The sequence below is a fragment of the Frankiales bacterium genome (assembly GCA_016125335.1).
In the GTDB taxonomy this organism is placed as follows: Bacteria; Actinomycetota; Actinomycetes; order S36-B12; family CAIYMF01; genus Longivirga.
Window position 1 is genome coordinate 1 of the sequence record WGLY01000025.1, and the last position, 55,395, is coordinate 55,395.

Genomic DNA, 55,395 nt, shown 5'->3' on the forward strand with positions numbered 1-55,395 from the left:
CGGACCGACCGCCGCCTTCCCCAGCTCCAGGTAGATCTCCCAGTGCGAACCCGCAGGACCCGTGGTGTCCCGGTCGTCGAGGACGGTCATCGGGCACCTCCCACAGGTCCGGCTGGGGTTCGAACGAATGTAGGAATGCTATCGGAGACCACCGACAGGCACAACCCCAATCCCCAGTAATCCCAAGGGATTTCACCGATCTGCCGTCCACAGGCTGTGGACGGCGGAGGGCGTCGACAGCCCCCACCACGCTCCGGCCGCACCGGCTCGCTGCGGGCGCCGGCGTCCGGCGTTCGGGGAGGGCGCGGGGCTCCGCCCGGCATCGTGAGCGCGGTCTTAGCCAACCGGCCCGCTGCGCCCGAGGCCGAGCCGTCGACGGCCGTGCAGTCGTACCCGCCGGGAACGACCCACGACGTCGACGACCGCCCGCGCAGCGGGCGGCACCAGGTTGACGCCGCCCGGGCGCGCGGTCGCACCAGCTCGCACCGACCCACACAGACCGGGGATCCGGAAGGCTGCGGGGGCCGACGAGCGGTCGGGCTCAGAGCGCGGCGAGGGCCTCGCGGTAGTCCTCGGTGCGCCGGGCGTCGGCCGGGCTGTTCACGACCGACCAGCGCAGCACGCCCTGCTTGTCGACGATGAACGTGCCACGCGTCGCGAAGCCGCGCGCCTCGAGGAACACGCCGTACGCAGTGGCCACCTCGCCGTGCGGCCAGAAGTCGCTGAGCAGGTCGAACTCGTACTTCTCCGTCTCGGCGAACACCTTGAGGGTCGCGTCGGTGTCGCAGGAGATGCCGAGCACCACGGTGTCGTCGTTCTCGAAGACGGTGTTCTCGTCGCGGATCGCGCACAGCTCGCTGGTGCAGGTCGCGGTGAAGGCCTTCGGGAAGAAGACCAGCACGACGTTCTTCTCGCCCCGGAAGGACGAGAGACGGACCGGGGTGCCGAACTGGTTGCGGAGCTCGAAGTCCGGGGCCTCCTGGCCGACCTCGACCGACATGCGCGACGTCCTCTCGTGACGGGGGATGCGGTGGGGCGGACGCGCCCACGGCAGGATGCGATCGTGACACAGCCCCCGCCCGCCCACGACCGGGGACCGGGCCCGCACGGTCTGGCCAGCACCGACCGCGGCCGGCTCGTCCGCGCGGTGGCCCGGTCGTGGGAGCTGTTCGCCGCGCTGGTCGACACCCTCGACCTCGACGCACCCACCCGTGCGCGCGGGCTCACGGCTCGGGACGTCGTCGTGCCGCTCGGCGCGTGGCCCGACAACCGCCCGCTCGCCGACCTGCTCGACGACGCCCGCCGCGGCACCGGCGGCGTGCATGACCAGGGCGCGCTGGTCGACGCCGTGCGTGCCGCGCACCGCCACGAGCCCGACGACGCGGTGCGCGCGGCCGTGCGGCGGCAGGGCCGCGAGCTGTCCGGGTTCCTCGCCGGACCGGACCCGGACGGGCTGCTCGAGGCACCGGTGGCCTCGATGCTGGGCACCCTGCCGCTGGTGACCTTCCTGCACGCCGCGACCTACCCGCTCGCGACCTCCGCGCTCGACCTCGAGACCGCCGGCGCCACGGCGCCGGACGAGCTGCTCGAGAACGGGGTGGTGGGCCTGGCCGACACCGTGGGCGCGCTCGCGGCTCGCCAGGGCCTCTCCGCCGGCCTGACCGCCGTCACGCCCTCGTTCTCGGTGCGCACCGCCGCGCGCGACGGGGCGTGGACCACCGAGGTCGTCGGCCACGCTGCGCCGGGGCCCGACGGCACCTGGGGCCCCGCGGTGCTCGCGTCGTCGCGCGTGCTGCTCGACGTCGCGGCGGGGCGCGCCGACGTCCCCACGGCCCTGGCGCGCCGCGACCTCACCGTGCACGACGTGCCGGGACTGCTGCGGCTCGCCCCCGTGGTGGAGCAGGTGCCGGGCATCCCGGGCCGCACGGCGCTGGTGGCGGCGATCCGGGCGACGCAGGCGGCCGGCGCGGTGTGGCGGCTGCTGCCCTTCGGCCGTCGCGACGGCTGACGCCGGCCGGCGGCGCGCCCAGCGGTCAGCAGCGGTGATACGGCGCCACGACGACGGCGGCTCGCACGGCGTTGCTCAGCGACGCGAGGCGCGCGGCGCGACGAGGCGGGTGCCCTGCCACTCGCGCGACGCCGAGATGGTGCTCGTGGCCTGAAGGCCGGCGGTGGGGGCGGCGTCGGAGATCTCGGCCGACTCGACGTGGCCGTCGCGCCCGGGCTTGGGCGTGAACAGCCACACGACGCCCTGGTCGGCGAGGATCGCGATGGCGTCGACGAGCGTGTCGACCAGGTCGCCGTCCTCGTCGCGCCACCAGAGCAGCACGACGTCCACGACGTCGTCGTAGTCCTCGTCGACGAGCTCCTGGCCGGACACCAGCGCGACGCCGGCCCGGACGTCGTGGTCGACGTCGTCGTCGTAGCCCAGCTCCTGGACCACCGCACCAGCGGTGATGCCCAGCTTCGCCGCCAGGGCGCGCCGGGCGTCCGCGGGGTCCGCGGTCGCGGTCACGACGTCCTCCGTCCCGTCCTCCGGGCGGCCGGCGGTGCGCCGGCATCCCGGGCTCGCCTGCGGTCCGGGAGCGCCGGACCTGCCCGCTCCCCCGTCGGGGGATGGGCGTAGTCCAGCCGACCCGCAGCACCGGACGCAAGCATCAGGGCCTGCTCGCGCGGCGCGTCGCGCCGAGACGCCGGGTCCCCGACACCCGTCCGCCCCCTCGCGGGTGCACCCACCGGACGCATGGTGAGACACCGGTACGACGCAACCCGCGGGTAACCGGCAGGATGGACGCCGTACCGCGCCGCGACCCGGCCCAGGTGCGCAGGACCGGAACGACCGAGGAGTGGGATCCACCCGATGGCACCAGGACGAGACCGCGAGCCGCTGATCGCCGGCGGGCTCCCGACGCAGTACGTCGACGTCGACCCCGACGAGACGGGCGAGTGGATCGACTCGTTCGACGCGCTGGTGGCCAACGCCGGGCCCTACCGGGCCCGCTACATCATGCTCTCGCTGCTGCGCCGCGCGGCCGAGCAGAACGTCGGCGTCCCGAGCCTGCGCAGCACGGACTACATCAACACGATCCCGCCCGAGCGCGAGCCGTGGTTCCCCGGCGACGAGGAGATCGAGCACCGCATCCGGCAGTACGCCCGCTGGAACGCCGCGATCATGGTCCACCGGGCGCAGCGCCCCGGCGTCGGCGTCGGCGGCCACATCTCCACCTACGCCTCCACCGCCTCGCTCTACGAGGTCGGCTACAACCACTTCTTCCGCGGCAAGGACCACCCCGGCGGCGGCGACCAGATCTTCTTCCAGGGCCACGGCTCGCCCGGCATGTACGCCCGCGCCTTCCTCGAGGGCCGGCTCAGCGAGACCCAGATGGACGGCTTCCGCCAGGAGCTCTCGCACCCCGGCGGCGGCCTGTCGTCCTACCCGCACCCTCGGCTCATGCCGGAGTTCTGGGAGTTCCCCACCGTGTCCATGGGCCTCGGCCCCATCAACGCGATCTACCAGGCGCGGTTCAACCGCTACCTGCGCGACCGCGGCATCAAGGACACCAGCGACCAGCACGTGTGGGCCTTCCTCGGCGACGGCGAGATGGACGAGGTCGAGAGCCGCGGAGCGCTCCAACTCGCCGCCCAGGAGGAGCTCGACAACCTCACGTTCGTCGTCAACTGCAACCTGCAGCGGCTCGACGGGCCGGTCCGCGGCAACGGCAAGATCATCCAGGAGCTCGAGTCGTTCTTCCGCGGGGCCGGGTGGAACGTCATCAAGGTGATCTGGGGTCGCCGCTGGGACGAGCTGCTCGCGCAGGACTCCGACGGCGCGCTCGTCAACCTCATGAACCGCACGCCCGACGGCGACTTCCAGACCTACAAGGCCGAGAGCGGCGCCTACGTCCGCGAGCACTTCTTCGGCCGCGACCCGCGCACGCGCAAGATGGTCGAGGACTGGACCGACGAGGAGGTGTGGTCGCTGCGCCGCGGCGGCCACGACTACCGCAAGCTCTACGCCGCCTACTCGGCCGCGACCGAGCACACCGGCCAGCCCACCGTGATCCTCGCGAAGACCATCAAGGGCTGGACCCTGGGCAGCCACTTCGAGGGCCGCAACGCCACGCACCAGATGAAGAAGCTCACCCTCGACGACCTCAAGGCCTTCCGCGACACCCTGCAGATCCCGATCAGCGACGACGAGCTCGACGCCAAGCTGCCGCCCTACTACCACCCGGGCATGGACCACGAGCACATCCAGTACATGCTCGAGCGGCGCCGCGCGCTCGGCGGCCCGATCCCCCAGCGCCGCACGGTGGCCAAGCCGCTGCCGCAGCCGCCGGACTCGTCGTACGACGCCGTGCGCCGCGGATCGGGCAAGCAGGCGGTGGCCACGACGATGGCCTTCGTCCGGCTGCTCAAGGACCTCATGCGCGACCCCGAGATCGGCCGGCGGTTCGTGCCGATCATCCCGGACGAGGCGCGCACGTTCGGGATGGACTCGATGTTCCCGACGTCGAAGATCTACTCGCCGCACGGCCAGACCTACACCTCGGTCGACCGCGACCTGGTGCTGGCCTACAAGGAGGCGACCACCGGCCAGATCCTGCACGAGGGCATCAACGAGGCCGGGTCGGTCGCGTCGTTCACCGCCGTCGGGACGTCCTACGCCACGCACGGCGAGCCGATGATCCCGATCTACATCTTCTACTCGATGTTCGGCTTCCAGCGCACGGGCGACGCCTTCTGGGCGGCGATGGACCAGATGGCGCGCGGGTTCGTCCTCGGCGCCACGGCCGGTCGCACCACCCTCAACGGCGAGGGCCTCCAGCACGAGGACGGGCACTCGCACGTCCTCGCCCTCACCAACCCCGCGGTCGTCGCGTACGACGCGGCGTACGGCTACGAGCTCGGGCACATCGTCAAGGACGGCCTGCGCCGGATGTACGGCGAGGGGCCGGACGGCCAGGGCGAGAACGTCTTCTACTACCTCACGATGTACAACGAGCCCTACCCGCAGCCCGCGGAGCCCGAGGGCGTCGACGTCGAGGGGATCCTGCGCGGCCTCTACCTGCTGTCCCCCGCGACCGACGGCGACGGGCCGCGGGCGCAGATCCTGGCCTCCGGCGTCGCGGTGCCGTGGGCCCTGCGCGCCCAGGAGCTGCTCCTGGCCGACTGGGGCGTGCACGCGGACGTGTGGTCGGTGACGTCGTGGACCGAGCTGCGCCGCGACGGCCTGGCCGCGGACCGGCACAACCTGCTCGAGCCCACGGGCGAGCCGCGCACGGCGTACCTCGCCCAGAAGCTGGCCGGCCGCCCCGGCCCGTTCGTCGGCGTCTCGGACTACATGCGCGAGCTCCAGGACACCGTGCGGCCGTGGGTGCCCGGCGACTACGCCACCCTCGGCACCGACGGCTGGGGCATGTCCGACACCCGCGGGGCGCTGCGGCGCCACTTCCTGGTCGACGCCGAGAGCATCACGGTGCGCACCCTGGCCAGCCTGGCCGACCGCGGCGAGCTGCGGCGCGAGCAGGTGGCCGAGGCGATCGAGCGCTACCGCCTCACCGATCCCGCGGCCGCCGACGCCGGCAGCACGGAGGGCAGCGGGTGAGCCCCGCCACGGGGGACGGTCCCGGCGGCGGGCGCACCGCGCTCGTCACCGGTGCCACGCGCGGCCTGGGTCGCGCGGTCGCCGAGCGGCTGCTCGGCCTGGGCTACCAGGTGCTCGTGGCCGGTCGCGACGCCGAGCTCGTGGCGGCCACCGCGGCCGAGATCGGCGCGGGGGCCGTCGTCCTCGACGCCGCCGACCCGGCCAGCATCGAGCGGCTCGTCGAGGACGTCGAGAGCGAGGGCCTCGAGGTCTCGGTGCTGGTCAACAACGCCGGGGTCTGCCTGCCCGACGGCCCCCTGGCCGTCGACGAGGCCGACCTCTCGCTCCAGATGGCCACGAACCTGTACGGGCCGTGGCTGCTCATGCGGGCGTTCGTGCCCGCCATGGTGGAGCGCGGGCACGGCCGCGTGGTGAACGTGTCCAGCGAGGCGGGCTCCTTCGCCGGCGGCCCGACGCTCGGCGCCTACGGCGTGAGCAAGGCCGCGCTCAACGCGCTCACGGTCACCGTCGCGGCCGAGGTGCCCAGCGACGTCGACGTGCTCGTCAACGCGGTGTGCCCCGGCTGGGTCGCCACGGACATGGGCGGGCCGGCCGCGCCGCGCACGGTGGAGCAGGGCGTCGAGGGGATCGTGTGGGCGGCCACGCTGCCCGCGGGCGGCCCTCGGGGCGGGTTCTTCCGCGACGGCGAGCCGCTGGCCTGGTGACGGGCGGGGCGATGGCCCCGCCCGCTCCACGAGCCGTGCAGACCGGGCCGGCCGTCAGCCGAGCCGGGCGTGCATCTCCCACACCAGCACCTCGGCCGGGCCGCCGACGGCGCTCACCCGGCGTCCGTCCGACGCGGTGACGCGCGCGGCGTCGCCCGTGCCGAGCAGGCCCGTGCCCTCGAGCTCGACGGCTCCGCGGGCCACGTAGAGGTGCACGAACGGGGCGGTGGGCAGCGTCACCGTCTCGGCGTCCGCGAGCCGGGCCGCGAGCAGCCCGGCGTGCGCGTTGCGGATCCGGATCGCCGTGTCGTCGGCGTGGCGCGCGAGGCCGGAGGCCACGGTCACCAGCCCGCCGCGCTCGAGCTCGGCGGTGATGTCGAGCTGCTCGTAGCCCGGGTCGATGCCCGCGGTGTCGGGCACGACCCACATCTGGACGAAGTGCACGGGCTCGGCGTGCTCAGGACCCCCGGTGATGCGCCAGGAGTCGTTCTTCTCCGAGTGCAGGATCCCGGTGCCCGCGGACATGCGCTGGGCGAGGCCGGGGTGGATGACGCCCGAGTGGCCCTCGGAGTCCTGGTGCACCAGCGCCCCGCCCAGCACCCAGGTGACGATCTCCATGTCGCGGTGCGGGTGCGTCTCGAAGCCGGTGCCGGGGGCGACGACGTCGTCGTTGGAGACCAGGAGCATGCCGAAGTGGGTGTTGGCCGGGTCGTAGTGGCGGCCGAAGGAGAAGCAGTGGCTGCTCTCCAGCCAGCCCGCGTCGGTCGAGAACCGGTCCGTGGCGCGGCGCACGTCCACGGTCGGGGCCAGGGAGGTGTCCATGACGTCCTTCCGAAGTAGTTGCCCATTCAACCAGAGCGGGGGTTGTCGCATTCCACCAACGCGACGGGGCCAGGAACCCGACAGCGCCCTAGGCTGCCGCACGTGACCCCCCGGCAGCGAGCGGCGACCGTGCGCCGGCTCGAGCGGGCCACCGGGCGGCTGGCCACGGCCGCCTCGGCCCGGATGGAGTCCGAGCTGCCGTGGTACGCCGCGATGTCCGCGGCGGACCGGTCGTGGGTCAACCTCGTCGCCCAGGCCGGCATCGCGGCCTTCGTGCAGTGGTTCCGCGAGCCGGAGGGCTCCCAGGCGATCACCGCGGACGTGTTCGGCACGGCGCCGCGCGAGCTCGTGCGCGCGGTCTCCCTCCAGCAGACCGTCGAGCTGGTGCGCACCACGATCAAGGTGGCCGAGGAGCACGTCGACGAGCTCGCCGGGCCGGACGACAGCGCCTGGCTGCGCGAGGGCCTGCTGCTCTACTCCCGCGAGATCGCGTTCGCCGCGGCCGAGGTCTACGCCCGGGCCGCCGAGGCGCGCGGCGCGTGGGACGCCCGGCTGGAGTCCCTCGTGCTCGACTCCCTGCTGCGCGACGACCTCGACGACGACGTCGTCTCCCGCGGCACCGCGCTGGGCTGGGGTGCCGTCTCCGGCGTCTGCGTCGTCACCGGGAACGCTCCTGCCGGCGACCCCGAGACCATCGCCGAGGCGGTCAAGCGCGCCGCCCGCCACCACCGCCTCGACGCGCTCACCGGCGTGCAGGGCCAGCGGCTGGTCGTGGTGCTGGGCAAGGCGGTGGACGCCGAGCGGGCCGCCCGCGCGGTGGTGAGCCAGTTCGCGCCGGGTCCGGTCGTGGTCGGCCCCCTCGTGCCCGGCCTCGCGCAGGCCTCGCGCAGCTCGCGCGAGAGCGTGGCGGGCTTCCGGGCGGCGGCCGGCTGGCCGGACGCGCCCCGCCCGGTCGCGGCGTCCGACCTGCTGCCCGAGCGCGCCCTGGCCGGCGACCCCGAGGCCGTGGCCCGGCTGGTCGACGAGGTCTACGCGCGGCTGCTCGAGGAGGACCCGGCGCTGGTCGACACCGTGTCGGCCTACCTCGAGCGCTCGGGCTCGCTCGAGGGGGCGGCGCGCGAGCTGTTCGTGCACCCCAACACCGTGCGCTACCGCCTGCGCCGCGTGGCCGACGTCACCGGGCTCACGCCCACGCTGCCGCGCGACGCCTGGAGCCTGCGGCTGGCCCTGGCCTACGGCCGCCTCGCTGCCGACCCGGCGTTGTAGGAAACCTCCAAACTTCGGCCGCCGACGTTGGACAGGTCGAAGGCGCAGGTCGGCGGCCCGTTCGACACGCTGGACCCGTGCTCGTCGTCGTCGCGCCCGGTCAGGGCTCCCAGACCCCCGGCTTCCTCACCCCGTGGCTGGAGGTGCCCGGCTTCGAGGACCGCCTGCGCTGGCTGTCCACCGTCGCCGGCGTCGACCTCGTCGGCCACGGCACGCAGAGCGACGCCGACACCATCCGCGACACCGCGGTGGCGCAGCCCCTCCTCGTGGGCGCCGGGCTCGTCTCGCTGCTGAGCCTGTTCCCCCACCCCTCGGACGCGTACGCCAAGATCGCGGCCGGCTCGGGCCACAGCGTGGGCGAGATCACCGCGGCCGTGGGCGCCGGCGTCATCACCGCCGAGCAGGCGATGGTGTTCGTGCGCGAGCGGGGCCGGGCGATGGCCGCGGCCTCCGCGGTGACCCCCACCGGCATGACCGCGGTGCTCGGCGGCGACCCGGACGAGGTCGTGGCCAAGGCCGAGGCGCACGGCCTCACCCCGGCCAACCGCAACGGCGCCGGGCAGGTCGTGGTCGCGGGCACCCTCGAGCAGCTGGCCGCGTTCGCGGCCGACCCGCCCGAGAAGGCGCGGCTGCGGCCGCTGCAGGTGGCCGGCGCGTTCCACACCGCGCACATGGCACCGGCCGTCAGGGTGCTGGCCCAGCACGCGCGCTCGATCTACGTCCACAGCGCCCGGCTGCCCGTGATCAGCAACGCCGACGGCACCGTGGTGCACAGCGGCCGCGAGGTGCTCGCCCGGCTGGTCACCCAGGTGAGCAACCCGGTGCGCTGGGACCTCTGCATGCAGACCATGGCCGAGATGGGCGTGACCGCCCTGCTCGAGCTGCCGCCCGCCGGCACGCTGACGGGCCTGGCCAAGCGCGCGCTGCCCGGCGTCGAGACCGTCTCGCTGAGCACGCCGGACGACCTGCCCGCCGCGTGGGACCTCATCGAGCGCCACGCCACGCAGACGCACATGTCCGACTCCCCCACGTGGCGGCTGCTCGTGTCCCCCGCCAAGGGCACTTTCCGCCTCTCGGTGAGCAGCGAGGTGGGCGACGCCCTCGTCGCCGGCACCGCGGTCGGCTCGGTGGTCAACCTGCGCGACGAGCAGCCGATCGTCGCCGCCCACGGGGGTACGGTCGTCGAGTGGCTCGTCGAGGACGGCGACCCCGTCGCCCCCGGCCAGCCGATCGTGCGACTCCACCCCGAGGCGGTCCACTGATGACGCACACGCTCGCCATGCCCGCGCCCCGCGCAGGCAGCCGGATCCTCTCGGTCGGCTCCTACCGGCCGGCCCGCGTGGTCACCAACGACGAGATCGCCCCGCGCATCGACTCCTCGGACCAGTGGATCCGCGAGCGCTCGGGGATCGTCGAGCGCCGCTGGGCCGCGCCGGACGAGTCCGTGGTCGACATGGCGCTCGCCGCCTCGGGCAAGGCGCTCGCGGGCGCCGGCCTCGCCCCCGAGCAGATCGACATGGTGCTCGTCGCGACCGTGTCGCACCCCTACCAGACCCCGTCCGCGGCGGCCGAGCTCGGTGCCCGGCTCGGCGCCACCGGGGCGCCCGCGCTCGACGTCGCCGCCGCGTGCGCCGGCTTCTGCTACGCCCTCGCCCTGGCCGACTCCCTCGTCCGCACGGGCACCAGCGAGCACGTCCTCGTCGTCGGCGTCGAGAAGCTCTCGGACTTCCTCAACCTCGACGACCGCGGCTCGGCGTTCCTGTTCGCCGACGGCGCCGGCGCGGTCGTGGTCGGCCCCTCCGACCACCCCGGCATCGGTCCGGTGGTGTGGGGCGCCGACGGCGACCAGCGCGAGGCCATCACGATGACGCAGTCGTGGATCGAGTACCGCGACGAGCCCACCGAGCAGTTCCCCGCCCTCACGATGTCCGGCCAGCAGGTGTTCCGCTGGGCGATCGGCGAGGTGTCCAAGGTGTGCCAGCAGGCCCTCGACGCCGCGGGGATCACGGTCGACGACCTCACCGCGTTCATCCCCCACCAGGCGAACATGCGCATCACCGACGCGATGCTCAAGCACCTGAAGATGCCCGAGCACGTCATCGTGGCGCGCGACATCGCCACCACCGGCAACACCTCGGCAGCCTCGATCCCCCTCGCGCTCGACCGGCTCACCGAGGCCGGCGAGCTGCCCGGCGGGGGGCTCGCCCTGCTCGTCGGCTTCGGCGCGGGCCTCGCCTACGCCGCGCAGGTCGTCGAGCTGCCCTGACCCAGACCCCCGGGGCCGCAGGCGACCGGGTGCACGACCGCACGACCCCGTCCAGCACGCACGAGCAAGGAGACACCGCACCCATGTCCAACCCCGAGATCCTCGAGGGCCTCGCCGCGATCGTGAACGAGGTCGCCGGAACCCCCGTGTCCGACATCACGCCCGAGAAGGCCTTCATCGACGACCTGGACATCGACTCGCTGTCGATGGTCGAGGTGGTCATGGCGTGCGAGGACAAGTTCGGCGTCAGCATCCCCGACGGCGAGGTCAAGAACCTCAAGACCGTGGGCGACGCCGTCGCCTACATCGAGAAGGCATCGGCCTGACCCAGGCCACGACGTGACGGGCCGGCGCCCCCGACCGGGGCGCCGCCCGCACCTCCCTCGACCCCGTGCAAGGAGCCCGCATGTCCCCCTCGCAGACGCGCGTCGTCGTCACCGGTCTCGGCGCCACCACCCCTGTCGGTGGTGACGTCGCCAGCACCTGGGAAGGCCTGCTCACCGGCCGGTCCGGGATCCGGATGCTGGAGAGCGAGCGGTACGCCGAGCTCCCGGTCCGCTTCGCCGGCCAGGCCGCGGTGGACCCCCTCGAGGTGCTCGAGCGCCCCGAGGCGCGCAAGCTCGACCGCAGCCAGCAGCTCGCGCTCATCGCCTCGCGCGAGGCGTGGGCGGACGCCGGCGCGCCCGAGCTCGACCCCGAGCGCCTCGGCGTCGTCGTGGCCACGGGCATCGGCGGCATCGTGAGCCTGCTCGACAACTACGACATCCTCAACACGCGCGGCTGGACCCGGGTCTCGCCCATGTCGGTCCCCCAGCTGATGCCCAACGGGTCCGCGGCCTGGGTCGGCCTCGACCTCGGCGCGAAGGCCGGCATCCACACGCCGGTGAGCGCGTGCGCCTCGGGCGCCGAGGCGGTCGGCTACGCGCTGGAGATGATCCGCAGCGGCCGGGCCGACGTCGTCGTCGCCGGCGGCACCGAGGCGTGCATCCACCCGATCACGGTCGCCGCGTTCGCCGCGATGCGCGCCCTGTCCACCCGCAATGACGAGCCGCAGCGCGCGAGCCGCCCCTACGACAAGGGCCGCGACGGGTTCGTGATGGGCGAGGGCGCCGGCTGCCTGGTGCTCGAGTCCGCCGAGCACGCCGCCGCGCGCGGCGCCCGCGTCTACGCCGAGGTGGCCGGCGTCGGCCTCACCGCCGACGGCCACCACATCGCGCAGCCCGACCCGGAGGGCAAGGGCGCCAGCCGCGCCATCCGGCTGGCCATCGAGGCCGCCGGGGCCGCGCCCGGCGACGTCATCCACGTCAACGCGCACGCGACCTCGACCCCGCAGGGCGACATCGCCGAGGCCACTGCGATCCGCAACGTGCTCGGCTCCGCCACCGACGGGGTCGCGGTCAGCGGCACCAAGTCGATGACCGGCCACCTGCTCGGCGGCGCCGGGGCGGTGGAGTCGGTCGCCGCGGTCCTCGCGCTGCACCACCGCATCGCGCCGGTCACCGTCAACCTCGACGACCCCGACGACGAGATCGGCCTCGACGTCGTGAGCCGCGAGCCGCGCACCCTGCGAGGCGGCGACGCGATCGTGCTCAACAACTCGTTCGGGTTCGGCGGCCACAACGTCGCCCTGGCATTCCGGAGCGTGTGATGACCGCAGTGGCCGCCGACGCCGGCATCGAGGTCGCGGACCTCGACCCGCGCCACCCCCTCGTCCGCATGCCCGCGTTCCTCGACGACGGGACGATGGAGCTCATCACCGACGTCGACTCCTCCGGGGTCATCGCGGCGACGGGGACCGCCCTGGGCACCCCGGTGGTCGTGTTCTGCACCGACCCCACGGTGCAGGGCGGCGCGATGGGCATCGAGGGCTGCCGCGCGATCCTCGCCGCCTACCACCGCGCGCTCGAGGACGGCGTCCCGGTCGTGGGTCTCTGGCACTCCGGCGGCGCCCGGCTGCGCGAGGGGGTCGAGAGCCTGCACGCGGTCGGCGAGGTGTTCGCCATCATGACCCGCGTCTCCGGCCGGATCCCCCAGATCTCCGTGGTGCTGGGGCCGGCCGCGGGCGGCGCGGCCTACGGCCCGGCGCTCACCGACGTCGTGGTCCTCGGCCCGGAGGGCCGGATCTTCGTCACCGGCCCGGACGTCGTGCGCTCGGTCACCGGCGAGGACGTCGACATGCTCCGCCTCGGCGGCCCGGAGCCGCACGGGCGGCGCAGCGGCGTCGTCCACGTCGTCGCCGCGAGCGAGCGCGAGGCGCTCGACGACGGCGCGCGGCTCGCGTCGCTGCTCGGCAGCCACGGCGACCTCGACCTCTCCGCGGTGCCCGACATCGACCTCGCGGCGCTCATGCCCGAGAACAAGAAGCGAGCCTACGACGTCCACCCCCTCGTGGCCGGGATCCTCGACGACGACTCCGGGCTCGAGCTGCACGCCCGGTGGGCGCCCAACGTCGTGACCACCCTGGGCCGCGTCGGCGGCCGCGCCGTCGGCGTCATCGCGAACAACCCGCTGCGCCTCGGCGGCTGCCTCGACGCCACCAGCGCGGAGAAGGCGTCGCGGTTCGTGCGCATGTGCGACGCGTTCGGCCTGCCGCTCGTCGTCGTGGTCGACGTGCCCGGCTACCTGCCCGGCGTCGGCCAGGAGTGGGACGGCGTGGTGCGCCGCGGCGCCAAGCTGCTGCACGCCTTCGCCGAGGCCGAGGTCCCCCGGGTGACCGTGGTGACCCGCAAGGCCTTCGGCGGCGCCTACATCGCGATGAACTCGCGCTCGCTCGGGGCCACCCGCGTGTTCGCCTGGCCCGACGCCGAGATCGCGGTGATGGGCGCGGTCGCCGCGGTGCGCATCCTGCACCGGCGCAAGCTCGCCGACATCCCCGAGGACGCGCGCGCCGAGGTCGAGGCCGAGCTGGCCGAGGAGCACACCCGCATCGCCGGCGGGGTCGACAAGGCGGTCGCGATCGGCGTGGTCGACGAGGTGGTCGAGCCGGGCCGCACCCGCACCGCGCTCGCCCGCGCCCTGGCCGACGCCCTGGCCGCCGACCCGGACGTGCGCGGCCACCACGGCAACATCCCGCTGTAGCACTCCCCCACGAGGCACGACGCACGACGGCCCCTCGCCGCACATGGCGAGGGGCCGTCGCGCTCCCTCAGGGAGGAGGGGTCCGGGGCGGCGCCGTCAGGAGACCACCTGGTGCAGCCAGCGCACGGCCGCACCGTCGCCGGCGTAGCGGAAGGGCTCGAGCTCGGCGTCCCAGGGCGCGCCGAGCAGGCGGGAGACCTCGTCCTCGAGCGGCGTGCCGGACAGCGCGGCCCGGGCCAGCGCGCCGCGCAGCCGCTCCTCGGGCACCTGGATGTCGCCGTGGACGCCGACCACCGCGCGGAAGACCCCGAGCGACGGGGTGACGGAGTAGCGCTCGCCCTCGGTGCGGGCGGTCGCCTCCTCGGTGACCTCGAAGCGCACCCGGCCCCAGCCGTGCAGCGTGGAGACGATCCGCGACGCCGTGCCCGTGGGGCCGCTCCAGCACAGCTCGGCCCGGGCGCTGCCGGCGGCCACCGGCTGGGCGCTCCAGTCGAGCGCGACCGGCCGGCCCAGGACGTCGGCGAGGGCCCACTCGACGTGGGCGGTGAGGGCCCGCGGGCAGGAATGCACGAAGACGACGCCGCGGGTCTCCCGCGCGCCTGAGGGCACGCCGCGCGTGCCGGTGGGGTCGGACATCGCCGGTCCTCCTCGGTGAGGGTCGCCTTCCCCAGCGGCCTCGCCCGGACCCGGGACGTCCGCGCTCACGATAACCCCGGCCGTACCGGCAGCACCACCCGTCACACCACCTCGCGCCACGCGACTGAACGCACCGTGAGTGATCGATCACTCTGCGCAGTATTCTGCTCCTCGCACCGCAGTTCACCCGGCATGGCGCTCAGGACCGGCGGGTCGCGCTGCCGATACAGCCCCCGACGGCTCGCGGAGCGGGCTGTCCCGGTCGCAACCGGAGAGCGTGAGGGGAGGGCACGTCGCCATGGCCGACTCCGAGATCTTCATGACGGAGATGTACGACGAGGGCGTGGTCACCGAGGTCATCCGACCTGCGGCGATCGTTCCGGAGGAGTCCGCGCGCGCGGTGCTGGTCGAGCTGGCGCTGCGCGACGTGCAGTACGGCGGGCTGTGGCTGTCCGACCCCTCGCGCTGGGCGCTCTACGACTCCCCCTGGAGCGCACCGGGCCAGCCGGGCACCGCCCAGCTCGTCGGGACCATCCAGGTGGCGTACGGCACGCCGACGCGCTACGAGATCACCATCTACCGGGCCACCATCACCCGGCGCGGCACCGAGCTGGGCTGGACGGTCACCAAGCTGTGCGACGAGGCGCTCGGCTTCGGCAACCTCGACCTGGCCACCTGCCCGCGCGCCTCGCTCGCCGCACCGCCCAAGCCGTTCCACTTCTGACCGGCCGGTCCCGGCCGGACCGGCGGCCGTCGGCTAGTACCAGTGCATCCCGAGGAAGACCGCGACCACCATCGAGCCGAGCAGCAGCAGCGACACGGCGAGCACGACCCACCGGTTGCCGACGCGCGTGATCACGTCCCGACCCTAACCGGCCCGCGGCCCCGCCCGGGAGCGGGCCGGACCCGGCCGGACCGAGGCCCTGACCTGCGCCGACGGCCCTGTGGACTCCCGGCGAACTCACACCCGGACATCGCCCGTTCCACATCGTCCTCACAGGTTCGCCCGACACCGTGGTCACCATGAGCAGCAGGACCGCCGCGCGCCGCACGGCGCCCAGTGCGGGCCGCCTCGCCCCGCGCGGTGCCGGCCGCCCGGCCGCCCCGAAGGCGTACGACCGCGCCCCCACCGTCGCGCTCTGGCTGGCCGGGCTGGGCCTCGGCCTGGTCGTCGGCATCCAGCTGGCCACCCGCAGCCCGCTGTCGGGCGACGGCGCGCTGCTCATGGAGATCGGCCGCTGGAGCGGCCTGCTCGCGACGTACGGCGCGCTGCTCGTGATCGTGCTCATCGCCCGCGTCCCGGTGCTGGAGCGCTCGGTCGGCCTCGACCGGATGGTCGCCTGGCACCGGCGGCTCGGTCCGCTGGTGCTCGTGCTCCTCGTCGCGCACGTGCTGTTCGTGACGGCCGGGTACGCCGCCAGCGAGGCGGTCTCCTACCTCTCGGAGACCTGGACCTTCCTCACCACGTACCCGTGGCTGCTGCCCGCGGCGGCCGGCTTCGCGCTCATGCTCATGGCCGGGCTCACCTCGTGGCGGGTCGCCCGCCGCATGCTGGCCTACGAGACCTGGTGGGTGACCCACCTGTACTTCTACCTGGCGATCGCGCTGGCGTTCATGCACCAGCTCACCATCGGCCAGCAGTTCGTGACGCACCGCTGGGCCCGCTGGATCTGGATCGCCCTGTACGTCGTGACCTTCGCGGCGCTGATCGGCTACCGCGTGGTGCGCCCGGTCGTCCGGTCGCGCCGCCACGACCTGCGCGTGCACGCCGTGACCCGCGAGTCGCGCGACACGGTGAGCGTGTGGATCTCCGGCCGCAACCTCGACCGCATGCAGATCCGGGGCGGGCAGTTCTTCGGCTGGCGCTTCCTCACCCGCCAGATGTGGTGGCAGTCGCACCCCTACTCGCTCTCGGCCGGCCCGGACAACCGCTTCCTGCGCATCACGGTGCGCGACCTCGGCGACCACAGCCGGTCCCTGGCCCGGCTGCGCCCGGGCACCCGCATCGTGGCCGAGGGTCCGTACGGCGTGTTCACCGCCGAGTCGCGCCACGACGACCGGGTGGTGCTGGTGGCCGGCGGCGTCGGCGTCACGCCGATCCGCTCGGTGCTCGACGAGCTGCCGGACTCGGCGCGCGTCGACGTGCTGTTCCGCGCGCCGCGGGCCGACGCCCTGGTGCTGCGCAAGGAGCTCGACGCCATCGCCACGCAGCGCCCCAACGTGCGGGTGCGCTACCTCGTGGGCAACCGGCACGACTACCCGGTCAACGCCCGCACGCTGCTGTTCCTCGTGCCCGACATCGCCTCGGCCGACATCTACGTGTGCGGGCCCACCGAGCTGGTCCACGCCGTCCGCGAGGCCGGCCACGTGCTCTCCGTGCCGGCGCACCGGATCCACGACGAGGCGTTCTCCTTCCACTCCCCCGACACGTACTCGTTCCTGACCCCGGAGGTCGCCCGATGAAGCGCGCACTGGTGGTGGGCACCGGCACCGTCATGGGCGTGGCCGCCGTCCTCGCCCTCAACCCGGACGGCAGCTCGTCGGCCGTCGCGCTGCCCACGGCGGGCTCGGGCGGCACCGGCTCCACCGCGACCTCCGGCTCCACCGGCTCGTCCGGCCCGTCGTCGTCCGGGTCCTCGCACGCCTCGTCGAACGGGTCGTCGAACGCCGGCACCTCCCACGGCACGTCGGGGTCGTCCGGGTCGTCGGGCTCCTCCTCGGGCGGATCGGGCTCCTCGGGCACCACCTCCGCCACGGGCGCGGCGATCGACGTGGGCTACGGGATCGTGCAGGTCAAGGTCACGCTGACCGGCGGGAAGATCACCGGGATCGACGCGGTGCAGCTGCCCCAGAACGACGGCCACAGCGCGCGCATCTCGCAGGTGGCGTGGCCGATGCTGGTCAACGAGGCCATGCAGGCGCAGAGCTCGCAGATCTCCGGCGTCTCCGGCGCGTCCTACACCTCGTACGGCTTCGCGCAGTCGCTCAAGGCGGCCCTCGTGTCGCTCGGGCACGCGGCATGAGCACGCACGGCGCCGTCCCGGGCCCCGGACGCGGGGCGCGGGATGGCGGCACCAGGGCCACGGCACTGTCAGGATGGGCGGAGCACGGAATCGGCACGGCGGCCCGCGGGCCGGGTGCCGAGGAGGGTGAGGAGTCATGAGCATGACCAGCAGCGAGGAGACCGACCTCCCCCAGAGCTACCTGCGCGCCACCGACGGCATCGCGCCCATCCGGGTGCTCGTCGTCGACGACGAGCCCGACCTCGCCGACCTCGTGTCGACGGCGCTGCGCTTCGACGGCTGCCGCACCGCGACGGCCGGCGACGCGGACGAGGCGGTCCGCGTCGCGCGCGACCTGCGCCCGGACATCGCCGTCCTCGACATGATGCTGCCGGGCGACGACGGCGTGAAGCTGCTCGCGCGGCTGCGCTCCGAGCACCCCGACCTGCCCGCCGTGTTCCTCACCGCCCGCGGCGACACCCGCGACCGCATCGCCGGCCTGCGCGCCGGGGCCGACGACTACATCGCCAAGCCGTTCAGCCTCGAGGAGCTGCTCGCGCGCCTGCAGGCGGTGCTGCGCCGCACCGGGCGCCTCGACGAGCGCGGCGCCGTGCTGCGGGTCTCCGACCTCACCCTCGACGAGCTCACCCGCGAGGTGCACCGCGCCGGCGAGCTGATCGACCTCACCCCCACCGAGTTCGACCTCCTGCGCTTCCTCATGCAGAACGCGCGCACGGTCGTGAGCAAGGCGCAGATCCTCGACCGGGTCTGGCACTACGACTTCGCCGGACGCAGCAACATCGTCGAGCAGTACGTCGGCTACCTGCGCCGCAAGGTCGACGCCGACCGCGAGCCGCTGATCCACACCGTGCGCGGGGTCGGCTACGTGCTGCGGGCCCCGCGCGCCGGGGATGCCGGTGGCTGACCGCGCCCGTTCCGCCTGGTCCTCGATGCCGCTGCGCCGGCGGCTCGTGCTCGGCCTGCTCGCCGTCATGTCCGCCACGCTCGTCGTGGTCGCCGCCGCGACGTTCGTCGGCGTGCGCAGCTGGATGGTCGAGCAGGTGGACGACAGCCTCAAGGCCGGCAAGGCCAGCGTCATCGGCGGCGGCAACTCCCAGGACCCCGACGTCGACAGCCGTCCCGGCCGGTCGCTCTACGACGCCTTCCAGCCGTGGACCGCCGCCGGCGCGAGCCTCTACCGGGTCAACGCCGACGGCACCGCGGCGCCGCTGCTCGCCGCGGGCGGCACGGCGCAGCAGGCCTCGGCGTCCGACACGGCCGCCCTCGCGTCGGTGCCGCTGGGTCAGGACGTCGGGCCCGTCACGATCAGCCTCGACGCACTGGGCACCAGCCGCGCGGTGGCCGTGCCCGTCGTGGTCACGGACCTGCGCACCGGCCAGGTGACCGACCGCTACACCGCCGTGGCGGCGATCCCCACCTCGCGGGCCAACCAGGTCGCCGGCCGGCTGCTGCTCGTCGAGCTCGTCGCGATGGGCCTCGCGCTGCTCGTGGCCGGGCTCGTGGCGGCCTGGTTCATCCGCCGGTCGATGCGGCCGCTGCGCGACGTCACCGAGACCGCGGCCGAGGTGGCCCGGCTGCCGCTCGACTCCGGCGACGTGGCGATCCCGGCGCGCGTGCCGGACCCTGTCCCCACCACGGAGGTCGGGCAGGTGGGCCTGGCGGTGAACGCGATGCTCGACCACGTCGAGACCTCGCTGCAGGCGCGGGCCGACACCGAGGACCGGCTGCGCCGGTTCGTGTCCGACGCCGGTCACGAGCTGCGCACCCCGCTGGCCGCGGTGCGCGGCTACGCCGAGTTGATGCGCCGCGGGGCCGGCACCGACCCCGGCCAGTCGCTGCACGCCGCCGAGCGCATCGAGGCCGCGAGCAGCCGCATGGGCATGCTGGTGGAGGACCTGCTGCTGCTCGCCTCGCTCGACGAGCAGCGCCCGCTCGCGCGCGAGGCCGTCGACCTGCACGCGCTGCTGGCCGAGTCGCTGGCCGAGGCGGCCACCGCGGGCCCGGACCACTCGTGGGCCGCCGCCGGGCCCGAGGACCCCGTGGTCGTCGTCGGCGACCCCCTACGCCTGCACCAGGCGGTGGGCAACCTGCTGGCCAACGCGCGGGCGCACACGCCCGCGGGGACGTCGGTGGTCGCCTCGATCCTCGAGGACGGCGACCTCGTGCACCTCGAGGTCGTCGACGACGGCCCCGGCTTCCCGGACTCGCTGCTGCCCCGGGTCACCGAGCGCTTCGCCCGTGGCGACGCCAGCCGGTCGCGCGCCACCGGGGGCAGCGGGCTGGGCCTGGCCATCGTCAAGGCCGTGGTGGAGGCGCACGGCGGCAGCGTCGAGGTGGGCAACCGCACCGACGGGCCGGGCGCCCGGGTGCGGCTCACCCTTCCCGTGTCCGGGCCGGACACGCCGGGCGAGGACGAGTCGGCGGGCGACGACGACCTGCCCGTGCTCGGGCTGCGCGACGTGCTCGACTCGGCCCCCGAGCCCGACCCGGCCTCCCGCGTGCCCGGCCCCGCCCCCGTCGGGGGCAGCCACCACTGAGTCGCGCCCCCGCGCGACGTACGTCCGCCAGGTCGACGCTCGACCGACGTCGGACGCCCTCCAGGCGCCAGGATGGTCCCGACCGCCGAGGAGGACCCATGACCTGGACCGCACCCGCCGTCGAGCGCGCCCCGTCGCCCCACCTGGGCACCGAGCGCGAGAGCCTGCAGGGCTGGCTGGACTTCCAGCGCCAGACCCTGCTGTGGAAGTGCGCGGGCCTCACCCACGAGCAGCTCGCCACGCGCAGCGTCGAGCCCTCCACGCTCTCGCTGCTCGGCCTGGTGCGGCACATGGCCGACGTCGAGCGCTGGTGGTTCCGCATCAACCTGCGCGGCGAGGACGTGGCCTGCTTCTTCGACCCGGACGAGACGGGCGCCGACTTCGACGACCTGGGCTCGCTGCCCGCCGAGGAGGTCTTCGCCGTCTTCGAGCGCGAGTGCGTCGACGCCGACGCCGCGGCCTACGGCCTGCCGCTCGAGCAGCGGTTCCGCACCCGTCGCGACAACGAGCTCGACCTGCGCTGGGTCTACCTGCACATGATCGAGGAGTACGCCCGGCACAACGGGCACGCCGACCTGCTGCGCGAGCGGATCGACGGCCAGACCGGCGACTAGGACCGCCGTCAGGCGCCGTCGACGTGAGGCGGCTCGATCTCGGGCAGCTCCGCGTCGGGGGTCAGCCGGACCAGCAGCCACACGCGCCGGCGTCCCACCAGCCGCAGGGGCCAGCGCGCGGGCCACATGAGCGAGAAGTGCCGGCCGTACTTCGCCCGGTGGGCCCGCACGCCGGGCCGGAACTCGCTGCGGTCGAGCACCGTGGCGCGCCCGGCCACGTAGCGCGCCCCTGGCAGCAGCCGCCCCGGCCCGTCGCACGCGGCCACCGCCACCCGCGGGTCGGCCCGGATGCGGCGCACCTTGTGCGAGTGCCGGAACGTCGAGACGTAGAGCAGCTCGTCGTCACCGCTCACCCACACCGGGGTGTGCGCCGCGGACCCGTCGGCGCGGAAGGACACCAGGTCGACGAACGGCTCGGCGCCCAGGGCCCGCGTCCAGCCCGTCGCGTCGAGGTCCATCCCCCGACTCTGCCACCCGCACCGCGGTCGGTGGCTGGTCGAGCCGACGGAGTGCCGTGAACCGGGACCTGGCTGCGGCGCACGCCGTAGGCTCCCCCGCATGAGCGACGCCGCCCCCCGTCCTGCGCTGGACAAGCGCAAGACCACCATCGGCGCGATCATCGGCGTCGTCGCGCTGGTGCTGATCTTCGTCAAGGTCATCCCGCAGATCGGCTCCTACGCCGACGCGCTCACCGCGATCCAGGCGATGACCGCCTTCGACATCGCCCTCATCGTGCTCGCGGTCGTGGTCTACAACGGCGTCTACGGCCTGCCGTTCGTGGCGGCCACGCCGGGGCTGAGCTATCCCCGCGCCTTCCAGCTCAACCAGGGCGCGTTCGCGATCAGCAACGGCATCCCCGCCGGCGGTGCCTTCGGCCTCGGCGTGCAGTACGCGATGCTCGCCTCCTACGAGGTGCCGCCCACGGTCGCGACGGCGGCGATCGGCGCTGTGGGCGTGTGGAGCATCTTCGTCACCCTCGGCCTGCCGGTGTTCGGGCTGCTGAGCATGTGGGCGTCCGGCGCGGCCGACGTCGGGGCCTACATCTACATCGGCGTCGTCGGCTTCGCGATCCTCGTCACGATGATCGTGGTCTTCGCGCTCGTCATGCGCAGCGCGCGGCTCGCCGAGCGGATCGGGGCGCTCACGACCCGTCTCGCCGCCCCGCTGCTGCGCCGGTTCCGCCCGGGCACCGAGTTCGACGGCGTGGCCACCGTGCTGAAGTTCCGCGGCGACATCGTCGACCTGGTCACGCGCCGGTGGGCGGCGATCACCGCGGCTCAGGTGGGCGTGTCGGTGACGCAGTTCCTCATCTTCTTCGCCGCGCTGCGCGGGGTGGAGGGGTCCTCGACCCAGACGTCGATCCTCGTGGCGTTCGGGGCGTTCGCCGTGGCCCAGATCGGCATCATGATCCCGATCACGCCCGGGGGCCTGGGCACCGTCGACGCGCTCATGATCCAGCTGCTCGTGTCGATGGGGGTCGACGAGGGCGCCGCCACGGCGGCCACCCTGGTGTGGCGCGCGTCGTCGTTCGTGCCGCAGATCGCGATCGGGGTGCTGAGCCTCGTGACGTGGAGCCGCCGGGCTGCGCGCACCTTCGCCGCCAGCGCCGGCTGACCTCTCGGGTCAGACGGGGAGGCGGCGGAAGATCGGGCCGGGCACGTGGCGCAGGCCGGTCATCACCAGGCGCATCACGCGGGGCACGTAGACCACCGTCGACCCGCGGCGCAGCCCGTCGACGACGGCCGCGGCGACGTCGGCCGGCGTCACCGCCAGCGGCGCCGGGTCGAGGTGCTCGGTCATCGACGAGCGCACGAACCCGGGCCGCACGACGAGCACGTGGACACCGGTGCCGCGCAGGCTGTCGGCCAGGCCCCGCGCCAGGGAGTCCAGCCCCGCCTTGGACGAGCCGTAGACGAAGTTGGAGCGCCGCGGCCGGTCGCCGGCCACGCTCGAGAGCACCACGATCGACCCGTGGCCCTGGCGGCGCAGCCGCTGCGCGGCCAGCAGGCACGACGACACCCCGCCGAGGTAGTTCACCCGGGCGAGCTCCACCGCGAGGTCGGGCGCCTCCTCGAGCTCGCGCTGCTCGCCGAGCACCCCGAAGGCGACGACCACGACGTCGACGTCGGGTCCGGCGAACACGGAGTCCAGCACCTGCGCGTGCGACGCGGTGTCGGCCGCGTCGAAGTCGCGCACGCACACCTCGGGCACGCCGGCCTCGGTCAGCTGCTCGACGGCCGCGTCGCGCGCCGGCGAGGGCCGCGCGGCGAGCACCACGCGGCGAAGGGCCGGCGACGCGAGGGCGCGCACGGTGGCGAGACCGATGTCGCTCGTGCCGCCCAGGAGAAGGACGGAGCTGGGTCGGTGCAGGGCGTCGCTCACAGGTCGAGCCTCCTGGCGAGGTCGGAGACGAACACGCCGTCGGGGTCGACGTCGCGGCGCACGGCGCGGAACCGGTCCAGCTGCGGGTAGCCCGCGGCGATGGTGGCCGGCACGGCGCGGGAGTCCTTGGCCAGGTAGAGCCGCCCGCCGGCCTCGAGCACCTGCTCGTCGAGCCGGTCGAGCGCCCGGGCCAGGGCGGCGTCGCGCGCCGGCACGTCGACGGCGAGCGTCCAGCCGGCCATGGGGAACGACAGCGGCGACGCATCGCGTCCCGGCCCGAACCGCTTGAGCACGGTCAGGTACGCGGGCACGCGGAGCGCGCGCAGCTGCTCGAGGGTGCGGCGCACCATCGCGGCGCCGGAGTCGGGCACCGCGAACTGGTACTGGAGGAACCCGGAGGGCCCGTAGAGCCGGTTCCAGCCGCCGACGGCGTCGAGCGGGTAGAAGAACGGGGCGAGCGGCGTGGGCTCCGCGATCCGGCGCCGGGGGGCGCGGCGGAACCACGCCTCGTTGAAGGCGGCCACCGCGTGGCGGTGCAGCGGGCTCACGGGGAGCGGGGGGACCCCGACCCGCGGCTCGCCGGGCGGCGGGGTGCGGTGCCGGGGGTCGCCGTCGCCCTCGGGGGCGTGGTCGCCGAAGGTGACGACCCCCCGGCCGAGCCGGGCGCCCGCCACGGTGCCGTCGACCCAGGCGACGGAGTACCGGTGCCGGTCGTCGCCCTCGGCCATGAGCGCCATGACGGTGTCGAGGTCGTCCGCGCGGTGGGTGTCGACCAGGATCGAGGCGGTGGGCGCGGGGACGGTGCCGAACTGCACCTCGGTCACGGCACCGGTGAGCCCCATGCCGCCCAGGGTCGCGTCGAGCAGCCGCTGCTCCGCCGGCGACCCGTCGCGGCAGAGCCGGCGCAGCGTGCCGTCGGCCGTGAGCAGGTCGAGGCGGCGCACGTGGGCGCCGAACGAGGAGTCCACGTGGTGGTTCTTGCCGTGGACGTCGGCGGCCACGGCACCGCCGACCGTGACGTACCTCGTGCCGGGCGTGACCGGCAGGAAGCGTCCACGGCGCAGCAGCACGGGCACCAGGTGCGCGAGCACGGCCCCGGCACCGGCCACCACGTCGCCGTCGTCGAGCACCCGCACGGACGAGAACGCCGACAGGTCGAGCACCGTGCCGCCGCCGTTCTGGGCGGCGTCGCCATAGCTGCGCCCGGCGCCGCGCACCAGCACGCCGCGCGGTCCCGCGTCGGCGACGACGGCGGCGAGCTCCTCGAGGGTGCCCGGATGCACGACGTGCGCACGGCTCGGCGCCGTGCCGCCCCACCCGTGCAGCAGCTCGTCGGTGCCTGGCGTCACCGGCTCTCCACCGCGACGAAGTCCTTGTAGAACTGGTGGAAGTAGGTCGACGGCGGACGCACGACGCCGGGGTTGATCCGGGCGCCGGCCAGCCCCGAGCCGGTGTGGTGGTAGACGAAGCCGGTGGGCCACGAGATGTTCATGTCGAGGTCGACCGCCTCCACCGCGCCGACGCGCACCAGCGCCCGGCCCAGGGTCAGCGCCGTGACGTCGTGCCCGTAGGCGAAGACCAGCGACCCGTCGGGCAGCCGCGCGAGCGCCGTCCGGTTGGCGAGGGGCCGGCCGCCGTTGGCGATCCCCCACGTGCTCGCGGAGTCCGACGGGCTGGCCGTCACGACGGCGTGGTCCACCAGCGGCCGCAGGTTCTCCCGCACGACGACGACGCTGCGCGACATCCGCAGGTCGCGACCCCACACGCCGACGGAGAGCGTGCCGTCCTGGCGCACGACGAACGCCGCGAGACCGGTGCGCAGGGGCGACACGGTCCGGCCGCGGTAGTAGTAGCCGCCCACGTGGTCGCGCAGCTTGAACCCGCCGTTGAAGGCGGCGACGAGGTGGGCGGTCCAGGTGGACGGCGTGCGGTCGGCGGTCGTCACGGGACTGCCCTCGGGGATCGAGTACCCGGGCACGAAGCGGAACCGCAGCCGGGCAGGGTCCATCCACATGAGCGAGACGGAGCCGGAGTACTCCGTGGCCAGGCGCACGGCCGGCGAGGCCGTCGCGGCCCACCGCAGCCCGTGCGGCGGGGTGCGCGTCACCACGGCCGGGCGCGCCGGGGCCGCGGGTGCGCCGGGTGCGGCGGGGGCCGACACCGAGGGTGCCGACGCCGACACCGCGACGGGCGCGGCCGGGGCCACCGCCGCCGCGCTGCCGGGCGGCGGCGCGGCCGAGGCGGCCGCGGCGCACGCGGCAAGCAGCGGGAGGAGCGCCGCGAGGGCGCCGGCGCGGGCGCTCGCCAGGACGCGCGGTTGCGGCATGGTTGCATGCTGCTGGTCGTACCTGTGACGAACGTGTGAGGCCGCGGAGAGATCCTGTGCCCGTCCCCGCAGCGGGCCGCGGCTACCGTGGTCGCCATGACCGCACGCCGCGCCCGAGCCGCGCTGCGCGTCGTGGCGGCCGCCGTCGTGCTGGCTGCGCTGCTCGCCGCCACGAGCGGCACAGCCCGGATGGGCGACGACACCCCCAGCACCGCCCCTGCCGGTGTCCTGCCCCTCGTGCTCGCCGCGGCCGCCGGCAGCGCGCCCGCCCCGAGTCCGGCCGCGCCACCCCGGGTGCAGCGCCCGGGGGCCGCCGCCCCGGACTGGGAGCAGCACCGCGTGCGCGCCCTCGGCGTCACGCAGTGGATCGAGTGCGCCGGCAGCGGCCCGGTGACGATCGTGGTCGTCCCCGGGCTGGGGGCCGACCACCGCATGTGGTCGCGCGTGCTGGACCCGTTCGCGCGCACCACGCGCACCTGCGTGCTCGACCGGCCCGGGCTCGGCGGCAGCCCGCCGCGCTCGCCGCACCGCACGGTCGACGCCGGCCGGCACGCCGACGAGCTCGCGGCGGCCCTCCAGCAGGTCGGCGTCACCGGCCCGCTGGTGGTGGTGGGCCACTCCTACGGCGGCCTGGTCGCCCGCGCGTTCACCGCCCGGCACCCGGCGCGCGTGGTCGGGCTCGCGCTCATCGAGGGGGTCGCCCCCTACGACCGCCTCTCGCCGTACTGGCACGAGGGCGGCGACCGCATCGACATGGTCGTGTCGTCCGCCGCGGCCGCGCGGCTGCACCGCGGCTCGCTGCCGCTGCTGGTCGAGGCAGCGCAGGACCCCGGCCGCGACCGGTGGGTCGGTCCGTCGTACGGCGCCTCCGCCGGCGACCTCGACGACTGGAGAGCCCACCAGCGCGCCGCCGCCGGGCTGTCCACCGACTCCGCCTACGTCGTCGTGCGGCGCTCGGCGCACGTCATCGAGCAGGACCGCCCGGACGCCGTCGTGGCGGGCGTGCGACTGCTCGTGCGCGCGGCCACCACCGGCACGCCGATGCCGCGGTGCGCGCTGGGGCGCTACGGCGCGCAGCCCCTCTGCGGCTGAGCGCGCGGGCCGGCCGGATCAGATGCCGGCCGAGCCCAGGGCGAACATGACCAGCCACACCACGGCGATCACCTGGAGCACGCGGTCGCCGAGGGCGATGTCCTCGGGGGCGCCGGCGTCGCCGCGGTCGACGTCGAGCGCGAAGCGCAGCACGGCGAGGATGAACGGCACGACCGACCACGCCGCGAGCGGCACGGCGCCACGGTCGCGCACCGAGAGCTGGAAGGCCCACAGGCAGTAGGCGGTCAGGACGATGGCCGCAGCGAGCGACCACACGAAGCGCAGGTAGGTCGCCGTGTAGCGCGCCAGCGCGGGGCGCGCGGCACGCCCCTCCTCGCCCAGCTGGACGTACTCCGAGTAGCGCTTGCCCGCGGCCATGAACAGCGAGCCGAACGCCGCCACGGTGAGGAACCACGGCGACATCGGGATCCCCGTCGCCGTGCCGCCCGCGATGGCGCGCAGCACGAACCCGGCGGCGATCACCGCCAGCTCTATCACGGGCTCGTGCTTGAGCCCGTAGGAGTACGCGAGGGTCGCGATGAGGTAGACCGCGAGCGTGACCAGGAACCCGGGGTAGGTCGACAGGGCCGCGCCGAGCAGCCCGGCACCGGCCAGCAGCACCGCCCACACGACAGCCGCACGGCTCGACAGCTCGCCGGCGGCGATCGGTCGCAGCCGCTTGCGGGGATGGGCGCGGTCGGCCTCGACGTCGCGCACGTCGTTGAGCAGGTACGTCGCGCTCGCCACCGCGCAGAAGCACAGGAAGGCCACGGTCGTGTCCGCGACGACGTCGCGGTCGCCGAGCTTCCCCGCAGCGAGGGGCACGGCGTACACGAGCAGGTTCTTCACCCACTGCCGCGGGCGCAGCGCGACGACGAGCGCGGCGACGCGGCCCCGCCGGCGGTGCGGGGCCGGGCCGGAGGGCTCGACCGTCGGAGCGGGTCCGACCACCGCGGGCGGCGTCGGCGTCGCGGCGTCCTCGAGTGGCGCGGGGGGCTCGGGCACGGCGCCGCCGGTGGCCGGTGGCGTGGGAACGGTCCTGGACATCGGCGTCATCCTGGACCTCGCCGTGCCGCATCGGGTGTGAGCATCATGTGAGCGCCCTATGAATCGGTCTGCGCACCGGTTCTGGAGTTGTGCCGGGCCCGGGTCCTGGTCTCTGATGTGGCCGCGGGCACGATCGTGCCCCGACGAGAGACAGGAGCCGGAGTGCTGCGCCGACGCACGAGCTCCTACTCCCGCAGGCGCCGTCCCGCCTGGGTGTACTGGGTGCGGCGCACCGTGGTGCTCGCCGTCGCGGTGCTCGTGGTGGCGACCTCGTGGTCGATCCTCACCGCGCTGCGCGCACCGGGGAACGACGGCACCTCGGTGAAGCTCGCCGAGTGGGCCCGCGACCATTACCTCGGCCCGGTGGTGACGCTGGCGGAGAACATCCAGTACCGGCTCAGCCCGCCGGCCACCGGCGGTACGCCCGACACCTCGCAGCTCGCCGCGGGCGCCAAGGAGACCCAGTCGCCCGCGGGCGCGCCCGCCGCCACGCACACCGCCGCTCCGACCATCCCCCTCCAGGCCCCGATCGTGCCGCCGGTGTCGCCGGCGCTCGCCGGCGAGGGCGTGTACGTGCCGGTCGTGAAGCGCAAGACCGGCGACCTCATCCAGGTCACCTACGTGCGGCCGGACAGCGTGCACACCTCGTACCTCACCGGCGTCGCATGGATGAGCCACACGTTGCGCTTCGTCCTCCACCCCGGCTTCCAGGACCCCGGCACGTCGGGGATGTCGCAGCCCGACCTCGTGCCGCCGAGCGCGTTCCCCAACCTCGTCGCCACGTTCAACAGCGGGTTCAAGCTGAAGGACATCTCTGGGGGCTACTACGACCACGGCCATACGGTGGGCACGCTCACCGACGGCGCCGCCTCCCTCGTGATCTACAAGGACGGCCACGCGACGGTGGGCACCTGGGGCCAGGACGTGTCGATGACGCCCCAGGTGGCGTTCGTCCGGCAGAACCTCAAGCCGCTCATCACCAACGGGAAGGTCGCGGGCGACGTCAACGCCAACGTCGAGGCCACGTGGGGTGCCACCATCGGCGGCGCGGCCAACGTGTGGCGCTCCGGGATCGGCGTGACCGCCTCGGGCGACCTCGTGTACGCCATGGGCGACGCGATGTCCGTGGCCGACCTGGCCGACGTCCTGCAGCGGGCCGGCGCCGTCACCGCCATGCAGCTCGACATCAACGTCGCCTGGGTGTCGTACATGTGGTACTCGCACCCGACGCCGAGCACGGTCCGCCCGCACAAGATGGGGCAGTTCCAGCGCCCGGTCGACCGCTACCTGTCCGACACCAGCCGCGACTTCGTCGCCGTCTACGCGCCCTAGCCGCGCGCGGATCGGCGCACCGACTCAGGCGCGGCGCGCCCGGTGCAGGGCCACGATCCCGCCGTGGATGTTCATCCACTCGACGCCGTCCCAGCCGGCCTCGCGGATCCGCTCCGCGAGCGTCGCCTGGTCCGGCCAGGCCTGGATCGACTCGGCCAGGTACACGTAGGCGTCGGGGTTGCTCGCGACCGCGCGCGCCACCGACGGGATGGCACCCATGAGGTACTCCGAGTACAGCTTGCGCAGCAGCCGGCGGCGCGGGTGGCTGAACTCGCACACCACCAGCCGACCGCCGGGGCGCACCACGCGCCGCAGCTCGGTCAGCGCGGTGATCGGGTCCACGACGTTGCGCAGGCCGAAGGAGATGGTGGCCGCGTCGAACACCGAGTCGCCGAACGGCAGGTGCAGCGCGTCGCCAGCGGTGAAGGGCAGCGCCGGCCGGCGCACGTGCCCGACCAGCAGCATCCCGGGCGAGAAGTCGCACGGGATCACCGTCGCTCCGCGGCCGGACAACGGCTCGCTGGACGAGCCGGTGCCGGCGGCGACGTCGAGGATCACCTCGCCGCGCAGCGGTGACACCGCCTCGACGAGCGCGCGGCGCCACACCCGGGTCTGCCCCAGGGCCAGCACCTCGTTGGCCACGTCGTAGCGGTCGGCGACGCCGTCGAACATCGACGCGACGTCGTCGGGGATCTTGTCGAGACTCGCCCTGACCCAGGTGGTCTCCGATGCTGGCGCCGGCATCGCCATGAACCGGCCGTTTCCCAGTGTCGCAGTGCTCATGTCCGCCCCCTAGACGGGAAGTTCTGCACCTCCAACCTAGGAACGCCGTACCTACGAAGCGCGCCCAGCGGTGATCGACATGTCACATGTCTCGGACGTCACGTCGCGCCCTCGCCCGGGCCCACCAGTGGTAGGGCCCGGGCGCCGGGTGAGCGGCTGCGCAGCCGGGCCGGAGCGTCCGGAGAGGTTCCTGAGCGCCGCGCGCGTCGCTCGCACGGTCTCTCATGGAGCCCACACGTCGACCTCACGACCCGGACAGCGGGCCCTGCCACTGTTCCTCGTGCCGGACCGCAACCCCCGGCGAACGGCACCCCGCCGCCCGCCCCGCGGGACGACCACGAGACGCACCGGAGGTCGCGATGACCGAGCCCTGGACCCCGCGCAGCCGCGACGCGCTGCTCACGCGGATCACCCGCACGACGGTGATGTCCGGCGTCACGGCGCTCGTGGCCACCGCCGGCATCAGCTACGGCCTCGCCGCGAGCACCGGTGCGGTGCTCGCCTCCTCGGCCGACACCGCCTCGTCCGGCAGCACGTCTGCCGCGTCGACCACCGCTTCCACGACGTCCTCGACCAGCAGCACGGCGGCGAGCACCACGACCACGGGCTCCACCGCCGGCAGCGCCGCCTCGGCGACCACACCGGTCGTGAGCACCACCACCACGGTGCCCGTCGCGACCTCGGGCGGGTCCTGAGGCGGAGCAGGGACGGGAAACGACCATGACCACGCGCAGCACCACGTTCGACCTGTGGGGCGGCACCGCGACCGTCGCCACGGTCGGCACGGGCTCGCACGAGCAGGCTGTCGACGTCGTGCGGGCCTGGCTCGCCGAGGTGGACGCCGCCGCGAGCACCTACCGCGAGGACAGCGAGCTGTCGCGGCTCAACGCAGCCGCCGGTGAGCCCGTGCGCGTGGGCCCGGTGCTCGCCGAGGCGCTGCGCGTCGCGCTGCGCGCCGCGGAGCGCACGGCCGGCGCGGTCGATCCCACCGTCGGCACGGTCACGCTGCGCGGCGCCGGCCCGTCCCTGCGCCGCAGCGGCAGCCACCGCGACGTGCTGCTCACCGACGACCCGTCCGGCGACGGCAGCGGCGCCCTGGTGGTGCTGCCGGCCGGGCTGCGCCTCGACCTCGGCGCCACCGCCAAGGCCTGGGCGGCCGACCGGGCCGCCGACGCCGTGCTGCGCGCCACCGGGCTCGGCGCCCTGGTCTCGCTCGCCGGCGACCTCGCGATCGCCGGCCCCTCCCCCGCCGGCGGGTGGTCGGTGCTGGTCACCGACGACCACCGCGAGGGCGTCGCGTCCGCCAACGCCGTCGCCCAGCGGGTCAGCCTCGCCGCGGGCGGCCTCGCGACGTCGAGCACCACGGTGCGCCGCCGCACCACCCCGGACGGGCTCACCGTGGCCCACCTCGTCGACCCGCTCACCTGGCGACCGGTCGACCCTGTGTGGCGCACCGTGAGCGTGGCCGCGGGCGACTGCGTCACCGCGAACACCGCGAGCACCGCGGCCGTGGTGCTGGCCTCCGGCGCCGTCGACTGGCTGCGCACCACCGGTCTGCCCTGCCGTCTCGTCGCCACCGACGGCTCGATCACCCGGCTCGGCAGCTGGCCCGCCCCCGACGCGCAAGGAGTCCCGGCATGAACCCGCTGTGGCTGGCCACCCGGGCCACCGGCGAGGTGTCCCTCGTCCTCTTCACGCTCGTGACGATCATGGGCGTCTCCACCACGAAGGGGTGGGCGAGCGCGCGCTGGCCCGAGTCCGTGGTGACGCTGATGCACCGCAACGTCTCGCTGCTGTCGCTGGTGTTCCTCGGCGTCCACATCGCGACGACGGTGGTCGACGGCTACGTGCCGATCGGCTGGGTCGACGCGGTGATCCCGTTCCAGACCTCGTACCGCACGCTGTGGATCGGCCTGGGCACCATCGCCTTCGACCTCGTGCTCGCCGTGATCGTCACCAGCCTGCTGCGACGGCGGATCCCGCAGTCGCTGTGGAAGGGCATCCACTGGTCGTCGTACGGGCTGTGGGCCGTCGCCGTCGTCCACTCGCTGGGCGCCGGCACCGACCGGCTGCTCACCCGCATCCTCGCCGCACTGATGGTCGCGGCGGTCGCCGCGGCCGTCGCCGCACGGTTCATGACCCCGCACCGGCAGGACGACCCGGTCGTCTCGGTGCCCGCCAGGATGGAGCTCGGCCGATGACGCGATCGCCCGCGAACCCGCCCGCGGACGCCCCGCCCGTCGGAGCCGCCCGGCTCCTCGGCGACGACGTCGGGCCGGACCTGGGACGCCACCTCAGCGTCCACGGCGCCCCGCCCCAGCTGGGCCGGGTCAAGCGTGGCCACGCCGGCCCGCTCGTCGCCGAGGTGGAGCGCTCCGGGCTCGCCGGGCGCGGCGGCGGCTGGTTCCCGACCGGCCGCAAGATGCACGCGGTGGTCACCGCGGCGCGCACCGCGCGCAAGGAGCCGGTCGTCGTCGTGAACGCCATGGAGGGCGAGCCCGCGGCGAGCAAGGACGCCGTGCTGGCCCAGCGCAACCCGCACCTCGTCCTCGACGGCGCCGTGCTGGCCGCGGAGTCGATCGGCGCGTCGACGGTCACGGTGGCCGCACACCGCGGCGGACGGGCGCTCGGCCTGCTCGAGCGCGCCGCCGAGCAGCGGCGCTCGCGCGGCCTCGACAGCGTCGAGCTGCGCGTGGTCGACGCCCCGGCCCGCTACGTCGCCAGCGAGGAGAGCGCGCTCGCGCACTTCGTGGGCGACGGCGTCGCGCTGCCGGTCAGCGTGCCACCGCGCGTCTACGAGTCCGGCGTCCGACGCCGCCCCACGCTGCTGTCGAATGCCGAGACCTTCGCCCACCTCGCGCTCATCGCGCGACACGGCGCGGACTGGTTCCGCCGCGTCGGGGTCGCAGAGGCACCCGGCACGATGCTCATCTCGGTCACCGGCGCGGTCGGCCACCCCGGCGTCCTCGAGGTCCCCACCGGCACCACCGTGCGCCAGATCCTCGGCCTCGCCGGCGGCACGACCGGTCCGGTGCACGGACTGGTCACGGGCGGCTACGGCGGCGCGTGGGTCGCCGCCGGCGGCGTCCTGGACTCGCCGTGGTCGGTCGACGGGCTGCGCCCGTCCGGCGGCGTGCCCGGCGCGGGCGTGCTGGCCGTGCTGCCCGCGGAGGTGTGCGGCCTGGCCGAGACCGCGCGCGTGGTGCGGTGGATGGCCGGGCAGGGCGCCGGCCAGTGCGGGCCATGCCGCTTCGGGCTGGCCGCCGTCGCCACCGACATGGACATGCTCGCCGCGGGACGTCTCAACTCGAGCGGGCTCAAGAACCTCCAGCGGCGGATCGGGATCATCCCCGGCCGCGGCGCGTGCCGGCACCCTGACGGAGCGGTGCGCTTCGCGGGGACCGCCCTCCAGGTGTTCGACGAGGAGGTGCGCGCCCACGTGCGCGGCCGATGCTCGTCCGGACGGCGCATCGCGGTGCTGCCCGTCCCCGCCTCGACCGGCGCGCTGCCGGTCGACCGTCCCGGTGAGGAGTGGAGATGAGCGGCCACGTCCTGCGCATCGACCGGATCGCGTGCGACGGCTTCGGCACGTGCGCGCAGTTGCTGCCCGAGCGCGTGACGCTCGACGAGTGGGGCTACCCGGTCATCGACCCGGCACCGGTCCACGGCGCCGAGCACAGCCACGCCAAGCGCGCGGTCAGCGCCTGCCCGCGCCTGGCCCTGCGGCTCGAGAAGGTCCACGACCCCGCCCCGGCGCGCTCCGCGCGCTGACCCCCGACCGCACCGCCCGCCGCCCTGTCCCCCCGGTGCGGCGGGCGGTGCTCCATCCCGGCGCCGCGCGCACCACAGAGGGGTGGCTCGGGACCCCCCGGTCCGAGCCACCCCTCGGGTGTGTGTGGCGAGCTGTTCAGTTGTGGGCCGTGCTATCGAGTGCGATCTGAGGGCTGGGACGAGATGAAGAGGCCCTCACCCCGGTAGTCGCGGCAGGTGCCCGCTCCATTACGTGCCCGGTCCCGCATTCACCCTGACGGACCAGTGCGGGCGCGCGGAGCGCTCCTCGAGTCGCGCGACCGGGTGAATCGGCACGCGCGGCGTCAGGGGACCGGCCCCTCCTGACGACATCGTGGGCAGGGAGAGCCGGGGTCCGGCGTCCCGTGTGTGCAGGGTTGCCCAGGACGACGGAGCCGCAGGTGTCCACCACCGAGGTCGAGCAGTGGCTGTCGCAGGCCGCGCTCGGTGACCGCGAGGCGATCGGTCGCCTCGTGGCCGTGGTGCGCCCTGCCGTCTTCCGGTTCTGCAGGGCGCGCCTGTGGGACGTCGAGACCGCGGAGGACGTGACGCAGGACGTGCTGCTCGCCGTCTTCCGCGCCCTGCCCGCGCAGCAGGAGCCCGTCCGCGACCTCGAGGCGTTCTCCATCGCGATCGCCTCGCGTCACGTGGCCACGGCCCACCGGCGCCGGGCCGCGCGTCCCGAGCTGGAGCAGGACGAGATCCCCGACGTCGTCGACTCGGCACCGACGCCCGACGACGTCATCGTGCTGCACGACGACGTGCGCGCCCTCCAGGCGCTGCTCGAGCACCTGACCCCCGTGCAGCGCGACGTCGTGCTGCTCCGCGTCGTCAACGGGCTGTCCGCCGAGGACACGGGCACAGCGCTCGGGCTCACCCCCGGCAACGTCCGCGTCCTCCAGCACCGCGCGCTGCTGCGGCTGCGCGCCCTCGCGGGACAGGGGGTGCCGGCATGACCACCGACCACGACAGCGCTGATGTGTTCGACCTGCGCGAGCTCGCCGAGTCCGACGCATGGTTCGACGCCGCCGCGTCCGGTGCACTCGGCCCGGCCGACCCGCTCGGGCCCGCGGTCGGCTCGATGCTCGGCCAGCTCGAGCGCGAGCTCGCGGCGCTGGCGCCGGTCGACGGCGCGACCGTGACGGCACTGCTCGACGCCTTCCAGGAGGGGGTGCGCGAGCAGGCCGCGGCCTCGGCCGACACCGGTGAGCCCGCCGCGGAGCGGGCAGCACGGCGACCTCGCCGCACCCCGGTGCAGCGCCTGCGCCGCCACCTGCTGGTGGCCGGGACGGCTACCGCGCTCGTGGTGGCGGCGAGCGGTGTCGCGGCGGCCGCACCCGGCTCGTTCCTGTTCCCGCTGCACGAGGTGGTGTTCGGGGGCGCCGCGGCCGACGGCGCCGCAGGCGTCGACCTCGCGATGATCGAGCACCAGCTCGACGTCGTCGAGGTGCGCATCGTGGAGGCGCAGCAGGCCGGCGGGGTGGCCGACGACGTCCGCGGGACGATCGTGCGCCGCCTCGGCGTGCTGCACCCCATCGTCGAGGCGGTCCCCGGCGACGCCGGCGACGCGCTGCGGTCGCGGTGGCAGCGCGACTACCTGGTGGTGATCGCGCTCGTGAGTCTCGACGCCGACGGCAACCCGGTGCCTCCGCCGGGCACCACGGGCGACCCGGTGACCCCGCCGACGGCGGCGGACCCCGGTCCGACCGCGGCGCCCGAGTCCCCCGCCTCCCCCGCGGCGTCGCGGCCGTCGTCGCGACCCGACTCGCCCGGGCGGTCGGGCACGCACCCCTCCGGACCGTCCTCCGCGCCGCGCCACGAGCCGTCGTCCTCGGACCGGCACTCCGGCTCGTCGGACTCCTCGGGCCCCTCCCGGTCCGGGTCCGGCCCGACGTCCGAGCACTCGACACCCTCGGCGCCCACGTCGTCGTCCGGGGGCGAGGACGGCCGGCACACGGCGACACCCGCACCGTCGGCCACGTCGACGGCGACCGCGCCGGCGCCCACCACGAGCGCCGCACCGGCGCCCACCACCTCGTCGTCGCCTACGCCGACCCCGACGTCGACCGGGCGCCCATGGGGGCACCACGACCACGGCGGCACGGACGGCCACCACGACTGACCGGCCGGATCAGCCCGCGATCGCGACGTCGCGCGGCGGCACGGCCGCGAGCCGTCGCCGCAGCAGGTCGAGCGTGCCGGGGTCCATGCCGCGGTCGAGCAGCCAACGTGCTGCCCCGCCCTCGCGCTCGAGGCCGCACAGGAACAGCGCCATGACCTCCGCCGAGGGCATCTGGGCGTCCCAGTCCGGCTCGGCCAGGTGCCGGTAGGCCGGGCGCGACCCCAGCCGCGCGACGACGTCGCGCACCGCGTCGGCCGAGGCGACGTGGTCGGCCACCACCGCGTCGTCGCCGGCGCCGGCGAGCTTGAGCAGCAGGGCACACACGACGGAGGTGCGGTCCTTGCCGGCCGCGCAGTGGACGTACATCGCAGAGTCCGACCACGCGAAGCGCGCGAGCGCGGCCGCCAGCGCCGCACCGCCGTGCCGGAGGTAGCGCTGGTAGGACTCGGCGACGACCCGCGGGTCGCGGTCCGGGGCGACGGGGTCGACCGGCCATCGCTCGAGGCCGATGAGGGGCACCCGCTCGTGGGCGACCTCGCCGCGCCGGTAGAGCTCCGCCAGCGGCCCGACGCCGTCCTCGGCCGCCTCGCCCGCCTCGCGCAGGTCGAGCACCCGCTCCACCCCGAGCTCGCGCAGCTGCTCGAGGCCACGCGGCGTCAGGTGCGCCACGGTCTCCCCGCGCACCACGAGCCGGTGGGGGAACACTCCGCCGGCCACGGGCAGGCCGCCGAGGTCGCGCGCGTTGCGCATCCCGTCGAGGGCGAGCCGCCGGTCGGTCATGGGTCCAGCGTGACCCGTGTGACGCACGGGGCCGGGAGGCGAGCGTGAACGTCGTGCGAACTCTCGGCGTACTCGCGGTGCGCGGCCGACGGCCGCGAGGAGGATGCCGGGCCGCGCGGACGGCTACCGTGCGGCCATGACCTCCGCGGCGCAGCGCTGGCGCGACGACCTCGCGTCCTGGGCGATCCCGGACGAGATCCTCGCCGCCGCGCCCGAGTCCCCCTGGATCCTGCCCGCGCCCATGTTCACCGTGCCGAGCGCCGGCGTCCCGGACTCGCCGTCGCACGCCCGGGCGCGCGAGGCGCTCCCCGCCGGCGGCTCGGTGCTCGACGTCGGCTGCGGCGGCGGGCGGGCCGCGATGGCCCTCGTCCCGCCTGCCGCACGGGTGATCGGCGTCGACGAGCGGGCCTCGATGCTGGAGCTGTTCGCGACGGCGGCCCGCGAGCGCGAAGTCGCCCACCAGGTCGTCGAGGGCCGGTGGCCGGACGCGGCGCCGGGGACGCCTGTGGCCGACGTCGTGGTGTGCCACCACGTCGTCTACAACGTCGCGGACCTCCCGCCGTTCCTGCACGCGCTCACCGCGCACGCCCGCAGCCGCGTGGTGGTCGAGCTGCCCGTGCACCACCCCCTCACGCACATGGCACCCCTGTGGCGTGAGTTCTGGGGGCTCGAGCGGCCGACGGTGCCCACCGCGCAGGACTGCCTCGAGGTGGCCCGCGAGGCCGGCATCGACGCGCGGCTCGAGACCTGGCTCGAGGACCCGTTCGAGTCGCGCACCGCCTTGACGCCCGAGGAGCACGCCCGCGCCATGCGCATCCGGCTGTGCCTGCCCGCCGAGCGCGAGCCCGAGGTGGCCCGCTTCCTCGAGGCGCACCGAGGCGAGGGCCCGCGCGAGACGGCGACCCTGTGGTGGGACGCCGCCCCGGCGCCCGACGAGGCCGTGTCCTGACCCGCAGCGGTCCCCGTCCCCGTGGCGATCGCTTCGCCGAGGTCCGTCGGCACCGGTAGGGTCCGGGGCGTCACGCATCACCAGGCATCACGACAGGAGAGTCACGACCCATGAGCACGCTTGCCGAGTTCGGGACCGGTCAGGTCCTGTGGTCCATCATCTGGATCGCGCTGTTCTTCCTCTGGATCTACGTCCTCATCACCGTCTTCGGCGACATCTTCCGCAGCGACGACCTCGGGGGCTGGGGCAAGGCCCTCTGGATCGTGTTCATCATCATCCTGCCCTGGCTCGGCGTGCTGGTGTACCTCATCGCGCGCGGCAAGGGCATGCAGGAGCGCCAGATCGCGGCGATGGCGGCGGCCGAGAAGGCCACCCGCGCCTACATCCAGGACGTCGCGGGCTCGCAGGGCCGCAGCCCCGCGGAGGAGATCGCGCGCCTCAACGAGCTGAAGAGCTCGGGCGCCATCTCGGAGGAGGAGTTCAACGCCCTGAAGGCCAAGGCGATCAACGGCTGACACGGACGACTCGTCGTACTGACGGGCGCGGGGCGGATCGCCGCTCCGCGCCCGTCGTGCGTGCGGGGTCGGTCTCAGGGCACGCGGACGGCGACGTCGTCGGCGAGCACCGTCCTCAGGTCGGCCAGCGGCACGGGCCGGCTGTAGAGGAACCCCTGCGCCAGGTCGCACCCGACGTCGCGCAGCGCGCTCGAGGCGGCCGTCGTCTCGACGCCCTCCGCCACCACGCGCAGCGCGAGGCTGTGCGCGAGGTCGACGATGGAGCGCACGATGGCGGCGTGCGTGTGGTCGTCGACCATGTCCGTCACGAAGCCCCGGTCGATCTTGAGCTCGTCGACCGGCAGCGAGGCGAGGTGGGCCAGCGACGTCTGGCCGACGCCGAAGTCGTCGAGGCTCACCCGTACGCCGAGCTCGCTCAGCGCCAGCAGCACCACGGCCGCACGGGCCGGGTCGCTCAGCAGGGCCGTCTCCGTGATCTCCACGACGAGCCGGTCCGCGGGCACGCCGGAGGTGGTGAGCGCCGCCGCCACCCGCTCGGCGAAGTCGAGGCGCGACAGGTTGCGCGCCGACACGTTGACCGCCACCGTCAGGTCGCGGCGGCCGCCGAGGGAGGCGAGGTCGCCCAGCGCTCGGTGCAGCACCCACTCGGTGAGCTCGTCGATGAGGTCGGTCTGCTCCACGAGCGGCACGAAGCGGTCCGGCGCCAGCGTTCCGAGGGTGGGGTGCTCCCAGCGCACCAGCGACTCGATGGCCACGACGCCGCCGTCCTCGAGCCGCACCTTCGGCTGGTAGTGCAGCACGAGCTCGTTCTCCCGCAGTGCGCGCCGCACCTCGTAGAGCAGCTCGAGGTTCTCCGCGTCGTGGTGGTCGAGCGCCTCGTCGTAGCGCACGACGCCGAGGTGGCGTGACTTGGCGACGTACATCGCGACGTCGGCGCGCTGGAGCAGCGCGTCGGGCTCGCGGCCGTCGGCGGGGGCTACGGCGTAGCCGATGGAGGAGTTGAGCGAGATCGGGAGCCCGTCGATGCGCACCTCGCTCTCGATCACCTCCCGCACCCGCCACAGCGCCGCGTCCGGGTCGGCGGCGTCGCGCAGCACCACGCCGAACTCGTCGCCGCCGAGCCGGGCCACGCGGTCCCGGCCGCAGATGTGCGACCGGAGCCGGTCGGCGAGCTCGGTGAGCAGGTGGTCGCCGTACTGGTGCCCGAGGGTGTCGTTGACCTCCTTGAACCGGTCGAGGTCGACGATGGCCACCGCCACCGGTCCGTCGCCGGCGGCCACGGCACGGGCCACGAGCTCGCGGAAGGCGGCGCGGTTGGGGAGGTCGGTCAGCGGGTCGTGCTCGGCGAGGTGGCGGTTGAGCCGCAGCTGGCTGCGCAGGCCGCGGCTCACGGCCAGCGAGACGAGGAAGAGCCCCACCCACAGCAGCAGCAGGCCCACGGCGAGGTCGCGGTAGAGCCGGCCCATCCCGGACTCCACCTCGGTGACGATCGGCCCGTACGGCAGGTAGATCTCGAGCACGCCGAGCTGGTGCAGCGGGCTCCCGCCGTGGAGGGGTGCGTACACCTCGATCGCCTCGACGCCCGTGGCCGGCACGTCCTGGCCATCGGCACCGAGCCGCGTGATCCGGGCGACGGTCCGTCCGCGGGCGGCCTCGAGCACCTCGTCGTCGGGCGCGGCCATGTAGCCGAGGCCGTCGTCGCTCCACACCACGTGGCCGGACAGGTCGCGCAGGCGCAGCCGCAGCATGTCGCCGGAGGCGATCGCGCGGCGGGCGACCGTCTCGAGGTTGGCCACCTCGGAGGTCGACAGCGGCTCGGTGAAGGCCCGGCCGTCGAGGTGGGCCTCGATCGCGGTGCGCCCGAGCAGCAGCGCCTCGGCCACGCCCTGGTCGATCCCGCGCCGCTCGGTCTCGGCGCGCAGGTTGGCGGCGAGCACCGCGCCGAGCAGCGCCACGAGGACCAGGCTCACGGCCGCGTACACGCCGAAGAGCCTGACCGTCGACGTCACACGGACCCGGCCAGCCGCCACGAGGGAAGGATCGGCAGGACCTGAGGGTCACCTGAGCAACGCAGAGTAGTCATTCGGGCGACTACGGTCACTCTGCGTCGATGTTCCCCCGCGTGTGCACCGCGGGACACGGGCTCACCTGGTCCGGCCGCCCGGCCCCGGCTCCCCCGCTCACCCGAGGGCCGTGCGCCACCCGGCGATGCCGTCGAGCACCTCGGCCACCCGGTCGGGGTCGGTGCGCGGGTTCACGAAGGCCAGGCGCAGGGCCGTCGCGCCCTCCCACGTGGTGGGCAGGCACAGGACGATGCCCTCACGTGCCATCCGGCCCGACCAGTCCTGGTAGTCCTGCTCGCCCCACCCGGGGACGTCGAACAGCACGACGCTCAACGTCGGCTCGCGCAGCAGGCGCAGGTGCGGGCTGGCCTCGATGTGCGCGGCCACGGCCCGCGCGGTCGCGAGCGAGGCCTCGACGGCGGCGGCGTACCGCTCGGTGCCGTGGGTGGCCAGGCTGAACCAGAACGGCAGGCCGCGGGCCCGGCGGGTGAGGTGGATGGCGAGGTCGGCCGGGTTGTAGGCCTCGCGGTCGATGACGTCGAGGTAGCTCGCCGTCTGGGCGTGCGCGGCGCGAGCCGGGGCGAGGTCGCGGTAGACGAGGGCGCAGCTGTCGTAGGGCGCGAACAGCCACTTGTGCGGGTCGACGATGAAGCTGTCGGCGCGCTCGATGCCGGCGAACAGGTGCCGCGCGCTGGGCGCCGCCAGGGCGGCGCCGCCATAGGCGCCGTCGACGTGCAGCCACACCCAGCGCTCCGCGCAGACGCGCGAGGTGGAGTCGAGGTCGTCGACGATGCCGGCGTTCGTGGTGCCGGCGCTGGCCACCACGGCGGCCACGCCGTCGTCCTCGTCGAGCACGCGGCCGACGGCGTCGCCCGTGAGCCGCCCCTGCTCGTCCGAGGGCACCACGCGCAGCCGGACGTCGAGCACCGAGGCGGCGGCCCGGATCGACGAGTGGGCGCCCTCGGTGCACAGGACAGCCCAGCCGTTCTCGGGCCGCGCCCCGCGCCGAGCTGCCGCGCTGGTGCGGGCGGCGTGCAGGGCCGCGAGGTTGCCGGACGTGCCGCCGGCGACGAACGTGCCGCCGGCGGTGTCCGGCCACCCGAGCAGCTCGCGGATCCAGCCCAGGGCCTCGTTCTCCGCGAAGATCGCGCCCGCGCCGGTCTCCCACAGGCCCGCGAAGACGTTGGCGGCGCTCGTGGCGAGGTCGAAGGCGATCGCGGCCCGGGTCGGTGCGCTGGGGATGTAGGCGAGGTTCATCTCGTCGTCCTGGGCGCGGGTCGCGGGCACCAGCACCCGGTCGAACACCTCCAGCGCGGCTGCGGCACCGATCCCCTGCGGTGTGATCGTGCGACCGGCGGCGGCGTGCAGCTGGTCGGGAGGGACGGCGGAGGTCTTGGGGTCGCTGGGCTGCACCACGCGTCGCGACACCCATCCCATGACCAGCTCGGTGATCTCGGTCTCGTCTCCCCACGGCGGCTCGTGCATGCCCCGCAGTCTCCCCGCCCCGGCACCCGGATGTCCGGCGTCCCCCCGGAACGCGGGCATCGGCGGACCACCCGCGCCGTGCTCGGCCGTCTACGCTGCGGGCGTGATCGCGACGGGAGCCACGCCATGAGCACCTTCGACGGGCTGTGGGCCGAGCTCGCTCCCCTCGGCCGGGACGCCGGCACCGGCGGCTACCGCCGCTTCGCGTTCGAGCGGGCCGAGCTCGACTGCCGCGAGTGGTTCGTCGCCACCGCGCGGGCGCGCGGGCTCGACGTCGAGGTCGACCGCAACACCAACCTGTGGGCCTGGTGGGTGCCGGCCGGCGTCGACCCCTCCGCTCCGGCGCTCGTCCTCGGGTCGCACCTCGACTCGGTGCCGGACGGCGGCGCCTACGACGGGCCGCTGGGCGTGGTGTCGGCCTTCGCCGCGCTCGACGCCGTGCGCGCGGCGGACGTGGCCCCGGACCGCCCGGTGGCGGTCGTCGCGTTCGCCGACGAGGAGGGCGCCCGCTTCGGCATCGCGTGCGCGGGCTCCCGGCTGATGACCGGGGCGCTCGACGCCGACCGCGCACGCGGCCTCATGGGCCGCGACGGACGCACGATGGCCGAGGCGATGTCCGCCGCCGGGTTCGACCCGGGGTCGCTGGGGCCGGACCCGGAGCGGGTCGCACGGATCGGCGAGTTCGTCGAGCTGCACATCGAGCAGGGCCGCAACCTCGTCGACCAGGGCGTGCCGGTCGGCGTCGCGGAGTCGATCTGGCCGCACGGGCGCTACCGGCTCACGTTCCGCGGCGTGGCCGACCACGCCGGCACCACGCGGATGCAGGACCGGCACGACCCGATGCTCGCGTACGCGCGCACGGCGATCGCGGCCGAGCAGGCCGCGCGGGCGGCCGACGCCCGGGCCACCTTCGGCCGGCTCGAGGTCGAGCCGAACGGCACCAACGCCGTGCCCTCCGTGGTGCGGGCCTGGCTCGACGCCCGTGCCGCCGACCAGGCTGCGCTCGACGACCTCGTGGGCCGGATCGGCACGTCCGCCGCCGACGGCGCGCGGGCGAACGGCACGCAGGTCGAGGTGGTCACGGAGTCGACCACGCCGCTGCTGACGTTCGACCTGCCGCTGCGCGAGCGCGTGCGCGCGCTGGCCGGTTCCGCGGTCGGGCCGGTGCCCGTGCTCCCCACCGCCGCGGGGCACGACGCCGGCATCCTCACCGACGCAGGGGTCCCGGCGGCGATGCTCTTCGTCCGCAACCCCACGGGGATCTCCCACTCCCCCGACGAGCACGCCGAGGCCGAGGACTGCCACGAGGGCGTGCGCGCCCTCGCCGCCGTCGTGGGCGCGCTCGCGACGGGCGCGTCGTGACGGTCTACCGCTGCGCCGCCGCGTGGGTCGGCGACGGCGTCGCGACCGACGTCGACATCGTCGTGAGCGCGGGGCGGGTGACCGCGGTGCGCCCGCGGTCCGACGTCGTCGACGACGAGGTGGTCGAGCTGCCCGGCGTCGTGCTCCCGGGCTTCGCCAACGCGCACTCGCACGCCTTCCACCGCGCGCTGCGCGGCCGCACCCACGGCGACGGCGGCACGTTCTGGACCTGGCGCGAGCGCATGTACCGGCTGGCCCGCGTGCTCGACCCGGACCGCTACGCGCGGCTGGCCCGCGCGGTCTTCGCCGAGATGGTGCTCGCCGGCGTCACGTGCGTCGGCGAGTTCCACTACGTGCACCACGCGGCCGACGGCACGCCCTACGCCGACCCCAACGCGATGGGCGAGGCGGTGCGCCAGGCCGCACGCGAGGCGGGGCTGCGGCTCACGCTGCTCGACACGTGCTACCTCGCGGGCGGCCTCGGCGACGACGGTCACGTGCCGCTCGCGCCGGAGCAGCGCAGGTTCGGCGACGGCGACGCGCACGCCTGGGCCGAGCGCTGGCACCTGCTCGCCGACGACGCCACCACGCGGATCGGCGCCGCGGTGCACTCGGTGCGCGCCGTGCCGCGCGACCAGGTTCCCGCGGTGGTGGCGGCGGTGGGCGAGCGGCCGCTGCACGTGCACCTTTCCGAGCAGGTCGCGGAGAACCGGTCGTGCCTGGCGCACTACGGGCTCACGCCCACGGAGCTGCTGCACGAGGCCGGTGCGCTCGGGCCGGGCACCACCGCGGTCCACGCCACGCACCTCACGGCTCGCGACATCGCGCTGCTGGGGTCGACCCGCACGTCGAGCTGCTTCTGCCCGACGACCGAGCGCGACCTCGCCGACGGGATCGGGCCCGCGGTGGCGCTGCGCGACGCCGGCTCGCCGCTGTGCCTCGGGTCCGACCAGCACGCGGTGATCGACCTGATCGAGGACGCGCGCGCCCTCGAGATGCACGAACGGCTGGTGAGCCACCAGCGGGGACGCTTCGCACCGGACGAGCTCGTCACTGCCCTCACCGTGGCCGGGCACCGGTCGCTGGGCTGGCCCGACGCCGGGCGCATCGAGCCGGGGATGCGCGCCGACCTCGTCGCCGTGCGCCTCGACACCGTCCGCACCGCTGGGAGCGACCCGGCGCAGGTGCTGCTCACGGCGTTCGCGTCCGACGTCGACACCGTCGTCGTGGACGGCCGGCTGGTGGTCTCCGGCGGCCGGCATGCGTCGATCGACGTCGCCGGCGAGCTCGACACCACGATCCGCGAGCTGTGGCGGGACGCCGACGACCCCCGGTGATCACCGGGGGTCGTCGACCGGGGTCCTGCGCCAGTACTAGAGGCCGTCGGGGTTGCGCACCTCGTCGACGGCGACGGGCTCGTCGGCCACCGGGCGCCGGGTGACGACCGTGTCGGCCACGGAGTGGCGCGGCTCGACGACCACCTCACGGCGCCGCGAGACGAGGATGAGCGACCAGATCAGCCCGAGGACGCCCGCGCCCATCAGGATCCAGCCGACCGTGTGGATGTCCACGCCGGCGACCGTGGCGTCGACGGCGAACGCGAGGATCGCGCCCGCGGCGAGGAGCAGGATGCTGAAGCCGATACCCATGGTGTACCTCCTGTGCGGTTCTCACTCGGGGTCGGGGCCGCTCGGCACGATCGGCGGTCCCGTGTCGGGTGGTGGCGTCTGTGCGGTCTGCCCGAGGCCGGGCCCGGGCTCGACGACGCCGGGCCGCGGGCCGGGGCGGACCGGTAGGGGAAGCACCGGCCGGCGGATCCGAACCTTGACGCGTCTCACGGCGGCCCGCCGTCGTCGTCGGTGCTCCCGGCGGCGCGGGTCGCGACGTCGGGGTCGCGGGCCCCGAGCCCGAGCGGGCGCGCGTCCTCGGCCAGGAGCCCCTCGGCGTCGTCGACGGAGTCCGCGTAGAGCAGGAGCCGGTCGATCTGGGTGACCGACAGCACCCTGCGCACGGCGCCGCGGGCGCCGGCCAGGACGAGCCGGCCGCCCTCGGCGTCGTGCCGCCGCGCGGCCTGGAGCAGCCGCGAGAGCGTCACGCTGTCGACGAAACGCGCCGCGGCGAGATCGACGACGACGTCGCCCGCCGGGTCGACCGCGCGCAGGGCCACGTCGGTCATGTCCACGTTGGCGATGTCGAGATCGCCCTCCAGGTGCACCCGGGGGGCGCGGCCGGTCGGCCGGTCGACGAACGACCGGCCGACCGGATGGTCCGAGCTGCGGGCCATCACTACTCGCTCACGGCGTCCTTGAGCTTCTCGCCGCTCTGCTTGAGATCGGCCTTGGCCTGGTCGAGCTTGCCCTCGGCGCGCATCGAGTCGTCGCCGGTGACCTTCCCGACCGTCTCCTTCGTCGCGCCCGTGGCCTTCTCGGTGGCGTTCTTGAGCTTGTCCTCGGTGCTCATGAGTGCTCCTCTCGTCTCGGGTGCGGGCGTTGGCTACCCGCGGTCGAACTCGCTAAACCGGTTGGGGCACACCGGGTTCGGGCTCCTCCGGGGGTGTCGGCGACGGGTGGAACGGCGGCCCGACGGGGCCCGGCGGCACCTCACCCGGGATGTCCGGCTCGGTGGGGACGTCCGGGATGTCCGGACCGGGCGTCGCCGGACCGGGGACGCCGGGCACGCTCGGGCGCTCGGGCTCGAGCGGACCTGCGGCCGCGCGCCGGAGAGCGGACGTGGCGCCCGTCCGCGCCGGAGGCACCCGGGTGCGGCGCTCGTACGCGTGCTCGACCTTGCTGACGTGCATGGCGTGCATGGCGTGCCTCCGTCCTGTCGTGTGTCGCGGGTGCGGCTCGTCAGGCGATGCGGGCCACCGCCTCCTCCGCCCGGGCCGGTGGTGCCTCGTCGTCCGACTCGTCGGCCTCCTCCGGCCCGTCGTCCGCATCGCTCCCCTGCCCACCACGGGCGCTGTCGAGGCACCGCGAGTACGCGCTGGCCGTCTCGACGGCCACGCGCTCCCACGAGCACCGGCCCAGGGCGCGGTCCGAGCCCGCCAGCCCGAACGCCTCGACCGCGAAGTCGTCCGCGACGAGGTCGCGCAGGGCGTGCACCACCGCGGCGGTGTCGTGCTCCCGGACGTGCAGCCCCGTGACGCCGTGCACCACGAGGTCGCGCTGCGCCTCCACCGGCGTGGCCACCACGGCGACCCCGCACGCCATCGCCTCGGCCACGAACTCCGGCCGCCCCGGGGCGGGGTCGAGCGCGAGCGCGGCGTGCGCGGACCTGATCCACCAGGCCTTCTCGCGCGCGTCGTGCGGCCAGGCGACCACCACGCGGTCCCCCGCGCCCGCGGCCCTGGCCGCGGTGCGGAGATGCTCGGCGGGCTCGGCGAGAGCGCGCATGGCGTCGTGGCGCGCGAGCACGACCAGCTCGACCGACTCGTCGGCCGCCACCGCCTCGACGGCGCAGGCGAGCGCGGCCGGGTCGGCCGCGAGCTCGGCCACCAGCCGATGGCGGTGCGTGCGGTTGGCCATGGCACCGCGCCGCGTGAAGGTCTCGGTGTCGACGCCGACGGGCAGCACGGCGGCCCGGGCCTGCGGCACGCCGGCCCGCACGAGCCGGTCGCTCAGCGCACTGCTGCGCAGCAGCACCGCCGCCGCGCGGCGCACGGCGTCGACGGCGGACGCGAGGTCGTCCGCGCTGCCCTCGCGCAGCGAGACGACGACGGCCGTGCCGGGGGCGGCCCGGGACAGGACCTCCTCGGCCGCACGCCGGCCGAAGGCATGCACGACGTCCGCCCCGTCGAGCGACGGCCCGGACTGAAGCACCACGGGGTGGCCGAGCGCGCGCAGGGCGCCGCCCAGCAGGTCCAGGCGCCACGGGGGCGGCGGGTCCCGCGGGTCGACGACGAGGGCGATGCTCGGCGACGTCACGCGCCGTCCTCCGGGGCCGTCGCGAACCGGGCCCACACGGTCTTGCCCGCTGCCTCGCCCGGCTCCGGCCGCCAGCCCCACGAGTCGGCGAGGCGGTTCACGATCTCCAGCCCCCGGCCCCGGTCGGCGTGGGCCGCGAGCGGGTGCGGAGCACCCATGGACGCACGCCGGTCCCTCACCTCGACGAGCACGTGGTCCGGGGAGCCGGACACGTGCAGCCGCTCGACGCCGCCGCCGTGCTCGACGCCGTTGGACACGAGCTCGCCGGCGACGACGACCACGTCGTCGGGCCGCTCGAGACCTCCGAACGCCACCAGCACCTCGCACAGCTCGGACCGCCACGTGGACGGCCGGTCGAAGGAGGCGGGCGCGTCGTACTCGAACGAGACGACGGAGCCCGCGCGCAGCGTCTGCCGGTCCATGCGGCTGCCGGTACCCGTCGGCCGTGGGGCGAAACGCGTCGACGGGGCGGTCATCGGCCGCCCCGCACGGCGACGGCGACCGGCGCGCCGGCCGCCGCATAGGACTCCAGCGTGCCGTCCGCGATGCGCGCCTGGTCGAACAGCTCGCGCGCCCGCTTGCGCGAGGCACGCGACATGGAGGAGCGCACCTCCGGCGCGTCGTCGAGGATCCGCACTGCGGACGCGATGCGCCGCGGGTCGCCGGGCGGGATGCACAGGCCGGTGACGCCGTGCTCGACCAGCTCGTCGGTGCCCCCGAGGCTCGTGACGAGCGCCGGCACGCCGCACGCCATCGCGGCCGAGACGACCCGCAGCGAGGGGTCGCGCCGCGGCGTGTAGGCGACCAGGTCGGCCCGGCACAGCGCGTCGTGCACCCGGGAGGGCGTCGCGTCCGGGAGGACGCTGATCCGGTCGGCGACGTGGAACTGGGCCCCGAGCACGCGCAGGTCCGCGAGCGCGGCGCTGGTGCCGCCGCGCGAGCGCTGCCACGCCACCGTGAGGTGCGCCGCGGGGAGGTTGGGCAGGGCGCGGACGAGGTCCGCGAGCCCCTCGCCCGTGTCGTCGGCGACGGTCGCGATCCGCGACGCGCGGTTCGCGATCGAGGGCTCGAGGTAGGAGCCGCGCACGTCGCCGACGATGCTCAGCGGGACGACGTCGCACTTGTCCCGGGGCACGCCGTCGCGTGCGAGCACGTCGACCTCCCACGACGTCGAGACGATGATGCGGTCCGCGCCGGCGGGACAGAACCGCTCGGTCCCCTCGATCTGCGCCGGCGCGCCGTCACGACGGGTCCACACCCACGGCACGCGCAGGCTGCGGGCGACCCGCTCGGCCACGCGTCCGGCGGCGGCGCCGAACGCGTGGATGAGATCGGGGCGGCGCGCGCGCAACGAGGTGCACAGCCCGTCGAGCCGCCCGTTCGGCAGGCTCTCGCGGTGCCCCACCCGCAGCACGTCCAGGCGGGCGCTCGACTCGTGCTCGTACGACAGCGTCATCCCGGTGGGTTCGCACATCGTCACGATGGACACGTCGTACCCGCGCGCCACGAGCTCCCCAGCCAGGCCGGTCACCGGCGTGCCGAGGCTTTCTCCGGCGGGCACAGCCCACTCAGCTGTCGCGTCCTCGTCCAAGGACACCAAGGCCACGTGCATGATCGATCCTTCGTCCGGCGCGCGGCGCGCGCTGCGGGCCGACGACGTCAGGGCGCCGGCGTACTGCTCGTCCCGGGGTCCGGGCGGGACTCCGCCCGCGGGCAGCGATCACGACAACGCCCCGGCGTACCCCTCACCTCGGACCGGAAACCGTGCACCGTGTGGCGAATCCCACCGGCCCGCGTCGGGTGTCCACCATCCGGACCAGGGCTGATGCCGGGCGCCGGGCACCGTTTCGCCGATCGGGTCCGGGGAAAGGGCCCGATCGACCAGGGCGGCGTCGACGCCGTCCGCACGTTCGGCCCTGCGCCGACCGGAGGAAGGGGACTCCTGTGAAGAAGCTCGTGCTGCTGCTGACCCTCGGCGGAGCCGTCGGCTACGTGCTGGGAGCGCGCGCCGGACGGCCGGCCTACGACAAGATCCTCGACACCTACCACCGCACGGCGGACGCCGTGGGCCTCGACCAGGCGAGCCAGTCGGTCCGGTCCGCGAGCGCCGACCTGCGCGACGCCGTGGCCGAGCGGGCGGGCGCCACCGTGCGCGAGGCCGGCGACACCGCGGTCTCGGGGCTGCACGACGCGGCGGACCAGGTGCGCGAGGACCCCGGGGTGCACCGGATGCCCTCGTGACCCACACCCCATCGTCCACCGGCCGCGGGGGCGCCGCGCACGAACCGTTGCGCCCCCGCGGCCCGGACGACCCGCGCGACGAGCGCCTGCGGCGCGAGCGCGAGCACCGCGACCGGGTCGCCGACGACGGCCACGAGCCGGTCGCGGGCGACGAGCGCGAGTCCGGCTACACGACGGAGCGGGAGCAGGGCGCCGCGCAGCCGGGCCCGGCACGACCGGACAGCGAGGAGGACGGCGCATGAGCCAGGACGACGTACGCGGCGACCTCGCCGACCAGGCGGACGCGTCGATCGCGTCGTTCGAGCAGGGGGCCATCGAGGCCGCGCTCGCGGGACGCCGGCGCGAGGAGGACGACGACGACCTCGCCCGGCCCGACCGCGTGGCCGACGAGCCGGTGCTCGACCTCGGCGACGGGGACGACAGCGACGACCCTGCGCACGCCGGCGGCGACGACGTCGCCGTCACGAGCACCGGGTCCCCGCAGGAGCCCGACGACGTCGCGGTCCGCGACGGCGAGGAGCTCGCCCGCACCCTGGCCGAGCGCACCGACGAGCAGGCGGGCGACGCCTGACGGCTGCCGTCCCGTCCCCTGACGGCGACACCTGAGAGCAGCGCGGAACCCTTGCCAGCGTTGATGTTTCGAGGCCTCGTGATCGGGAACCCGCAACCAGCGGCGACGCGGGTCGCCGGGAGAAGGAGCGAGTCATGATCGTGCTCGGAGTGATCCTGCTCATCATCGGGCTCATCGCGAAGATCGCCTGGCTGTGGACCATCGGCATCATCCTGCTCGTCGTGGGGGCCGTCCTGGCGCTGGTCGGCACGACCGGCCGGACCATCGGCGGCCGTACCCACTGGTACTGATCGGTCCGCCGCACCCCGCGGTCTGCCGGAGCGCGTCGCACGCCCCACGTGCGGCGCGCTCCGGCGCGTCCGGCGACGTGCGCAGCACGGGAGCCGACGGGTCCGGTCGTCGCAGGGGGTCGGTGGCGGTCAGCCGTCGTGCGCTCCCGGCGAGTCGCGGTCGTCGCCGCGCTCCCTCCACCAGCTCGCCACCGCCACGGCGACGGCGCACCACGCCGTCGCGAACAGCCATCCCCCGACCACGTCGCTGGGCCAGTGGACGCCGAGCCACACCCGCGACCAGCCCACCGCGAGCGCGTACGCCGCGGCGCCGGCCCACAGCAGGCGGCGCCGCCGGGTGCCGGTGACGCGGGCCGAGAGGGCCCACGCCGCGCACAGCGCGACGAGCGTCGCCGTCGTGGTGTGGCCGGAGGGGAACGACGGACCGCCGGCGGCGCCGGCCCAGTCCACCTCGGGCGGTCGCGCCCGGCCGGTGGCGTGGTTGACCAGGAGGCCGACGTACACGCCGGCGCTGGCGACCGCGGCCAGCAGCAGGCCGGCGCCGAGCCTGGCCCGCACGGACCGGCGGCCGGGCAGCGCGAGCGCCCCCACGACGCCCACTGCCGGGAGGGTCCAGGTGGTGACGCCGCCGATCGTCACGGCGTTCGCCACGGCGACGTCGACCGACCCCCGCACGCCCACGACCCACGCGTGCACGTCGTCGTCCCAGCCGGTGAGCACTCCCCCGTGCCCCACCACGGCGAGGGTGAGGACGCCGAGGGCGCAGGCGCACGCGACCCCGACCCCGAGCGAGACGCGCACCGTGGGCGCGCGGCGCGAGACGACCTGCTCGAGGTCGAGCACCACGCCGGAGCCCTCACGGTGGCCGGGCGCCGTCGGCGAGACGGCTTCCTCGACCGCGCCCTCCACGGTGGTCGCGAGGTCGTCCGCCCCGCCGGCGCCGGCTGCGTCGTCGGGCTCGCGTTCCGCGGGTGAGGCCCGGCGGTGGCGCTGCGGTCTCACGCGGCGGGCACCTCGCGCACGTCGACGTCCTCCTCAGGTCCGGGCGGGCCGGCCTCGGCCAGCCTGCCCGCGGGCATCAGGGTGGTGACCACGATCGCGAGCCAGATCCCTCCGCCGATCGCGCCCATCACCACGTCCGAGGGATGGTGCATCCCGCGGTAGACCCGCGACAGCGCGACGTAGACCGGGATCGCGGCGCACAACGTCACGATGATCGCCGCGAGCGTGCGCCGACGCACGTTGCGCCACACGATGACCGCGATGCACCCGTAGATCGCGACGGCGGCGGCCGTGTGCCCGGAGGGGAAGCTGGACGTCGGCGGGGCGGCGTCGAGGTGGCGCACGTCGGGCCGGTCGCGCTGCACGAGGAACGTCACGGCGAGGAAGACGAGCAGCTCGCCGACGATCGCCGCGACCAGCACCCACGACTCGGTCCACCGGCCCAGCCACACGCGCAGCAGCAGCCCGACCACGACGAGCACGCTGATGACCGTCACGGTGTCGGCGACCCGGCTGCCGAGCCAGCTCACCTGGTCGAGCGTGGGAGTCGACATCGACACCGCGCCCTCGTTGACCGAGTCCTCCCAGCGCGTGAACGCGGACGGGGTCAGGAGGTCCACGATCAGCCAGCCGACGAGGCACAGGCCCAGCGTGAGCGCGACCGCGCCCCCGAGGATGCGTCCGGCCGCTGCCCAGGGGCCGCGCCGCGCGACCTCGTCCGACGGCGACGGCGGGGTGGCGCTGTGCCGGCCGACGACCTCGCGGTTCCCGACGTCCGAGCCCGCCGACCCGGCGGGACGCGCCGTCATCGCACGTCCTCGTCGCTGACGCGGCGCCACCGTGCCTCCGCGAGCGCGTACACGCCGAAGAGCATGAGCCCCGCGCCGAGCGCGAGCACGAGCCACGTGCCGTAGGGCTGGTCGAGCAAGGTGCGGGTGGCCGTGTCGATGCCGCCGGCCTTGGCCGGGTTGGTGTCGAGCGCCGCCTGCACGACGAGCCCACCCGTCACGGCGAAGACCAGGCCGCGGGCGATGGTCCCCACGCGGCCGAGCAGCACGACGGCGCCGCGGGCGCGGGGTGGCAGGTAGCCGAAGTAGCGCAGGAACTTCTTGCTCCACCCCTCGATCACCATGCTGACCCCGACCGCGACGACGGCCACGCCGGCTCCTCCCACGAGCCAGCGCCCCCCGGGCTGGCTCATGACGTGGGCGGCGATGCGCCCCTGCTGGCCGGCCTGCGTCTGGCGGGCGCCGTGCAGCACCGACACCGCGGTGAACGCCAGCACGCCGTAGGCGATCGCGCGCACGAGGGACTTGAGCCGGGCGCCCCAGGTGTCGCGCTCGCCGCTCGGACCGGCGACGGCCTCCACGAGCCGCCACACGGCGTACGCCGCGAGCCCGACGGCCAGCACGATCACCAGCACGGTGCCGAACGGCTGCGAGATCAGCGTGGTGATCACGCCGCGCTGGTCTACCGGGTGGTGGTCGCCCGTGGCCAGCAGGATCGCCAGCCAGCCCATGACCAGGTACACGACCCCCCTCGCCGTCAGGCCGAGGCGGGCCAGCCATCCCATGGGACGGCTGTTGGCCGCGGCGTCCGCGCCCTGCGACACCTGCGAGGCGACGTCGGTCATGACCGCACCCCCGTCCGGCCCGAGCGCACCACGGCAGCGACGATCCCGGCCACCAGCAGCACGAGCGCCGCCACGAAGAGCCACCAGGCGGCTGTCCCCAGCCCGATCACCGCCAGCACGACAGCAGCCAGCACGAGCATCAACCACACAGCCATCGGACTCTCCTCGGTCGCGTCGGGCGTCGTCGCGACCGCAGCCGCGCCGACCGCGCGCCGTCTACCCGCACGAGCCGTGCTCAATCCCCGTCCGCGTCCAGGATCCGTCCACCATCCGGTGGGAAGCCGGGCGAGCACGCGATCCTCGCGGACCGCTGCGCGGCCTCGCGGTGCGGCGCATACTGGCGGGCATGAGCGGACGGGCGCCTGCTCAGCATCCGAGGACCTCGCAGGACGAGGTCCTCGTCCGTTCTGCGCCGGTGCGCCCGCGCAACGACCCCGAGCAGTACGTCGACCTGCGCGGCGAGTGGTGGGCCCCGCGGGGCAAGTTCGCGATGCTGCACTGGATCGCGGCCGCCCGCGCCCGGCTCGTCCCCGTCGCGGCGCGCGAGGGCTCGGTGCTCGTCGACCTCGGCTGCGGGGGCGGGGTGCTCGCGCCGCACCTGCGCGACCACGGCCACCACGTCGTCGGCGTCGACCTGGTCGCCGTCTCGGCGGCGATCGCACGTGGGCACGGCGTCACAGCGGTGGTGGGCGACGTGCACGCGCTCCCGCTCGCCGACGAGGTGGCCGACGTCGTCGTGGTGGGCGAGCTGCTCGAGCACGTCGCAGCCGCGGACACCGTGCTGCGCGAGGCGGTGCGCGTGCTGCGCCCCGGGGGCACGCTCGTCATCGACACCATCGCGGACACGTGGTGGGGGCGCTTCTCCGCCATCACCGTGGGCGAGCGCATGCCCGCCGGCCCGCCGCCGCGCCTGCACGATGGCGACCTGTTCGTCGACCGCGCGGCCATGGTGGCGCTCTGCGAGCAGCTCGGCGTGCCGTTGTCGCTGCACGGGCTGCGCCCCTCGGCGCGCGACTACGTCGCCTGGCTGCGCGGCCGGCGGCCCGACGTCCGCATGCTGCCCACCCGCTCGACCGCAGGACTGTTCCAGGCGCACGGACGGAAGGCGGCCCCATGAGCACCACGAGTCCCACGAGCGCCCGCCCCGCGACGCCGCTCGAGGCGCTGGCCGCGGCACGCTCGCTGGTGCCCGCCCTCGCGGAACGTGCGGACGAGCACGACCGCACGGGGCGGTTCCCGGTCGAGGACGTCGCGGACCTGCGCGCAGCCGGCCTGCTCGGACTCATGGCCCCGACGCGGCTCGGCGGCGCCGGGGCCGGGTTCGCCGACTACGCCGAGGTGGCCATGGCGCTCGCCTCGGGGGCGGGCGCGACCGCCCTGGTCTACAACATGCACTGCTCCGTCACCGGAGCGCTCGCGTCGACGCCCGACGACGTGGCACGCGCGATGGGCGTCCCCGACTCGTACTTCGCCATGCGCGACCGCGTGCTCTCCGCCGCCGTCGGCGGCGCGTTCTTCGGCGTCGCCATGTCCGAGCGCGGTGCGGGCTCGCGGCTGTCCGCGATCACGACGTCGTACGAGCCGGTCGAGGGCGGCTTCCGCATCCGCGGCTCCAAGACCTTCTGCTCCGGGGCCGGTCACGCGGACGCCTACCTCGTCGCAGCACGCCGCGGCGAGCTGCTCAGCTACTTCCTCGTGCCTGCCGGTCCCGGCGTGGTCGTCGAGGAGACCTGGGACTCGATGGGCATGCGCGCCACGGGATCCCACGACCTGCACCTCGACGTCGTGGTCTCCCCCGACACCCTCGTGGGCGGTGTCGAGGGCATCGCGCTGCTGCTCGCCCAGGTGATGCCGCAGTGGCTCGTCGCGTCCTACGCCGCGGTGTACGTCGGCGTGGCGCAGTCCGCGATCGACGCCGGCGTCGAGCACGCGCGCACGCGCGGGCTCGAGCGCCTGCCCGCTGTGCGTGCCCGCCTCGGGCGGGCCGAGGCGCGCGTCGCCGCGGCCAGGCTCGTGGTGCTGGAAGCCGCGCGGCGGGTCGACGAGGCGCCGGGCGACCCGGACACCAACCGGTGGGTGTGGCGGGCGAAGCTCACCGCCGGCGAGACAGCCATGGACGTCGCGGCGTCCGTGCTGGAGGCGGCGGGCACCTCGGCCACGCGGCGCGGCAACCCGCTGGAGCGCATCTTCCGCGACGCGCGCTGCGGCTCGCTCCAGCCGGCCACCAGCGACGTGTGCGCGGACTGGCTCGGCACCGCGGTGCTCGGCGTCGATCCCGACAACGCGGCGCAGGTGCCGCGATGGTGAGCGCCGCGGTCGTGGGCCGCGGGTTCGCCGTGCCGCCGCGGATGGACCAGCAGCAGCTGTGGGACGGCTTCTTCGAGCAGCACTGGTCCGGCAACCGCGTGGCCCGCGCGGTGTGGGCGTCGTCGGGGGTGCGCACGCGGCACGGCGTCGTCGACCCGAGGGTGGAGGACGTGAGCGGCTGGTCGACGGCCGCGCGGATGTCCCGCTTCGCCGACGAGGCGCTGCCCCTCGCCAAGGGCGCCGCGTCCGCGGCGCTCGAGGACAGCGGCACCGACGCGGCCGAGGTGGGCCTGCTCACCGTGGTCTCGTGCACCGGCTACGCGACGCCGGGCATCGACCTCATGCTCGCGCGCGACCTCGGGCTCGCGGACAGCGTCCAGCGGCTCTTCGTGGGCCACATGGGCTGCTACGCAGCACTCCCCGGGCTCGGCGCCGTCGCGGACTACGCGGTGGCCCGGGAGCGGCCGGCGCTGATGCTGTGCGTGGAGCTCACGAGCCTGCACGCCCAGCCCGCGGCGCCCACCACGACGGCGCGCCACGCCGACGAGGACGAGCTCGAGCAGATGGTCGCGCACGCGCTGTTCGGCGACGCCGCCGCCGCCGTCGTGGTGTCGCCCTCGGGCCCCGGTGTCGAGGTCGTCGACGTCGTGGCGCTCACCGACCACGCGACCGGCGACCACATGACGTGGGACGTGACCGACCTCGGCTTCCGGATGGGCCTCTCGCCGCGCGTGCCCGACGTCCTCGCGCTGCACGTGCGCGGCGTGGTCGACGACCTGCTCGGCCGGCACGGCACGAGCATCGACCAGGTCGCCGGCTGGGCGGTGCACCCCGGCGGCCCGCG

General features: G+C 75.0%; 57 protein-coding genes (1 of these 57 only partly in view). 35 read left to right on the forward strand and 22 right to left on the reverse strand.

Annotated elements, in window-relative coordinates:
• Positions 1–541: 541 nt before the first annotated feature.
• Complete coding sequence (locus tag GC157_13475) at positions 542–1,000, reverse strand: redoxin domain-containing protein (protein ID MBI1378475.1); 459 nt, start codon at positions 998–1,000, stop codon at positions 542–544.
• 63 nt (positions 1,001–1,063) lie between these two features.
• Here GC157_13475 and GC157_13480 point away from each other — a divergent pair, with 63 nt between their 5' ends.
• The gene (locus GC157_13480; GenBank protein ID MBI1378476.1) at positions 1,064–2,008 is read left to right on the forward strand and encodes a hypothetical protein; all 945 of its coding nucleotides are present in this window, start codon (positions 1,064–1,066) and stop codon (positions 2,006–2,008) included.
• 75 nt (positions 2,009–2,083) lie between these two features.
• Here the strand turns inward: GC157_13480 and GC157_13485 are convergent, their stop codons facing one another.
• Entirely contained in the window at positions 2,084–2,515 is a 432-nt protein-coding gene (locus tag GC157_13485; protein ID MBI1378477.1) for a DUF3052 family protein, read from the reverse strand.
• 345 nt (positions 2,516–2,860) lie between these two features.
• On the opposite strand from GC157_13485, the gene aceE reads away from it, so the two are divergent.
• Together aceE and GC157_13495 are read left to right on the forward strand one after the other, a co-directional pair.
• Positions 2,861–5,608, forward strand: a complete 2,748-nt coding sequence (gene aceE / locus GC157_13490; protein ID MBI1378478.1) for a pyruvate dehydrogenase (acetyl-transferring), homodimeric type — start codon at positions 2,861–2,863, stop codon at positions 5,606–5,608.
• Complete coding sequence (locus tag GC157_13495) at positions 5,605–6,312, forward strand: SDR family NAD(P)-dependent oxidoreductase (GenBank protein ID MBI1378479.1); 708 nt, start codon at positions 5,605–5,607, stop codon at positions 6,310–6,312. Before aceE ends, GC157_13495 begins: the two co-directional genes overlap by 4 nt.
• A 54-nt stretch (positions 6,313–6,366) precedes the next feature.
• Here the strand turns inward: GC157_13495 and GC157_13500 are convergent, their stop codons facing one another.
• Positions 6,367–7,134 (reverse strand): pirin family protein, encoded by a 768-nt coding sequence (locus tag GC157_13500; GenBank protein MBI1378480.1) that lies wholly within the window; start codon positions 7,132–7,134, stop codon positions 6,367–6,369.
• A gap of 183 nt (positions 7,135–7,317) precedes the next feature.
• Between GC157_13500 and GC157_13505 the strand changes: the two genes are divergently transcribed.
• From GC157_13505 to GC157_13530, 6 genes are all read left to right on the forward strand, one after another.
• Entirely contained in the window at positions 7,318–8,400 is a 1,083-nt protein-coding gene (locus tag GC157_13505) for a PucR family transcriptional regulator (GenBank protein MBI1378481.1), read from the forward strand.
• 77 nt (positions 8,401–8,477) lie between these two features.
• On the forward strand, positions 8,478–9,662 hold the full coding sequence (locus GC157_13510; protein ID MBI1378482.1) for an acyltransferase domain-containing protein: 1,185 nt from the start codon (positions 8,478–8,480) through the stop codon (positions 9,660–9,662).
• Entirely contained in the window at positions 9,662–10,666 is a 1,005-nt protein-coding gene (gene fabH / locus GC157_13515) for a beta-ketoacyl-ACP synthase III (protein ID MBI1378483.1), read from the forward strand. Before GC157_13510 ends, fabH begins: the two co-directional genes overlap by 1 nt.
• Before the next feature lie 83 nt (positions 10,667–10,749).
• Complete coding sequence (locus GC157_13520; protein ID MBI1378484.1) at positions 10,750–10,992, forward strand: acyl carrier protein; 243 nt, start codon at positions 10,750–10,752, stop codon at positions 10,990–10,992.
• 80 nt (positions 10,993–11,072) lie between these two features.
• Complete coding sequence (gene fabF / locus GC157_13525) at positions 11,073–12,314, forward strand: beta-ketoacyl-ACP synthase II (protein ID MBI1378485.1); 1,242 nt, start codon at positions 11,073–11,075, stop codon at positions 12,312–12,314.
• On the forward strand, positions 12,314–13,744 hold the full coding sequence (locus GC157_13530) for an acyl-CoA carboxylase subunit beta (GenBank protein ID MBI1378486.1): 1,431 nt from the start codon (positions 12,314–12,316) through the stop codon (positions 13,742–13,744). The genes fabF and GC157_13530 overlap by 1 nt, the downstream gene beginning before the upstream one ends.
• Before the next feature lie 96 nt (positions 13,745–13,840).
• On the opposite strand, the gene GC157_13535 is transcribed toward GC157_13530, so the two are convergent.
• Positions 13,841–14,380: a DUF3145 family protein gene (locus tag GC157_13535; protein ID MBI1378487.1), complete on the reverse strand. Its 540-nt coding sequence runs from the start codon at positions 14,378–14,380 to the stop codon at positions 13,841–13,843.
• Positions 14,381–14,678: 298 nt separating this feature from the next.
• Between GC157_13535 and GC157_13540 the strand changes: the two genes are divergently transcribed.
• The 6 genes from GC157_13540 (at position 14,679) to GC157_13565 (ending at position 20,554) form a co-directional block, all read left to right on the forward strand.
• A complete protein-coding gene (locus tag GC157_13540) occupies positions 14,679–15,104 on the forward strand; it encodes a hypothetical protein (protein MBI1378488.1) in 426 nt (141 codons plus the stop codon).
• Between the two features lie 299 nt (positions 15,105–15,403).
• Entirely contained in the window at positions 15,404–16,843 is a 1,440-nt protein-coding gene (locus GC157_13545) for a hypothetical protein (protein ID MBI1378489.1), read from the forward strand.
• Complete coding sequence (locus GC157_13550) at positions 16,840–17,403, forward strand: FMN-binding protein (GenBank protein ID MBI1378490.1); 564 nt, start codon at positions 16,840–16,842, stop codon at positions 17,401–17,403. The genes GC157_13545 and GC157_13550 overlap by 4 nt, the downstream gene beginning before the upstream one ends.
• Before the next feature lie 136 nt (positions 17,404–17,539).
• Complete coding sequence (locus GC157_13555; protein MBI1378491.1) at positions 17,540–18,307, forward strand: response regulator; 768 nt, start codon at positions 17,540–17,542, stop codon at positions 18,305–18,307.
• On the forward strand, positions 18,294–19,940 hold the full coding sequence (locus GC157_13560) for a HAMP domain-containing protein (GenBank protein ID MBI1378492.1): 1,647 nt from the start codon (positions 18,294–18,296) through the stop codon (positions 19,938–19,940). The genes GC157_13555 and GC157_13560 overlap by 14 nt, the downstream gene beginning before the upstream one ends.
• 98 nt (positions 19,941–20,038) lie before the next feature.
• Positions 20,039–20,554 carry a DUF664 domain-containing protein gene (locus tag GC157_13565; protein ID MBI1378493.1) on the forward strand — a complete coding sequence of 172 codons (516 nt, stop codon included), beginning with the start codon at positions 20,039–20,041 and terminating at the stop codon, positions 20,552–20,554.
• A gap of 8 nt (positions 20,555–20,562) precedes the next feature.
• On the opposite strand, the gene GC157_13570 is transcribed toward GC157_13565, so the two are convergent.
• Complete coding sequence (locus GC157_13570; protein ID MBI1378494.1) at positions 20,563–21,213, reverse strand: PPOX class F420-dependent oxidoreductase; 651 nt, start codon at positions 21,211–21,213, stop codon at positions 20,563–20,565.
• Here GC157_13570 and GC157_13575 point away from each other — a divergent pair.
• Complete coding sequence (locus tag GC157_13575) at positions 21,113–22,168, forward strand: hypothetical protein (GenBank protein MBI1378495.1); 1,056 nt, start codon at positions 21,113–21,115, stop codon at positions 22,166–22,168. The two genes, GC157_13570 and GC157_13575, sit on opposite strands and share 101 nt — an antisense overlap.
• A 9-nt stretch (positions 22,169–22,177) precedes the next feature.
• Here the strand turns inward: GC157_13575 and GC157_13580 are convergent, their stop codons facing one another.
• From GC157_13580 to GC157_13590, 3 genes are read right to left on the reverse strand one after another with little or no spacing between them, the layout of a single operon-like run.
• A complete protein-coding gene (locus GC157_13580; protein ID MBI1378496.1) occupies positions 22,178–22,936 on the reverse strand; it encodes a decaprenylphospho-beta-D-erythro-pentofuranosid-2-ulose 2-reductase in 759 nt (252 codons plus the stop codon).
• Positions 22,933–24,264, reverse strand: coding sequence for an FAD-binding protein (locus GC157_13585; GenBank protein MBI1378497.1), 1,332 nt, complete (start codon positions 24,262–24,264; stop codon positions 22,933–22,935). The genes GC157_13580 and GC157_13585 overlap by 4 nt, the downstream gene beginning before the upstream one ends.
• Before the next feature lie 17 nt (positions 24,265–24,281).
• Complete coding sequence (locus tag GC157_13590; GenBank protein MBI1378498.1) at positions 24,282–24,944, reverse strand: hypothetical protein; 663 nt, start codon at positions 24,942–24,944, stop codon at positions 24,282–24,284.
• A 4-nt stretch (positions 24,945–24,948) separates the two neighbouring features.
• Here GC157_13590 and GC157_13595 point away from each other — a divergent pair, with 4 nt between their 5' ends.
• Entirely contained in the window at positions 24,949–25,290 is a 342-nt protein-coding gene (locus tag GC157_13595; protein ID MBI1378499.1) for a hypothetical protein, read from the forward strand.
• A 68-nt stretch (positions 25,291–25,358) separates the two neighbouring features.
• Entirely contained in the window at positions 25,359–26,354 is a 996-nt protein-coding gene (locus GC157_13600; protein ID MBI1378500.1) for an alpha/beta fold hydrolase, read from the forward strand.
• An 18-nt stretch (positions 26,355–26,372) separates the two neighbouring features.
• Here GC157_13600 and GC157_13605 read toward each other — a convergent pair whose 3' ends face one another.
• Positions 26,373–27,401, reverse strand: coding sequence for a decaprenyl-phosphate phosphoribosyltransferase (locus GC157_13605; GenBank protein ID MBI1378501.1), 1,029 nt, complete (start codon positions 27,399–27,401; stop codon positions 26,373–26,375).
• Between the two features lie 162 nt (positions 27,402–27,563).
• Between GC157_13605 and GC157_13610 the strand changes: the two genes are divergently transcribed.
• Positions 27,564–28,733: a hypothetical protein gene (locus tag GC157_13610; GenBank protein ID MBI1378502.1), complete on the forward strand. Its 1,170-nt coding sequence runs from the start codon at positions 27,564–27,566 to the stop codon at positions 28,731–28,733.
• 24 nt (positions 28,734–28,757) lie between these two features.
• On the opposite strand, the gene GC157_13615 is transcribed toward GC157_13610, so the two are convergent.
• On the reverse strand, positions 28,758–29,477 hold the full coding sequence (locus GC157_13615) for a demethylmenaquinone methyltransferase (GenBank protein ID MBI1378503.1): 720 nt from the start codon (positions 29,475–29,477) through the stop codon (positions 28,758–28,760).
• Positions 29,478–30,236: 759 nt separating this feature from the next.
• On the opposite strand from GC157_13615, the gene GC157_13620 reads away from it, so the two are divergent.
• The 6 genes from GC157_13620 (at position 30,237) to GC157_13645 (ending at position 35,427) form a co-directional block, all read left to right on the forward strand.
• Positions 30,237–31,157: an FAD:protein FMN transferase gene (locus GC157_13620; GenBank protein MBI1378504.1), complete on the forward strand. Its 921-nt coding sequence runs from the start codon at positions 30,237–30,239 to the stop codon at positions 31,155–31,157.
• Positions 31,154–31,717, forward strand: a complete 564-nt coding sequence (locus tag GC157_13625; GenBank protein MBI1378505.1) for a ferric reductase — start codon at positions 31,154–31,156, stop codon at positions 31,715–31,717. The genes GC157_13620 and GC157_13625 overlap by 4 nt, the downstream gene beginning before the upstream one ends.
• Positions 31,714–33,057 carry a proton-conducting membrane transporter gene (locus GC157_13630; GenBank protein MBI1378506.1) on the forward strand — a complete coding sequence of 448 codons (1,344 nt, stop codon included), beginning with the start codon at positions 31,714–31,716 and terminating at the stop codon, positions 33,055–33,057. The genes GC157_13625 and GC157_13630 overlap by 4 nt, the downstream gene beginning before the upstream one ends.
• Entirely contained in the window at positions 33,054–33,287 is a 234-nt protein-coding gene (locus tag GC157_13635; GenBank protein ID MBI1378507.1) for a ferredoxin, read from the forward strand. The genes GC157_13630 and GC157_13635 overlap by 4 nt, the downstream gene beginning before the upstream one ends.
• A gap of 341 nt (positions 33,288–33,628) precedes the next feature.
• Positions 33,629–34,261 carry a sigma-70 family RNA polymerase sigma factor gene (locus GC157_13640; GenBank protein ID MBI1378508.1) on the forward strand — a complete coding sequence of 211 codons (633 nt, stop codon included), beginning with the start codon at positions 33,629–33,631 and terminating at the stop codon, positions 34,259–34,261.
• Positions 34,258–35,427 carry a hypothetical protein gene (locus GC157_13645; GenBank protein MBI1378509.1) on the forward strand — a complete coding sequence of 390 codons (1,170 nt, stop codon included), beginning with the start codon at positions 34,258–34,260 and terminating at the stop codon, positions 35,425–35,427. Before GC157_13640 ends, GC157_13645 begins: the two co-directional genes overlap by 4 nt.
• A gap of 9 nt (positions 35,428–35,436) precedes the next feature.
• Here the strand turns inward: GC157_13645 and GC157_13650 are convergent, their stop codons facing one another.
• Positions 35,437–36,207: a hypothetical protein gene (locus GC157_13650; protein MBI1378510.1), complete on the reverse strand. Its 771-nt coding sequence runs from the start codon at positions 36,205–36,207 to the stop codon at positions 35,437–35,439.
• Positions 36,208–36,310: 103 nt separating this feature from the next.
• Between GC157_13650 and GC157_13655 the strand changes: the two genes are divergently transcribed.
• Together GC157_13655 and GC157_13660 are read left to right on the forward strand one after the other, a co-directional pair.
• Positions 36,311–37,156 (forward strand): methyltransferase domain-containing protein, encoded by an 846-nt coding sequence (locus GC157_13655; GenBank protein ID MBI1378511.1) that lies wholly within the window; start codon positions 36,311–36,313, stop codon positions 37,154–37,156.
• A 110-nt stretch (positions 37,157–37,266) separates the two neighbouring features.
• A complete protein-coding gene (locus GC157_13660; protein ID MBI1378512.1) occupies positions 37,267–37,671 on the forward strand; it encodes an SHOCT domain-containing protein in 405 nt (134 codons plus the stop codon).
• 74 nt (positions 37,672–37,745) lie between these two features.
• Here GC157_13660 and GC157_13665 read toward each other — a convergent pair whose 3' ends face one another.
• Complete coding sequence (locus GC157_13665) at positions 37,746–39,653, reverse strand: EAL domain-containing protein (GenBank protein ID MBI1378513.1); 1,908 nt, start codon at positions 39,651–39,653, stop codon at positions 37,746–37,748.
• 198 nt (positions 39,654–39,851) lie between these two features.
• The gene (locus GC157_13670; GenBank protein ID MBI1378514.1) at positions 39,852–41,219 is read right to left on the reverse strand and encodes an aminotransferase class V-fold PLP-dependent enzyme; all 1,368 of its coding nucleotides are present in this window, start codon (positions 41,217–41,219) and stop codon (positions 39,852–39,854) included.
• 126 nt (positions 41,220–41,345) lie between these two features.
• Here GC157_13670 and GC157_13675 point away from each other — a divergent pair, with 126 nt between their 5' ends.
• Positions 41,346–42,581, forward strand: a complete 1,236-nt coding sequence (locus GC157_13675; GenBank protein ID MBI1378515.1) for an allantoate amidohydrolase — start codon at positions 41,346–41,348, stop codon at positions 42,579–42,581.
• A complete protein-coding gene (locus GC157_13680; protein ID MBI1378516.1) occupies positions 42,578–43,918 on the forward strand; it encodes a formimidoylglutamate deiminase in 1,341 nt (446 codons plus the stop codon). Before GC157_13675 ends, GC157_13680 begins: the two co-directional genes overlap by 4 nt.
• Before the next feature lie 36 nt (positions 43,919–43,954).
• Here the strand turns inward: GC157_13680 and GC157_13685 are convergent, their stop codons facing one another.
• The 6 genes from GC157_13685 to GC157_13710 all read right to left on the reverse strand — a co-directional run bounded on the left by GC157_13685 (position 43,955) and on the right by GC157_13710 (position 48,119).
• Positions 43,955–44,230 (reverse strand): hypothetical protein, encoded by a 276-nt coding sequence (locus GC157_13685; protein MBI1378517.1) that lies wholly within the window; start codon positions 44,228–44,230, stop codon positions 43,955–43,957.
• A 185-nt stretch (positions 44,231–44,415) separates the two neighbouring features.
• Complete coding sequence (locus tag GC157_13690; GenBank protein ID MBI1378518.1) at positions 44,416–44,865, reverse strand: STAS domain-containing protein; 450 nt, start codon at positions 44,863–44,865, stop codon at positions 44,416–44,418.
• Between the two features lie 2 nt (positions 44,866–44,867).
• A complete protein-coding gene (locus GC157_13695) occupies positions 44,868–45,041 on the reverse strand; it encodes a CsbD family protein (GenBank protein ID MBI1378519.1) in 174 nt (57 codons plus the stop codon).
• A gap of 389 nt (positions 45,042–45,430) precedes the next feature.
• Entirely contained in the window at positions 45,431–46,507 is a 1,077-nt protein-coding gene (locus tag GC157_13700; protein ID MBI1378520.1) for a glycosyltransferase, read from the reverse strand.
• On the reverse strand, positions 46,504–46,929 hold the full coding sequence (locus tag GC157_13705) for a hypothetical protein (protein MBI1378521.1): 426 nt from the start codon (positions 46,927–46,929) through the stop codon (positions 46,504–46,506). Before GC157_13705 ends, GC157_13700 begins: the two co-directional genes overlap by 4 nt.
• Before the next feature lie 50 nt (positions 46,930–46,979).
• The gene (locus tag GC157_13710; protein MBI1378522.1) at positions 46,980–48,119 is read right to left on the reverse strand and encodes a glycosyltransferase; all 1,140 of its coding nucleotides are present in this window, start codon (positions 48,117–48,119) and stop codon (positions 46,980–46,982) included.
• Positions 48,120–48,451: 332 nt separating this feature from the next.
• Here GC157_13710 and GC157_13715 point away from each other — a divergent pair, with 332 nt between their 5' ends.
• From GC157_13715 to GC157_13725, 3 genes are read left to right on the forward strand one after another with little or no spacing between them, the layout of a single operon-like run.
• A complete protein-coding gene (locus tag GC157_13715; protein ID MBI1378523.1) occupies positions 48,452–48,748 on the forward strand; it encodes a hypothetical protein in 297 nt (98 codons plus the stop codon).
• Positions 48,745–48,990 carry a hypothetical protein gene (locus GC157_13720; GenBank protein ID MBI1378524.1) on the forward strand — a complete coding sequence of 82 codons (246 nt, stop codon included), beginning with the start codon at positions 48,745–48,747 and terminating at the stop codon, positions 48,988–48,990. The genes GC157_13715 and GC157_13720 overlap by 4 nt, the downstream gene beginning before the upstream one ends.
• Positions 48,987–49,319, forward strand: a complete 333-nt coding sequence (locus GC157_13725) for a hypothetical protein (protein ID MBI1378525.1) — start codon at positions 48,987–48,989, stop codon at positions 49,317–49,319. Before GC157_13720 ends, GC157_13725 begins: the two co-directional genes overlap by 4 nt.
• 419 nt (positions 49,320–49,738) lie before the next feature.
• Here GC157_13725 and GC157_13730 read toward each other — a convergent pair whose 3' ends face one another.
• The 3 genes from GC157_13730 to GC157_13740 all read right to left on the reverse strand — a co-directional run bounded on the left by GC157_13730 (position 49,739) and on the right by GC157_13740 (position 52,244).
• On the reverse strand, positions 49,739–50,455 hold the full coding sequence (locus tag GC157_13730) for a phosphatase PAP2 family protein (GenBank protein MBI1378526.1): 717 nt from the start codon (positions 50,453–50,455) through the stop codon (positions 49,739–49,741).
• Between the two features lie 152 nt (positions 50,456–50,607).
• Complete coding sequence (locus GC157_13735) at positions 50,608–51,420, reverse strand: phosphatase PAP2 family protein (GenBank protein ID MBI1378527.1); 813 nt, start codon at positions 51,418–51,420, stop codon at positions 50,608–50,610.
• Positions 51,417–52,244 carry a DUF1206 domain-containing protein gene (locus GC157_13740; protein ID MBI1378528.1) on the reverse strand — a complete coding sequence of 276 codons (828 nt, stop codon included), beginning with the start codon at positions 52,242–52,244 and terminating at the stop codon, positions 51,417–51,419. Before GC157_13740 ends, GC157_13735 begins: the two co-directional genes overlap by 4 nt.
• 346 nt (positions 52,245–52,590) lie before the next feature.
• Here GC157_13740 and GC157_13745 point away from each other — a divergent pair, with 346 nt between their 5' ends.
• The 3 genes in view from GC157_13745 to GC157_13755 are tightly spaced (each overlapping or abutting the next) and all read left to right on the forward strand, a layout consistent with a single transcriptional unit that may run on beyond the window.
• Positions 52,591–53,361 carry a methyltransferase domain-containing protein gene (locus GC157_13745; GenBank protein ID MBI1378529.1) on the forward strand — a complete coding sequence of 257 codons (771 nt, stop codon included), beginning with the start codon at positions 52,591–52,593 and terminating at the stop codon, positions 53,359–53,361.
• Complete coding sequence (locus GC157_13750) at positions 53,358–54,551, forward strand: acyl-CoA dehydrogenase (GenBank protein MBI1378530.1); 1,194 nt, start codon at positions 53,358–53,360, stop codon at positions 54,549–54,551. The genes GC157_13745 and GC157_13750 overlap by 4 nt, the downstream gene beginning before the upstream one ends.
• Positions 54,545–55,395: the 5' portion of a type III polyketide synthase gene (locus GC157_13755; GenBank protein ID MBI1378531.1), read on the forward strand. It continues 220 nt past the right edge of the window; the window shows 851 of its 1,071 coding nt (coding positions 1–851); it begins with the start codon at positions 54,545–54,547; its stop codon lies beyond the right edge, outside the window. Before GC157_13750 ends, GC157_13755 begins: the two co-directional genes overlap by 7 nt.

What these genes read in the sequence shown, in the direction of transcription:
- GC157_13725 (MBI1378525.1), top strand. Translation starts at nt 48,987, where the DNA reads ATGAGCCAGGACGACGTACGCGGCGACCTCGCCGACCAGGCGGACGCG.
- aceE (MBI1378478.1), top strand. Translation starts at nt 2,861, where the DNA reads ATGGCACCAGGACGAGACCGCGAGCCGCTGATCGCCGGCGGGCTCCCG.
- GC157_13690 (MBI1378518.1), bottom strand. Translation starts at nt 44,865, where the DNA reads ATGGCCCGCAGCTCGGACCATCCGGTCGGCCGGTCGTTCGTCGACCGG.
- GC157_13645 (MBI1378509.1), top strand. Translation starts at nt 34,258, where the DNA reads ATGACCACCGACCACGACAGCGCTGATGTGTTCGACCTGCGCGAGCTC.
- GC157_13530 (MBI1378486.1), top strand. Translation starts at nt 12,314, where the DNA reads ATGACCGCAGTGGCCGCCGACGCCGGCATCGAGGTCGCGGACCTCGAC.
- GC157_13685 (MBI1378517.1), bottom strand. Translation starts at nt 44,230, where the DNA reads ATGGGTATCGGCTTCAGCATCCTGCTCCTCGCCGCGGGCGCGATCCTC.
- GC157_13695 (MBI1378519.1), bottom strand. Translation starts at nt 45,041, where the DNA reads ATGAGCACCGAGGACAAGCTCAAGAACGCCACCGAGAAGGCCACGGGC.
- GC157_13570 (MBI1378494.1), bottom strand. Translation starts at nt 21,213, where the DNA reads ATGACCTTGACGAAGATCAGCACCAGCGCGACGACGCCGATGATCGCG.
- GC157_13595 (MBI1378499.1), top strand. Translation starts at nt 24,949, where the DNA reads ATGAGCGAGACGGAGCCGGAGTACTCCGTGGCCAGGCGCACGGCCGGC.
- GC157_13655 (MBI1378511.1), top strand. Translation starts at nt 36,311, where the DNA reads ATGCCGGGCCGCGCGGACGGCTACCGTGCGGCCATGACCTCCGCGGCG.
- GC157_13670 (MBI1378514.1), bottom strand. Translation starts at nt 41,219, where the DNA reads ATGCACGAGCCGCCGTGGGGAGACGAGACCGAGATCACCGAGCTGGTC.
- GC157_13615 (MBI1378503.1), bottom strand. Translation starts at nt 29,477, where the DNA reads ATGCCGGCGCCAGCATCGGAGACCACCTGGGTCAGGGCGAGTCTCGAC.
- GC157_13620 (MBI1378504.1), top strand. Translation starts at nt 30,237, where the DNA reads ATGACCACGCGCAGCACCACGTTCGACCTGTGGGGCGGCACCGCGACC.
- GC157_13560 (MBI1378492.1), top strand. Translation starts at nt 18,294, where the DNA reads ATGCCGGTGGCTGACCGCGCCCGTTCCGCCTGGTCCTCGATGCCGCTG.
- GC157_13735 (MBI1378527.1), bottom strand. Translation starts at nt 51,420, where the DNA reads ATGACGGCGCGTCCCGCCGGGTCGGCGGGCTCGGACGTCGGGAACCGC.
- GC157_13535 (MBI1378487.1), bottom strand. Translation starts at nt 14,380, where the DNA reads ATGTCCGACCCCACCGGCACGCGCGGCGTGCCCTCAGGCGCGCGGGAG.
- GC157_13660 (MBI1378512.1), top strand. Translation starts at nt 37,267, where the DNA reads ATGAGCACGCTTGCCGAGTTCGGGACCGGTCAGGTCCTGTGGTCCATC.
- GC157_13545 (MBI1378489.1), top strand. Translation starts at nt 15,404, where the DNA reads ATGAGCAGCAGGACCGCCGCGCGCCGCACGGCGCCCAGTGCGGGCCGC.
- GC157_13745 (MBI1378529.1), top strand. Translation starts at nt 52,591, where the DNA reads ATGAGCGGACGGGCGCCTGCTCAGCATCCGAGGACCTCGCAGGACGAG.
- GC157_13710 (MBI1378522.1), bottom strand. Translation starts at nt 48,119, where the DNA reads ATGCACGTGGCCTTGGTGTCCTTGGACGAGGACGCGACAGCTGAGTGG.
- GC157_13540 (MBI1378488.1), top strand. Translation starts at nt 14,679, where the DNA reads ATGGCCGACTCCGAGATCTTCATGACGGAGATGTACGACGAGGGCGTG.
- GC157_13705 (MBI1378521.1), bottom strand. Translation starts at nt 46,929, where the DNA reads ATGGACCGGCAGACGCTGCGCGCGGGCTCCGTCGTCTCGTTCGAGTAC.
- GC157_13635 (MBI1378507.1), top strand. Translation starts at nt 33,054, where the DNA reads ATGAGCGGCCACGTCCTGCGCATCGACCGGATCGCGTGCGACGGCTTC.
- GC157_13630 (MBI1378506.1), top strand. Translation starts at nt 31,714, where the DNA reads ATGACGCGATCGCCCGCGAACCCGCCCGCGGACGCCCCGCCCGTCGGA.
- GC157_13625 (MBI1378505.1), top strand. Translation starts at nt 31,154, where the DNA reads ATGAACCCGCTGTGGCTGGCCACCCGGGCCACCGGCGAGGTGTCCCTC.
- GC157_13605 (MBI1378501.1), bottom strand. Translation starts at nt 27,401, where the DNA reads ATGTCCAGGACCGTTCCCACGCCACCGGCCACCGGCGGCGCCGTGCCC.
- fabF (MBI1378485.1), top strand. Translation starts at nt 11,073, where the DNA reads ATGTCCCCCTCGCAGACGCGCGTCGTCGTCACCGGTCTCGGCGCCACC.
- fabH (MBI1378483.1), top strand. Translation starts at nt 9,662, where the DNA reads ATGACGCACACGCTCGCCATGCCCGCGCCCCGCGCAGGCAGCCGGATC.
- GC157_13555 (MBI1378491.1), top strand. Translation starts at nt 17,540, where the DNA reads ATGAGCATGACCAGCAGCGAGGAGACCGACCTCCCCCAGAGCTACCTG.
- GC157_13520 (MBI1378484.1), top strand. Translation starts at nt 10,750, where the DNA reads ATGTCCAACCCCGAGATCCTCGAGGGCCTCGCCGCGATCGTGAACGAG.
- GC157_13740 (MBI1378528.1), bottom strand. Translation starts at nt 52,244, where the DNA reads ATGACCGACGTCGCCTCGCAGGTGTCGCAGGGCGCGGACGCCGCGGCC.
- GC157_13750 (MBI1378530.1), top strand. Translation starts at nt 53,358, where the DNA reads ATGAGCACCACGAGTCCCACGAGCGCCCGCCCCGCGACGCCGCTCGAG.
- GC157_13600 (MBI1378500.1), top strand. Translation starts at nt 25,359, where the DNA reads ATGACCGCACGCCGCGCCCGAGCCGCGCTGCGCGTCGTGGCGGCCGCC.
- GC157_13500 (MBI1378480.1), bottom strand. Translation starts at nt 7,134, where the DNA reads ATGGACACCTCCCTGGCCCCGACCGTGGACGTGCGCCGCGCCACGGAC.
- GC157_13505 (MBI1378481.1), top strand. Translation starts at nt 7,318, where the DNA reads ATGGAGTCCGAGCTGCCGTGGTACGCCGCGATGTCCGCGGCGGACCGG.
- GC157_13675 (MBI1378515.1), top strand. Translation starts at nt 41,346, where the DNA reads ATGAGCACCTTCGACGGGCTGTGGGCCGAGCTCGCTCCCCTCGGCCGG.
- GC157_13475 (MBI1378475.1), bottom strand. Translation starts at nt 1,000, where the DNA reads ATGTCGGTCGAGGTCGGCCAGGAGGCCCCGGACTTCGAGCTCCGCAAC.
- GC157_13565 (MBI1378493.1), top strand. Translation starts at nt 20,039, where the DNA reads ATGACCTGGACCGCACCCGCCGTCGAGCGCGCCCCGTCGCCCCACCTG.
- GC157_13575 (MBI1378495.1), top strand. Translation starts at nt 21,113, where the DNA reads ATGAGCGACGCCGCCCCCCGTCCTGCGCTGGACAAGCGCAAGACCACC.
- GC157_13550 (MBI1378490.1), top strand. Translation starts at nt 16,840, where the DNA reads ATGAAGCGCGCACTGGTGGTGGGCACCGGCACCGTCATGGGCGTGGCC.
- GC157_13650 (MBI1378510.1), bottom strand. Translation starts at nt 36,207, where the DNA reads ATGACCGACCGGCGGCTCGCCCTCGACGGGATGCGCAACGCGCGCGAC.
- GC157_13590 (MBI1378498.1), bottom strand. Translation starts at nt 24,944, where the DNA reads ATGGACCCTGCCCGGCTGCGGTTCCGCTTCGTGCCCGGGTACTCGATC.